The sequence below is a fragment of the Acinetobacter sp. I-MWF genome (genome assembly GCF_025433935.1).
Taxonomy (GTDB): Bacteria; Pseudomonadota; Gammaproteobacteria; order Pseudomonadales; family Moraxellaceae; genus Acinetobacter; species Acinetobacter guillouiae.
Window position 1 is genome coordinate 3,543,432 of record NZ_JAMBAR010000001.1, and the last position, 57,671, is coordinate 3,601,102.

Sequence of the window (57,671 nt, forward strand, 5' to 3'; positions counted from 1 at the left end):
TAATGGTTAGTTTATTGTCGGTACTGTCTGCAACCACACCGATGTTATTGTCGGTTAAATTACTCGCAACAGATTCACCACCGACAATACTCAAGCGTTGCCCCAATCTACGATCGACATTCACACCAGCATTATCTCCAGCAAATGTAATGGGTGTTGCCAATTGATCCTCAGTTGCAGCGCGCCCAGATAAATAGTTACTCGGATCAAAAGTGGTATTGGTTAATCCTGTAATCGTGCCATTTTTGCCATTAATGGCAATGTTTGCCCCACCTGGAAGTCCGCCCACATTAACGATTTCTGCAAGTTTTAGATCGACATTTGCACCAGTGTGACCAATGGCTAGATTGCCATCGCTATTTGAAAAATCGACTGTATCCGTGGCTGCAATATTTGTAGTGCCTGTAGCGTCTTTGTTGGTGGTTAAATTCCAACCTTTATTGGCATTTTCAGCCACCTCATTGACTAACTTAAGCTGTTCTTCTGTTGCTGCACGCCCCATTTTGGCAAAGTCTGATTCAGTTAAAGTTTTATTGGTCAGCCCTGTCAAAGTACCTGTCGTGCCACTTAACACAACATTATTGCTCGCATTTTTTAAGTTAATGCTATTGGCATTTGCGCTATTACTGCTTGCCCCAGCAGTAATCACTGTCTGAGTGGAGGTGCTGATATTACTATTATTGGTGCTGTCTTTAATTTCCACCTGCCCATCTGTAATTTTGGAAGTGCCGACACTTAAGCTTCCTTGAGCGGTCAGGTTGACATCTTTGGCCAATTTTAATTGCAAAGTATCGGTACCATTACTTACAACCCCAAGATTGCCATCTGTAAGTACCCCAGTTGCTCCACCAGTGAGCTTTAATTGCTCACCCAATTTACGGCTCCACTTTCGCGCCAGTGTCTCCGGCAAAGCTTAATGGCGTGTCTGCTAAATCGGTAATGGCTTGATTGGTTTGATATAATTGACTGCCATTAATTGCATCCGTACTTGAGCTACTGATACGCCCAGCAGCGACATTGACAATGGTTCGTTCAGCACCGACATCCCCGACACTTACACTAGAAGATGCAGCGGGAGCTCCTGCAAAATCATAGGTTTTGCCATTAATTGTGGCTGATTTGGTTGCCACATAAGCTGCCGAAACTGAGTTATTTCCTAAAACCACAGCATTTTCATGTGATGCTGTTGCAGACTTACCCAATACAGTTGCGCCTTTCGCACTCACCGAAGCACTATTTCCGATTGCGACCGCATCCTCTTGAAGTGCATTGGTTCCTGTACCCACCGCAATTGAATTTAAAGCATTTGCATTGGATTGTTTGCCAAGTGCAATCGCATTGATTCCATTTGAAGTTGCATTATTGCCTATCGCAGTGGCATCTTTAGCACGACTTACACTGTTGACACCAAACGCTATCGCATTTTCACCCGCACTTTCTGCGTTTTGACCAATTGCCGTGGCTTTTGCTGCATAGCTTTTTGCTTGAGAGCCTATTGCCAAACCATCTTGAGAAGTACTGTTTGCATCTGAGCCTATTGCAGTAGAATTCGTACCCGAAGCTTTAGCATTATCTCCATAGGCCATACTGTCTTCAGCAGTTGCTGTGGCAAAGCGTCCTAATGCAACACTCTGCGCACCATTGGCTTTAGACTGATAACCAATTGCCGTCGCATTATCTCCCTGAGACAATGCTTGGCGACCAATTGCAATCCCTTGATCTGCGGAATTAACTTCAGCATCACTCCCTACAACGACCGCATAGTTTGACTTGGTGCCGTCCGCCTCAGAACCATTCCCTATAACAATACTATCTTCGCCACGGCTTTCTGCGCTTTTCCCCATCGCAATATTATTTGTACCTGTGGCAATCGAAGAATCACCGATTGAAATTGAGGAAACCCCTACTGAACCCGCACCCGCACCAATCGCAACTGATTTTTCTCTTGCTACAATCACATTACTACCTAAAGCAACACTCCCCGCTGCAAGGGAAGATGTACTGGCACTCGGGCCAATTGCTAAAGAATTGTCGCCATTTGCCCCTGTATTGTTTTTATTATTGATATCCGTGGTATTTACTGAAAAGTATTGTGGTCCTGCTTCCGCAACAGCTGTTTTTAATTGCCCAAAATTCACCGCTGAGGACAGATCATTTTCATCGCCTTTTACGTTGCGAATAATCGTTCCATCAGTACCGACTAAATTCACAACTGATTTGTCTGAGTTATACAACACAGCATCAGGTACTACGCCACCAATCTGTCCCGTACCCAGTAAATCAAAAGCATCTTGAATTGTTGTTGGAAGCTTACTGGTATTTCCAGAGGAATCTTTAACATTGACTTGGATTAAAGGTAAAGTACCTCCACTTCCAATAGTTGCAGGATTACCTTTTGCATCCGTTGCGCCCATCACACGGATAATGTCATTTTGTAATGCTTTAATCTGATTGACCGTCACCGCATCTTGCAAGTCAGAACCATCGGCAACATTGGTAATTCGACGTTGCTCATTTTTATTCCCGACCGAAACAATGTTAAAACCTCCCACACCACCAGAGACGTTGGTGATATAGCCATTTCCAAGTGAGTTATTTTGCGCAATACTTCCAGAACCTAATGCCACATCACTTTGACCCGCCAAAGAATCCAAGCCAATTGCAACCCCTGAAGTGCCTGTCACAATTGAATCATAACCAAGTGCAACACCGCCTTGAGCAACACTTGCTCGTGTTCCAACAGCTACACCTAAACTTTCAGTAAATGTTGCCGCACCGATCGCAACTGAGCTTTGTACGGTAGCGTTTCTATCTTTATTGCTGCCAAAACCAATTGAAATATTCTGATTACCCGATAAGTTTGTTCCTGCATCGCTACCTAAAGCGATATTGTAATCAGAACTTGTTGAGTTGACTGTTGAATTGCTACCCGCACCAACCCCTATCGCAATCGATTGGTTACCACTAATATTTTGTCCTGCATTTGCTCCAACGGCGATATGCCCATTGCGGTCAAATGTACCAGAACCAATAGAACCTACTCCTGCAGCACTACCAATTGAAACACCATTAACCACACTAGATTTTGCGCCATCACCTAATGCAATTGAACTCGTGCCTCCTGAAGTCGCTTGATTTCCGATTGCGACACTCGCAGTTCCACTTGCAGACACTGAATTTCCGATCGCATTGGCATTGGTGGCAGCAGATGCTGAGGTTCCTATCGCATTGGCATTGGTTCCCACGGCATTTGCACCCTGACCGATTGCATTTGAATGCGTTCCTGTTGCTATCGCAGCATCCCCAATCGCAATACTTGAAGGCCCACCTGCTAATGCAGAAGACCCCAATGCAACACTTTTATCGCCAACAGACATATTGGCGCCATTTTGCAAAGCTGTAAGGAATTGATTCACTTGCGTTGCAGAGACAGCAACCCCATTAATTTCAGTAATAGTGCTGGGATCCGTTCCCATTGCGGTGACAGGAATACCATTGATTGCAATCAGTTGCGTATTGGATACGTTATAAGTCGGGGTCAATGCTCTCGCTTGACCACCATTTCCGATAGAAGTTGAATTGGCGCCAAGTGCGCCTGTTTCTTTACCAAAAGCAATAGAATAATCATTGATGGCATTGGCTGTATTTCCGACAGCAATACTGTTGAGTCCTGTAGCATTTGAGAGATGACCGATAGCGATTGATAGTTCACCTTCAGATTTTGCCACAGGGCCTATAGCAAGAGAATTTAAACCATTGGCTTGTGAATCAACAAGCGATGAGTTGGTGTGGAAATATTTGATACCTTGACCACTTTGGAAAAGTAAATCATTCACTTGCCCGCCTGTCACTGCATCTGTAGATCCTGCAGCAATACTACCGTTGGCTAAATTTGTGAGCTTATCGCCACCTAGGTCTAAACCATTTGCTGTACTGGTCAATACAGTATTATTTGCAGAATCACCAATTTTTACCGAGTTAAACTCAGGATCATCCACAGTAGAAATTGAAATATTCGTACCCGTATTGGTTACAGCAATATTTTTACCATTCACAAAATTCACGGTATCTGTAGCTTTTACGGCGCTAGACGTCCCACCATTGCTTTGTATATTCCAAGTTTGATTCTTCAGCGAATTCAAATCCGTCGCAGATGCCTTGCTATTTAATCCTGTGTTTACATCATTGACCTGATTATTCAAGCTATTGAAATCCGACTTTGACACTTTCGTCGCTAGCCCTGTGCTTGAATCATTCACTTGGTTATTTAAGCTATCAAAATCAACCTGTGATACCTTAGTGACCAACCCCGTAGAAGTATTATTAACTTGATCATCCAGGGTATTTAAATCATTTTTTGTTTGATTTAAATCAGTATTTACTGTTGTTAATGAAACACCATTTGCAACCACATCTCCAGTTGCAGTTAAACTACCATTTACATTTAAACTCTCATTAATATCTTGCGCCAAAATAGCATTTGAATTAACAATAAATAATAAAAACATCGAACCTTTCACAATTTTATTAATTTTCGATTTCTTATTACCTTTTACAATTTCAGATACTACAACCCAGCTTCCCACTGTAGTATTCCAGACCAATTTATACACTTTATTCATGATATATATACCTGCATTTATAATGATGTTTTGATTTATTAATTACTTTTCAAATAAAATGCACAATATATTTATATTTTTCCATACTGTTTACCAAACGATACACTTTGCTAACACCAGAAAAACAAATATCTAATACTAAAATAAATAATTTATTAATTTCAATAATTTACATTGAAATAATCATCAATACAAGCACCTTGTAAATACAAAAAAATTTGTTTATTTTTTTTAAATTTATTTTTTAAATAAATTAACTTTTAATAAAAAATTATCAATCAAAAAATCTCATTAAAAATAAATAAGCAAGTAAAAGGCACTATGATAATTAAAATATTTATTATTTAAGCATAATTTAATATTCACCATATTTGGTATATTCTTTAAATAAATAAAAAAACCATGAAATAATATATTTCAAATATGGATATTTTACACAACCTCGGCTGATATAGTATTTTTCATTGAACGCAAAAAAATGAACACTCAATTCATAATCAAATATAGATTAAATAATAAAGGTGGGGCCGTAAAATGATTGAATGGCTACAAGGTGAATTAAAACATAGTCCTGAAATCCTATTATTTTTATCCTTAGCAATAGGGTTTTGGATCGGTCAGTTTCAATTTGGAAAGTTTCAATTTGGTGGTGTTGCAGGATCATTACTTGTCGCTGTTATTCTAAGTCTTATTGGCGTACCAATCGACAATGGTGTAAAAGCGATTCTTTTTGCTTTATTTATTTACGCAGTCGGTTTTGAAAGTGGCCCACAGTTTTTTAAATCGCTTGGGCCACAATCCATTAAAGAAATTTTGCTGGCTATTTTTATGGCTGTATGTGGACTCATTACAGTCTTAGTCATGGCAAAAATCTTTAATCTAGATAAAGGCTTAGCAGCAGGTTTGGCTGCAGGTGGGATGACCCAGTCTGCGATTATTGGTACGGCGGGCGATGCGATTTCTCGCCTAGACTTACCACTTGCAGAAATTCAGAAACTTCAAGCCAATGTTGCGATTGGATATGCCGTGACCTATATTTTTGGTTCTTTAGGCGCAATTATTGTCTGTGTGAATATCTTGCCAAAATTTATGGGGCGAGAAATTCATGATGATGCTTTGAAAGCGCAAGCGGAACAGTTAAAAGGTGCATTTGAACTGGCACCTGGTCAAGAATTGGCTATGCCTGAAATTGTTGGTCGTATTTACAAAGTCAAACAAGCATCAGGACACACCATTGCCGAACTCGAAACACAAGTACCGAGCGTCACCATTGAACGATTAAAACGCAAAGATCAATTTATTGATGTTGCGCCAGAAATTACCTTAGAGAAAGATGATGTTGTTCTGGTCGTTGGTCGCAGGGCAAGTATCGTTTCCATTGCCGAGTTTATTGGATCTGAGTTGCAATCCTCACAAGGCATGGAAATGATCATGGACACCACAGATGTCATATTACGAAACTCAAAATATGCCAACCGTACTCTTGGCGATATCAAAGCCAATACCCCAGATTACTTAAAGCATGGCATTTATGTGCTGGCAATTAAACGTAACAGTGAAGCGCAAGCATTAAGTGATGATACAGTCCTGCGTCAAGGCGATGTGGTCACCGTATATGGAACTAAAAGTGATCTTGAACGCTTAGTCAAAGAAGCGGGTAAAGCTTTACCAGAAAGCTTAAAAACAGACTGGATTTTCCATGGTGCAGGTTTAGTTATTGGTTTAGTCATTGGCCTCTTTGTTGTCCGTATTGGTGATGTTCCTTTAACCCTTGGTGCAGGTGGCGGTGCTCTGTTATCAGGTCTGTTATTTGGTTGGCTACGTAGCCGTAACCAAGTCCACGGCAATATGCCTTTAGCTGCTTCACAACTTCTCAAAGATTTAGGTCTTGCTGGTTTTGTTGCTGCTGTCGGTTTGCAATCAGGTTTACAGGCCATGCAAACCATTAAAGAAAGTGGCTTGTCCCTATTTATGATCGGAGTGGTGGTCACGTTAGTACCGCTAATTCTTTCAATGCTGTTTGCCCGTTATGTACTCCGTTATAACAATGTCGCCGTAATGGCTGGAGCATTAACTGGCTCACGCAGTGCAAATCCCGCTTTTGGTGGCGTACTCGACAAAGCTGGAAACTCAATTCCGACCGTCCCATTTGCAATTACCTATGCACTCGCAAATGTATTTTTAACCTTGCTTGGCCCTCTAATTGTCGGTTTAGCATAAATAATTTTATAAATTTCAAACTCATTCACTTCAAGATAATTAAGGAGACTTCCCATGGGGAACGTTGATTATTCAAAATACGCAAAACTAAGCCCATTTGAACTCAAAGATGAATTGATTGCTTTAGCACAAAGCCATACTGACCGTATGATGCTCAATGCGGGACGAGGCAATCCAAACTTTCTGGCAACTGTTCCACGCCGTGCCTTTTTCCAATTGGGTTTATTTTCTGCCACTGAATCAGAATTTTCTTTTTCCTATATGCCAGAAGGGCTTGGTGGATTTCCGCGTGCAGAAGGATTGCAATCACGCTTTGACCACTTCATCCTAGAAAATCGTGACAAGCCAGGTGTTGTTTTTTTGGGTAAAGCAATTTCTTATGTTCGTGACCAATTGGGACTCGATCCTGATGCATTCTTACTCGAAATGGTCGAAGGTATACTTGGCTGTAATTATCCTGTCCCAGATCGAATGCTAAGAGTCAGCGAAAAGATTATTAAAGAATACGTTTTACGTGAAATGGGCGTACAAGGTATGCCTAAAGAAGAACTCGATTTATTTGCAGTGGAAGGTGGTACAGCTGCAATGGCTTATATTTTTAATTCATTAAAAGAAAATAAAATTATTTCACATGGTGATCGTATTGCCATAGGTTCGCCTATTTTTACCCCTTATCTCGAAATTCCAAAACTCAACGATTATCAGCTCGAAGAAGTACTCATCAAGGCTGATCCTAATCTTGGTTGGCAATACCCTGAATCCGAATTACGCAAATTAGAAGATCCATCGATTAAAGCATTTTTCTTGGTGAATCCAAGCAACCCACCTTCGGTTAAAATGAGTGATGAAGGTTTAGCGATTTTGGCTGATATTGTTAAAAAACGTCCTGACCTGATTATTTTAACAGATGATGTTTATGGCACATTTGCAGATAACTTTAAATCCTTGTTTGCAATTTGCCCTGACAATACCATTCTGGTTTATTCTTTCTCTAAATATTTTGGTGCAACTGGTTGGAGACTTGGGGTCATTGCCTTGAGTAATCATAATATTTTAGATAAAAAAATTGCGGCGCTTTCTAAAAAAGACAAGAAAGAACTCGAAGAACGTTACTCATCCCTCACCACAGATCCATCTAGTATTAAGTTTATTGATCGCCTTGTTGCCGATAGCCGTAATGTTGCCTTAAATCACACGGCTGGATTATCCACACCTCAACAAGTACAAATGGTTCTTTTTGCTTTATTTAATATGATGGATTCTCGCCAAAGCTATAAAAAAGCAGTGAAATCTGTAGTTCGAGAACGTGATGCTGCGCTTTATAGACAGCTTGGGGTTGAAGTCCCACAAGATCCGAATGCAGTCGATTACTATACCTTGGTCAATTTAGAAAATACCTCACGGAAACTATATGGTGATGCATTTGCTGATTGGGTGATGAAAAATAAGAATCCAACAGAATTACTTTTCAGAGTTGCTGATGAAACAGGTGTAGTACTACTTCCAGGTTCAGGTTTTGGTGTTCAACATCCTTCTGCACGCGCCTCGCTTGCCAACTTAAATGAATTCCAATATGCAGCAATCGGGACTTCATTACGAAAATTTGCTGAAGAAGCTTATCTGGAATATAAAAAAGTCAGCAAAAAGAATAAATGAGTATAAATAGATTAAGTATTTGTTTTAAAAAAAGATCGCATTAATGCGATCTTTTTTGTTTGCGAATAGCTAACCAAGTTAAGCTCTATTTACTTGTAGTTATCAAATCTCATCACAGTATTTAAACAGTCTTAATTCTGCACTTTACATTTTATTGCTTTTGCAGGAGTAATATTGGTCGCTGAAACTAATTGAGTTGAATCAAAACCTTCAGTTTCCTCTATAAATAAATGATAGTCTTTAATTTGAATCGTTGCCTGTCCCTCATATTGGCAATAACCTTTTTTAATATTGTCTGGTAACTTAAAAGTCTTTTTTGCTGCATCAAAGTTGCTAAAGCAAAACCAGACATCTCGTGTATCACCTTTTGGGCGTGGAATAAGTGCAGCTGATGTTTTGTTAGGTTCAAAGCAAATATCATCGCCCATATAATCCAAATATTCAGGGTCTAAATTACGTGAAAATTTTCCAGTTAAAGTGGCTAGTCCCTGATAATTTTTAAAACCAGACGCGGTGTTTGTGTATTTAAAGCTTTGTGCTTGTGCAAATACTGGCAATATCCCTAAGGCAATCACTAAAATTTTGTTCATCATCATCCTAATCTACATTTTATAAAGTGCAAAATTTGCAGTAATTTTACCCAATATTAACAAATAAAAGAACCACTTAGACATCTATAACAACAGCCTTTTGCTCAACAGCTTGGCTTGTTCAATTTGCTGTGTGGTCACCATAAGCTTTGGATAATCGTCAGTAAGAAGATGTTTTTCCTTATTTTAAGAGATTGGCGAAAAAATGATATGTGTGAAAAAGCAAGAACCGAATTCATTGCTTAACTTAGTTCTCAATGAAATATTGTTAAACTTTTTTAGGACGAGACAAAAACAATGTGTTGAACCTATTTTCTGATTGTAAATTCAGTACGCATTGATCCAATTCACAATATTATGATGCTCAACCGCTATAACACTCAAACTACAAATTAGTACAACTGATGCTCAGCTTTAAAGTTTGTAAAATCCAACCGATTCTCTAAAGAAATCAAAGGTTCTACCTCTCGTAATGAATTTATACAACGCTGTGTAAGATGAATATATTCTTTTGTTCCATTTCGCTTCCATTCAATTTCTTTTTCTAGTAAATCACGAACGACTTTTGCAGGACTTCCAAGAGCGAGCACATTTGCGGGTATAACAGCCTTGGTTTTAACTGTGCTATTGGCACCAATAATGGTATTTTCACCAATTTCAGCTTCATCAAGAATGACACTATTCATGCCAACCAAAACATTTTTGCCAATTGTACAGCCATGTAAAATAGCAGCATGACCGATATGCCCATACTCTTCGATTAAGGTAATACTTTTCGGAAAGCCATGAATTACGCAGTTATCTTGTACATTGGAATTTTTACAGACATGAATCTGTCCAAAATCAGCACGTAACGAAGCAAAAGGACCAATATAAACGCCCTCTTCAAGAATAACATCGCCAATTAATACAGCAGTAGGATGTACAAATGCTTTAGGGTGTACGACTGGAATTACATTATCAATGGCATAACAAGGCATGTGAATAATCCATATTTTTCAAAGCCCAACTCATTTAAATAATTAAATGCGTTGGTAGGTTTAAGCGTCCATTTCCTCAACTTTTAAACCACCAAATCGCTTATAAAACATAGGATGTAAAGGTGGCATAAAACCTTCTGATGTGCGAGCAAACTGCATAAAGTACTCTTCCCCTGCAAAAACAACCAGTTGATAGAGATTACTACTTAAGTTTCTCGCATTCAGCGATAACCAGTTTGAAGGTAATAATTCAAATGGTAAATTTGGATCTTTTAATAAAATTCGGCGGAATTGATGAATAAGCAAAATACGGATTTGAAATGCTTGTGCGGCATCCATATCATCTGAATTTTCCACAAGATTTAAGAACTCTCTAAAATCATGGATAAATTTTTCATAACGTGAATGTAAGTCAAGAATTGGCCAATTAACTTCCACCATTCGTTTTACCGTTGGATAAGATTCTTGCCACAGTTGCAAAGTTTCAGCTTTAAAAATTACCACTTGATCTGTCATGTTTTGACTGAGCAATAAATTCTGTAATTTCAATTTTTCGCAACTTGGATAAGCCATTACATTACTTGCGATACTGGCAAAACCCAGCCACTCCAATTCTTTCTTTAAAATTTGTTTATTATCAATATCCAATGAACTGAGTAGAACCAAATCCCAACTTTGATCCCATTCTTTATGATTAAAATTATAAATTTTAGTATCTGCGAGTGTAAAACCGTTGAGACTACTTTCAGTCACACGGTAATAACTTGTACGACCAATCTTTTCAGACACTAACCAGCCATTTTGTACCAGTCTAAATACAGCAGTCCGTACCGAACGCTCATTGAGTCCAAAAACACTCATTAACTGAATCAAACTTGCAAGACTGATAATCCCACCGTGATGATGCACACAGTCACCAAAAACCGTCATGATCAGTGACGTTCCACTTAACATTTCTTTGGTAATAAAATCATCTATAGCAAGTTTTAATTTTGAATTCATAATGTTCGATAGGACCTTAATTTAACAATCTCAAATAACAACACTCAAATTAACCGAGGCTAAGCGTACTTGATGGATGTGTAACATGATTATTGCTGCGCAAATCAAATACACGCTGAGCCTTACCTTCTGAACGTGGCAATGCCCCTTCTGCCAAAATTTCAATGCTTACCGTAATTCCAACCATTGTTTTGATCTTAGTTTTGAGCTGAGTACACAGTTGTGCGTGTATTTCCTGAGGTATATCTTGACGCATTTCTGTACGGATGTGCAATCCATCCAGATGACCTTGTTTACAAATCTGAATCTCATAATTAGGAACCAATTCAGGGATTTGTAAAATTTGTTCTTCAATTTGAGATGGAAATACATTTACACCACGAATAATCATCATATCATCACTTCGCCCAACAATTTTATCCATACGGCGCATTGTTCTTGCTGTGCCTGGCAATAAACGAGTCAAATCTCGGGTTCGGTAACGAATGACAGGCATGCCTTCTTTGGTAATCGTGGTAAAAACTAATTCGCCCAATTCACCATCAGCCAACACTTCGCCTGTTTCTGGATTGATAATTTCAGGATAAAAATGATCTTCCCAAATGGTTAAACCATCTTTAGTCTCTAGACACTCCATCGCCACACCGGGTCCCATCACTTCAGATAGGCCATAGATATCCAGTGCATCAATCCTTAAACGGTCTTCAATTTCTTTACGCATCTCATTGGTCCACGGTTCCGCACCAAATATTCCGATTTTAATGGAGCACTCTTTGGCAGTACCAAATCTTTTTTCCAATGCTTCAATGATATTTAAGCAATAGGATGGTGTCACCATAATTGCCGTGGGTTTAAAGTCATGTATTAATTGTACTTGCTTTTCAGTTTGACCACCTGACATAGGAATGACCGTTGCGCCTAAACGCTCAACACCATAGTGCGCACCTAGACCACCGGTAAATAGCCCATAGCCATAAGACACTTGAATAATATCTTGATTACTTAAACCTGCAGCACGTAATGAACGTGCCACAACATCAGACCAAACTTGAATATCTTTTTGAGTATATCCCACGACAGTGGGTTGCCCCGTTGTACCTGACGAGGCATGTACTCTGACTATTTGCTGTTGTGGAACTGCAAACATGCCAAATGGATAATTTTCGCGTAAATCTTTTTTAGAGGTAAATGGAAATTTAGCTAGATCTTCTAAAGTTTTAAAATCATCAGGATGTACCCCAACTTCATCAAATTTCTGACGATAGACGGCACTATTCTGATAAGCATGTTGCAATGTTTGTTTTATACGTTCGAATTGAACATTGCGTAACTCATCAACCGATGCTTTTTCTAAATGTTCCAATGTATTGTTATTCATATTGTTACTCCCTGAACAGCCATCCTTTGGCTGTTTCTTAAAATCCTTGGTTTGGTATTGCAGTGGTTGTTATGCGTCAAAATTTTCCAAAATAAGCGCAACACCTTGCCCAACACCCACACACATCGTACATAGTGCATATTTTCCATTACGGCGTTTCAATTCTTTCATTGCCGTGATCACCAAACGTGTACCACTCATACCCAATGGATGACCTAAAGCAATTGCTCCGCCATTGGGATTGACACGTGCATCATCATCGTCCAGACCCAGTTCACGCATTACTGCAAGTGATTGTGCTGCAAATGCTTCATTCAGCTCAATGACATCCATTTGATCCAGACTTAAACCTGTCTGTTTCAGCAGTTTTTGTACGGCTGGTACTGGACCAATTCCCATATATTTTGCTTCAACGCCTGCACTTGCCATCGCAATGACTTTGGCAAGTGGTTTCAACTGATTTGCCGTTGCAAAAGCTTCACTGGTCAGTAACACACAAGCGGCACCATCATTTACACCCGATGCATTTCCTGCTGTGACAGAACCATCTTGTTTGCGGAACGGCGCTTTTAATTTTGCCAAACTTTCCAGTGAGGTATCTGCGCGTGGATGTTCGTCTTCAGTTATACGTGTCAGATTTTTTTTACGATCGATTATTTCTACAGCACATATTTCTTCTGCAAACACGCCATTAAGTTGCGCAGTTGCCGTTTTTTTCTGACTATTGAAAGCAAATAAATCCTGATCTTCACGGCTAATCTGATACTTTTCAGCAACGTTTTCTGCTGTTTCAGGCATGCTGTCCACCCCAAAATTCGCTTTAAATTTTGGATTGATAAAGCGCCAACCAATAGTTGTATCATAAATACTTGGTGTTCGGCTAAAAGCGGTTTCTGGCTTGGACTGTACAAATGGCGCACGACTCATTGACTCGACCCCACCAGCCAATACAAATTGTGCTTCACCTGATTTAATAGCACGTGCAGCCAAACCAATCGCATCCAATCCTGAAGCACATAAACGGTTTACCGTAATCGCAGGTACTGAGTCTGGTAGTCCCGCAAGTAATGATGCCATTCGAGCGACGTTACGGTTATCCTCACCGGCTTGGTTGGCACAACCAAGGATAAGCTCATCTAACTGATCCCAAGCCAACGTAGGATGTTGTTGTTTTAAATATTGAATCGGCAAAGCAGCCAAATCATCTGTACGGATACTACTTAAAGCTCCTGCATAACGACCAATTGGAGTACGAATAGCATCACAAATAAACACTTGTTCCATTTTTTACGCCTTATCCTACTTGTTTTAATTGTTGTGCTTGCTGCACGGGTAATGCCAAAGCAGCAACTTTTTTTCTTAAATACAGACTTGGGCGATAGCGTTCTTCACCATAAACTTGATGTAAATTTTCTAAAATCATCAAAATCTGTTGTGCACCCATTTGCATCATCCATTGGAACGGACCTTGCGGATAATTCACTCCAAATCTCATGGCAGCATCAATATCGTGTTCTGTCGCGACATCATGCAAAACCGCCTCGCAAGCTTCATTGACTAACATTGCAATGCTTCGCATTACATATAACCCAGGATGATCTTTTGTCCAAATTACATAAACACCAATTGCAGCAAAGAATTGTGTCATTTTATCTTGATCTGCTTGGCAACATGCTGGAGATGCAGTCGCTGCAATTGCTTTAGCTTTATTCCAATCTGCATGCCAATCCATCAGTACAACCTTTTGATGTGTATAAACAATATCGGCAGATTCGCCTTGCGTGAGTTGGAGATCAATATCATCAATTTGAATATAATTTTGTTGAGACACAACTTTGTTGATATTGAATGTCGTTTGATTTTTTAGGCGCTGAATAAAATCAGCTTGATTGGCCCATTCACCATAGATACTCACATTCATGTTCTGTGAGCTATCCTGAGTCATTTCAGGTAAGCGATATACTGGTGTTGGTTGTTCTTGATGATAATTATAGAAGCCTTGTTTATTTTTACGGCCCAAACAACCTGCATCTACCAGTTGTTTTTGAATAAGAGAGGGGCGATAACGTGGTTCGTAAAAAAATTCCTGATAAACACTCTGTGTCACTGAAAAATTCACATCTTGACCAATTAAATCCGTCAATTCACATGGTCCCATCGCAAAGCGACCACATTCACGTAAAATGAAATCTAACTGTTCAGGCGTCGTCACATTTTCCTGTAAAGCACGGAAAGCTTCAGCATAATACGGACGAGCCACACGGTTCACAATAAAACCGGGCGTAGATTTGGCTAAAACGGGTACTTTGTTCCATTTCTGCATCAGATTAAACAAAGCATCTGCATTCACTTTGGCAGTTTTTAAGCCTTGTACAATTTCAACAAGTTTCATCACTGGTGCAGGGTTAAAAAAGTGTAATCCAATCACACGTTCAGGTTGTGGAATCACAGATGCTATTGTAGTTATTGAAATGGATGAGGTATTAGAAGCAAAAATAGTCTGTTCTGAGCAAATCGCTGCAAGTTGTTGAAAAATGCTTTGTTTCACTTCTTTATTTTCCACCACAGCTTCAATAATTAATCCTGCTGCCGCAAGCTGCTGAATATCATCCACCACTGTTAAATTTGCCAATGTACTGTCCACAATGGCTTTTGTTATTTTTCCAGCTTGTACACGTTTATTCAGTTGTACTGTTAGCTGTGCAAGTGCTGCCTTGGCTGTATCGAGATCAAGGTCAAAGAGCAGCGTTTGATGACCATTCATCGCAGCCAGCTGAGCAATCCCAATACCCATCGTTCCTGCACCAATAACAGCGACATTTGCTTGCTGTAAATTGAATTGTTGCATGATCAGCATCCTTTAAATTCAGGGCTACGTTTTTGCATAAATGCTTGTACGCCTTCTTTATAATCGCTGGAACGACCGGCTAAACGCTGTAAGTCACGCTCTAAAATCAATTGATCATCAAGGCTATTGTGAGCAGCAGCATGGATTGCTTTTTTAATTAAAGACAAGCCATAGGTGGGTTGTGTTGCCAAATGCTCAGCCAATTTTTCCGCTTCAGCTTTGAGTTGTTCATCTGCAACACTTTGCCAAATCATGCCCAGTTGCTCTGCCTTTTCAGCAGGAATTTTATCGCCCAGCATTGCCAAACCCATTGCTTGTGCGCGTCCAACCAAACGGGGTAAAAACCAAGTGCCTCCCGAGTCAGGTACCAAACCTAAGCGACAAAAGGCTTGAATAAATGATGCAGATTTTGCGGCAAGAACAATGTCACAGGCCAAGGCAATATTTGCACCTGCTCCAGCCGCCACACCATTTACCGCACAAATCACGGGCTTCTGCATTTCTGTAATCAGTTTGATTAATGGGTTGTAATATTTTTCAATCGATACCCCCAAATCAGGTACATCTGCATTGGGATCAACCACTCGATCAGCTAAATCCTGCCCTGCACAAAAACCACGACCTTCGGCTGAAATCACCACCGCGCGAATATTTGAATCTTTGGCCCAGTCCTTTAACGTTTGTGATACTTCATGATGCATCGTTTCATTAAAACTATTCAGTTGCTTTGGGCGATTAAAAGTTAAATAACCGACTGCATTTTTTTCTTCAACAATTATGGTTTGGTAATCCATCACACACCTCTAAATTCTGGTTTTCTTTTTTCAAAAAATGCATCAATACCTTCCTTACGGTCTTGAGTTGCCGTAAGCCAGACAAAATGCTGACGTTCTTGCTTCAAGCCTTGGCTTAAAGTCACTTCATGAATGGATTTCAACGATTGTTTAATGACACGGATTGCCAATGGCGCTTGTTTGGCAATTTTTTCAGCCAGTTCAATTGCATATTGCACCGTCAGTGCGCTTGGGCAAATTTGGCTACTAATACCATGTTGTAATGCAAGCGCTGCAGAAATACGTTCCCCTGTCATTGCCCAACGCATGGCCAATTGCTGTCCGACCAAACGTGCTAAACGCTGCGTACCACCTGCACCAGGCAACATACCTAAACCGATTTCGGGTAAGGCAAATTGTGCATTTTCACCAGTCAGCACAATATCGCCATGCAAGGCGAGCTCAAAGCCTGCACCAAAGGCAAAGCCATTGATCGCCATAATGATTGGTTTTGAAAACTCATCAATGTGTTTCCATAGTAACGGACGTTGATCTTGCTGGATTGTCACCACATCAAGGGCTGCCAATTCTTTTAGATCAGCACCCGCTGCAAAACATGTTTCATTACCAGTAATCACAACAGTTTTAATACTTTGGTCCCGCTCTAAATCTTGCAGCACCTCCACAAGTTGTTTTAAGGTGGCATTATTTAACGCATTATGTTTTTCTGGGCGATTTAACTCGATAAGCATCACGCCTGTTTTCACTAAACTGGTTTTTAAGAAATCCATCTCTTTGCTCCAATGTTATTCCGTTTTATTCATCAAAACTCAAACGCACATTTGGAGTCGTTGGCAATGCCTGACAGCTGAGTACATAACCTTTTGCAAGTTCTTCAGGTTCAAGACTATAGTTAATTGCCATCTCGACCTTGCCTTCAAGTACTTTGCATTTACAGGTTGCGCATACGCCACCTTTGCATGCATAAGGTAAATCGGCACCTGCACGTAATGCAGCATCTAGAATACTGTCATCTTCTTTGGCGACTTCAATGATCAACTCGCGCCCATCCAGCACAATATTGACTTTTTCTTCATTACGATTGCCAATGTGCTGCGCTGTGGCTTTTTTCACAGCTCCAGTATTAAAACGTTCAGTATGAATTTTGCTGCGTTCAATGCCAAATTCAGGTAAAACCGTTTCGACGGCCTCCATCATTTCATTGGGACCACAGGCAAAACAATGATCAAATTCTGCATGAATCAGATTTGCTTTAAATAATAATTGCAGTTTTTCAGCATCAATCCGACCATTAAACAAAGCACTGTCATTCATTTCACGAGAGAAGACATTGATCAATTGAAAACGCTCTTTAAAACGATCTTTTAAATCCATGATTTGCTCAGCAAACATGGTTTGTTTCCAAGTACGATTGCCATAAATCAGAGTAAAACTGGCAGCTTGTTGCTGTAATAACACTGTTTTTATAATGGATAAAATTGGGGTAATTCCACTGCCTGCAGCAAATCCTAAGTAGTTTTTTCCTCCAGTTTTGGCAACTTTTTGAAAAAAAATCCCTTGCGGTGGCATTACTTCAAGTTGATCACCGGCTTTTAAATTGTCATTTGCCCAAGTTGAAAATTGACCTTGATCAATTTTTTTAATCGCAATACTCATGTCTTCTTGAACATCGCTACAAATCGAATAACAACGACGAATTTCACCACTTTCTGTTAAATGGCGAATGGTTAAATGTTGCCCTGGTTGATACTGAAAGTGCTGTTGTTGTTCTGGTGTAAGATCAAACGCAATACAAATCGCCTGCTCAGTTTGAGGCGTAATTGATTTTATGGTTAATGGTACAAATTGACTCATGTGAAAATCCCTCTTTCATTTTAACTTTTCAAACTGTTGAACAATGTTCAACTTAAATACATTTGAAATAGTCAAATGGTTCTAAGCAGTCTTGGCATTGATATAAGGCTTTACATGCAGTAGAACTAAATTCGCTTAATAATTTGCTGTGTATGCTGTAGCAATGTGGACATTCAATCCCATCGGTTAATGCGACATGTGTACCACAACTGTGTGCCTCGCCTTTTGGAGGTGCAATACCGTATTGTTTCAGCTTGTCTTTGCCATTTTGGCTCATCCAATCGGTGGTCCAAGCTTCTGTTAAATCCACCACAACTTGAATCGGTGTGAAACCTTTTGCAGTAAACGCATGTACGATTTCATCTTTCAGCACATCTGTTGCAGGGCAACCGCTATAGGTGGGTGTAAGTCGAACCACAATATTATTGTCCTGATTCAACTCCACCCCACGAATCATGCCTAAATCCACAACCGATAACACTGGAATTTCAGGATCAGAAATCTGTTGTAAAATATCCCAGCAATCATCGCTAAATTGTCGAATTAAATTCATGTAGTTCACTCCTTGTGAAAAGCTGAACTTACCAACTCATATTGGGATAAGTACGTTGCATATATTGCAATTCAGCCAAAACGAAACCTAAATATTCAGTATGCAGGCCTTGTTTTGCACCACTACGATAAGCCCCTGTTTCAGGTAAACTAAGCTCTAAACGTTGCAGTTCAACTGTTACGACATCCAGCCATTGCGCTTTTAAAGGTTCAATATTTGGAATTAAGCCTTCTGATACCAAGCCTTGTTCTTCGGTGGTTAAGACAAATAATTCTTTGCTAAAACGCCACAATTCGTTTAAACCTAATTGGGTTTTTGCATGTGCTTCGCTCGTCCCTAAACTTAAACGTTCCATCCAAGCGGTAGAAAAACGTAAGTGATATTTCACTTCACGTAATGATTTCAGCGCAAATGCAGCTAACGCTTTGTGTTGACTATGGCTTAATGCAGCAAATAACAAATGATGATAATGATCCATTAACCACTGGCGTACCATGGTTTGTGCAAAGTCACCATTGGGTTGTTCACATAACAATAAATTGCGATATTCACGTTCGTTACGGAAAAATGCCAATTGATCTTCGTCACGACCTAAGCCTTCCTCCTCACCGGCAAGACTTAACAATGTTCTGGCTTGGCCTAGCAAATCCAAACCAATATTGGCTAATGCAATATCCAGCTCTAGCTCAGGCGCATGACCACACCATTCGGCCAAACGATGCGATAAAATCAGTTGGCTATCACCCAAATGCAATAGGAACTGTGCAAATACTGAATGACTCATCTTCGTCCCCCTTACATATGCTCAATGCCATCTGGAATATGGTAAAACGTCGGATGACGATATACCTTGTCTAATGCTGGATCAAAAAATTCATTTTTTTCATTAGGTTGAGATGAAGTAATCCATTCAGATTTCACCACCCAAATACTGATCCCTTCATTGCGACGGGTATAAACATCACGGGCATTTTGGAGTGCAATTTCTGCATCTGGTGCACGTAGACTACCCACATGACGATGGCTTAAACCTTGTTTACTTCGTACAAAAACTTCAAATAGCGACCAGTTATTTTTATTGTCCATCATAAAATCCTTATTAAATTTGACTAAAACGCTGAACTAAGCAACTTTGGCAGCAGCTTGTTGTTGCTTTTTTTGTGCATAGACCACAGCAGTATCACGTACCCATTTGCCACCTTCCCACGCTTTACGGCGTGCTTCGATACGTTCGTGATTACATGGGCCTTTACCTGCAAGAATGTCAAAAAATTCGTCCCAATTAATTTCACCAGACTGGTAATGTCCTGTTGCTTCATTAAAACGTAAGTCAGGATCTGGCACAGTCAAACCAAGCTGTAAAACTTGCGGTACCGTGTTATCCACAAATTTTTGACGGAGTGCATCATTACTAAAGAGTTTAATTTTCCATTGCATGCTTTGCGCGCTGTTTGGAGAATTGTCATCACTCGGACCAAACATCATTTGTGCAGGCCACCAAAAACGATTCACTGCATCTTGTGCCAATTGTTTTTGCTCAGGTGTCCCATTTGCCAACTGCATCATGGCTTCAAAGCCTTGGCGTTGATGGAAACTTTCTTCTTTACATACACGCACCATGGCACGTGCATAGGGACCATAAGAGGTACGACATAACGCAACTTGATTGACAATTGCCGCACCATCAACCAACCAGCCAATGGCAGCAACATCGGCCCAAGTTAAGGTTGGATAATTAAAAATTGATGAATACTTCATCTGCCCAGCAATGAGTTTATCCATCATGTCATCACGATCGGCACCCAAGGTTTCAGCCGCACTATATAAATACAATGCATGCCCTGCTTCATCTTGAACTTTAGCAAGTAAAACAGCTTTACGTTTTAAGCTTGGTGCACGCGTGATCCAATTGCCCTCAGGTAACATTCCCACAACTTCTGAGTGTGCATGTTGTCCAATCTGACGAATTAAAGTTTTACGATATGCATCTGGCATCCAATCTTTAGGCTCAATCGAAATATCCTTTTCCAGAGATTGATCGAAATCTTTTTGATGATTATTCATTGTGTCCTCACTTATCCCAAGTGTTATGCTATTTAAATTAAAACGATACAAATAAAAAATCAATACATATTTTTATGTATCATAATTATTTTAAAATTTACTTCTGCAAATAATTGTTTTAATTAAAATTATTTTTATTATATTTTTAATATCACAATATTTAGCTAAAAAAATTTGACATTTTAAAATTTAAAAGACAAATTATGAGTCATTAAAAATAGAAAACCATCTAAAACGTATCACAAAAGGAGTTTGAGTAATGCTTGATTTAGATACGGCAATACCCCATACGGAACCCGATGAAATGACCACAAAATCAACCACGCAGCCTGCGATTAAAACATTAAGCTCTTTGGTTTATGGACAAGAATATTTCGCTCAACAAGACTTCCGTACTGTCTATCATGCGATAACAGGTGAAGCCATTTATCAAGTGAGTAGTCAAGGAATCGACACGCAAGCCATTGTTGATTATGCAAAACAAAAAGGTGCTGCACTTGCATCACTGACTTTCCATCAACGTGCCAATGCATTAAAACAAGTCGCTCAATATTTGCTGGAACGCAAAGAAAGCTATTATGAACTCGCCAAAGCAACAGGTTGTACCCGTAAAGATGCTTGGATTGATATCGAGGGTGGAATCGGAACTTTATTCGCCTATTCGAGTTTAGTTCGTCGTGAACTCAGCGATGAAACCGCCTTGGTTGAAGATGCTTGGATTCCGCTGTCTAAAAACGGTACCTTTGGTGCAAAGCATATTCTTAGCCCAAAGGCTGGTGTCGCTGTGCATATTGATGCTTTTAATTTTCCAATTTGGGGAATGTTAGAAAAAATTGCCCCTACATTATTGGCAGGTGTGCCATGTATCGTTAAACCGGCCACGGAAGGTGCAGAATTGACCCACGCTGTTGTCAAAGACATTTTGGCTAGCGGCATCTTAGCAGAAGGTGCATTACAGCTTATCTGTGGTCAAACTTATGATTTATTCGAACATTTAAACCCTCAAGACACAGTAACGTTTACAGGTTCTGCATCCACTGGGCAAAAATTACGCGCAACGCCGCATTTAAATCATTATTCAATTCCATTTACCATGGAAGCAGATTCTGTTAATAGTGCTATTTTGACTCAACACGCATCTACGGAAACAACCGATCTATTTGTACGAGAAGTCTTTCGTGAAATGACCACAAAAGCCGGGCAAAAATGTACTGCAATCCGTCGCGCCTTTGTTCCCGTAGAGTTACTTGAAACAGTACAAACACGGTTAATCGCAAAATTAAAAAATGTGGTCATGGGTAATCCTGAACGTGAAAATGTCACTATGGGGGCATTAGCCAGTGTAAAACAAAAACATGATGTGGCTGAAAAAGTAGAGCAACTCAATCAAGAGGCTGAAATTGTATTTGGTAGCCACCTTCGTCAAGATTTCACCATTCAAGCTGAAAATCCTGAACAAGGCGCGTTTTATCCACCGACTGTTTTAGTCTGTAAAAATCCGAGCCAAGCCACGACCATTCATCAAATAGAAGCTTTTGGTCCAGTTGTTACTTTAATGCCTTATGCAAACCTTCAAGAGCTGGCTGATTTAGTTGCACGGGGTGAAGGTAGTTTAGTTGCTTCTGTGGTGCGCAATGCGGATGAAAATGTAGAGCAGATCATTGCCAAAATTGCACCTTGGCATGGTCGAGTACATATCCTAGATAGTGAAAATGCCAAAGAAAGTACAGGTCATGGTTCGCCTCTTCCTTACTTAGTTCATGGCGGTCCAGGTCGTGCTGGTGGTGGTGAGGAATTAGGTGGTTTACGTGCGGTAAAACATTATATGCAACGCACAGCAATCCAAGGTTCACCCAAAGCCATGACACAAATTGGTCATAGTTGGACCATTGGTTCAGAGGTTTTTGAAGATCGAGTTCATCCCTTTAAAAAATCATTTGATGAATTACGTATCGGTGAACGCCTATTGACTGCTCGCCGTACTGTGACAGAAGCTGATATTGTCAATTTTGCTGGCTTAAGTGGAGATCACTTCTATGCACATATGGACAAAATTGCTGCAGCTGACTCAATATTTGGTGATCGTGTTGCGCATGGCTATTTTATCGTATCCGCTGCTGCGGGGTTATTTGTAGATGCAGCACCAGGTCCAGTGATTGCAAACTATGGGATGGACAATTTACGTTTTGTAGAGCCTGTTAAAATCGGAGATACCATTCAAGTCGAATTAACCTGTAAACAAAAAACTCCGAAGCCTTTACAAGACCCAAGCCAAAAAGCCCACGGCGTTGTTGTTTGGGACATTAAAGTAAAAAACCAACGACATGAACTAGTTGCCACTTACGATATTTTAACCTTAGTCAATCGCGACTAATTAAGCGTTTGTTTAAAAATAATTTTTATTGAATCAGCTCCCCTAAATTTCCAAAGTTAGCCTCAGTCATTTTGTGGCAATAACGCTAGGCTTTAGGGGAGTTTTTCAAACCTATCCTAAATAAATTACCCCAAAATAAATACTGAACAGATGCAATTTCAGTCAGCGATCTCTGCATTAATAAATCACATTGTTGGTGGTGATGATGTATTTGCCTAAAAAAGATGAAATTTATGGAATTAAACACGCGACCAAAATAACTTGAGATGAGGTGATTGCTCACACGGATACAACGTTGATTGATAACACGACAGTACACATTACAGCTGAACCGATTGGATGACTGAGTGAAGATATAACTTATAAGGATTTATACAAAACCTGATTCAACTTCATCTGCAAAATCATATTTACCCAAATCAGTTTATTTGGGTTTTCTTGTTGCAAAAGACATTAAAAAGATACCAAAAATTATAATTTATTTAATTTAAGTATCAAATTATAATTAAAATTTAAAACCAACACATCGATAAAACTTACAATTATTTGATTTAAAATATTTTAATATCATTATTTAAAATTTAAAATATTACCAATTTAAATTAAAAAGATACCATTTTTATTTTATTTTAAAAATAGTGTATCCATTCGAAAAATATTCAAGCATAATTATTCGATTGATTCATGATGAGTCAATACGACAAGGATTTTGTTTCAATCAAAAAACCAAGAATAGATTGAAGCATAAGTGAAATACAAAAAGGAAAAGCTATGGAAAACTCTCAAGCAGAATTGCACGGCTCGACGCTTGCACTTCCTACTTCATCGGCATCACGTACTCGCAAAATTGCGATAGCAACGATTGTTGGGACCACCATAGAGTGGTATGACTATTTTATTTATGCCGCTGTTGCAGGCTTAGTTTTTAATCAACTGTTTTTTAAACCCGCAGGTCCAGCCTTTGCCACCCTGTTGGTTTTTGCATCTGTAGGGATCAGTTTTATTTTTCGGCCTTTTGGCGCATTTATCGCAGGTTATTTTGGCGATAAGTTTGGACGTAAAACCGTTCTAGCCGCTACGTTAATCATGATGGGTGGAACCACAACTCTAATTGGCTTATTACCCACTTACGACAGCGTGGGTATCATCGCGCCTATCATTTTAATTTTACTGCGTATTTTACAAGGAATTTCCGCAGGCGGTGAATGGGGCGGTGCTGTACTGATGGCCGTTGAACATGCACCTACCCAAAAACGTGGATTATTTAGCTCATTCCCACAACTCGGTGTTCCACTTGGTTTATTACTGGCATCACTGGTTTTAGTGATCATGACTGGCTATGTTTCACCAGGAGAAGAATTTTTAGCGTGGGGTTGGAGAGTTCCATTTATATGTAGTATCTTCCTCTTTGCTTTAGGCTACTGGATTCGCCGTTCAGTTGAAGAAAGCCCTATTTTTGAGGAGTTAAAGCAGAAAGGCACCACGCAGAAACCGATCCGTGAACTTTTTGGACAGTATAAAAAAGTCATTTTTAGCTCAGCATTATTGATAGCTGGTACAACTGCGCTGGGCTACATGACTGCTGGTGGCTTTATTCAAAGCTTTACCACCAATCCAAATGGTCTGAATTTAGAGCGTCCAATCATTTTGACCTTGATCAGTATTTCTGCCGTTATTTGGACCTTCTTTACTTGGTTATCTGCAGTGCTTTCAGATAAATTTGGACGTAAACCAGTTTATATTTTCGGCTCATTGATTCAAATCATTACCGCTCTGGTGCTTTTCCCACTGATTAGTACAGGCAACTATAGCTACATCATGTCTGGTCTAGCCTTATTATCAATGGGTATTGGAATCACCTATGGTGTGCAAGCTGTCTTTTATTCTGAACTCTTCCCTGCTTCTATTCGCTTTTCGGGTATATCCATCACCTATGCGATTGGCTCGATCATTGGCGGTGCATTCGCGCCATTAATTGCAGCAGCATTAATCGGCAAAGTAAACGGTATTTATTTAGTCAGTGCATATTTAACCGTGATGTCTGTGATTGCTTTTTTAGCGATTTGTATTTTTAAAGACCGCACAGGTATTGCTTTAGAACCTGATGCTGAAGAAACCCAGAAAAAATCACCTTTCATTTGGAAATAAACTTAAGTCAAGGATGCCTTATGTTATTCAATACACCATTTACAAAGATTTTTACTACGCTCATATTCATCAATACTTGTGCTTTTACACAACTAGCGCTAGCCAAAGATGAATGGAAATTAACTTTAAAAAATGCCTATATTGATCGCAATTTTGACCAAAAAAATATCAAAGATTCAGGGAGTTGGTCACAAGGCGTATCATTATTTTATCACTCACAATTTTATGACACACCCATTGAAATTTTAGAACATCCTCTGCAAATTGGCGTTGATGGTTCAATGCAATATGCGGTACGTCTAAGCAATGACAAACATGTCAATGATACCGTATTGCCTTTTGACCCAGTCAAACAAGAACAAGCAGCAGACTATTTAAAATATGGGGGTACACTTAAACTTAAATATGATCAGGCAGAATTGAGAGTGGGTGAGTTATGGCTCAATTTACCCATGACCGCAATCGACACAAGCCGTCAGCTTTTAACGACTTATCAAGGTGTGAACTTAAAATTTCCAATTCAAGAAAAACTTAAAGTCGAACTTGGTCATGTGTCGAAAAACTCTCCTCGCAATGAGGAGGATTTTTATAAATTTTCTTATACGCAGAAAGGTATAAAACATTATTCAGATGGATTGGATTACCTGAATTTATCTTATGATGTGAATAAAGATTTTAATATCAATTATTACTATGGGCATTTAGAAAATTTATATGATAAACACTATTTAGGTGTGGAGCATCGATACCCAATTGCTGACAATATCGCCTTACATTCAAAGTTACGATATTTTAATTCGCAAGATAATAGCAGTGCTTTAGATATCGATAGCCAAAATGTAGGTTTATTGGAAACATTGAAACTGAACAATCACACTTTAGGTGTCGGTTATCAACGAATTATTGGAGACGCCTACCCTTTGCCTGATGGTTTTTTACCTGAGCTTTATTTTATTAACTGGAATGTCACAGGCTTTTTTAAAGAAAATGAAAAATCATGGCATTTTGTTTATGGTTATGATTTTAAAGATTACATCCTCGGTTTAAACAGCATTGCAAAATATGCGGTTGGGCGGGATATTAAAATGAGCAATGGTGATAAAAATAAAGAGTCCGAACTTGATGTTCTGACGACTTATAATTTTCAGCAACCTGCGCTAAAAGGACTGTCTTTACAGCACTTATTTACACGTTACCAGCAAGATTATGGGAGTGATTTTACAGAAAATCGTTTCTTTATCAATTATCAATATAAGTTCTAATCCTCTCATCTCGAAATCGTTTCAATCCATGTCTGATGAATTTCATAGGCATGGATGAGGAAAAAACGTTTATATCAACTGACCGTCGCTTAATCTAAGGCAATATTGTCAGACTAAGCCTCTAATATAATTACATTTTAACTTAATTTTTTAGGTAATATGGATGAATCGTAAATACTATGATAAAAACTTAAATCAAAGATAACGAAAGATTATAGAATTGCTTATCACGATTTCAACCTGTAGAGAAGTTGAATTTTTAATGTGTTAAAAAAAGTACCTTAAGGTACTTCTATATAAAAATAAATAATTAAAAAACCCATTCAACACCAATCACACTTAAAGATATTCATCATCACTCCCCTACAGGGATTGAATATTTAAGTTGATTATTTTTCTGTTCTAAAGGCATCTGATTTTGCTTAATCATTTTCTGTTGATAATCGCGCTCTGAAATTACCCCTCTATTGCGGGCCTTTTGCAATGATTTTAGCTGTTGCTCGCTTTCATGTGCATTCAAAGCATGAGTATCATTATTTTTCAGAAGATATTGAGATCTTTCAAATGGACTCATATTAGAAGTATTTGCTCGATTTTCATACATTTTTGCGACATTTACATCACGTTGAGCGATACGATCTTGCTCTTGTTGCTTTGACAACTCAAAAAAATCAACATGTTCACTATTGTTATTCCCATATTGAGGTTCTTCATTTTGTAAAAACACATAGGATTGAGGTTTTTTCGACCAATCTTCAGCGCTATACACAGAACCAGCAATTACAGGACTAATAAGCAACATTAATATTTTTTTCATCAAGTATACTCAACTCAAAATAGTGAAAGTCATCGCTATGTATCATACTCTATTTGTAATGTGCGTGATTTTCAAATAGTACTTGTAGATGTCCATGATAGATATTTAAGCATAAAAAAGCGCTGAAATTGTTGATACAAGAAATTAAAGGATTCACTTATTAATCAATTTCCCATAACGACCAATCCATCCTGTTCAGATAAAAATTTTAATTCAACAAGCTTATCAATATCTCTATAAAATGTTCTTTCGGTTTTTCTATCATATAAAATCTGGATTTGTGGAATACGATAAAGTTCTGCTTTTGACAAAAATTTATTACTTTCATTCATCACTCGCATCACATTATGAATAAGATTGAATTGCCTATCTGAAATTTCCTTCCTAAATTTAGCGTTATTTAAAGCTGTTTGGTAAAGCAAATATCCGATTAATTTATTACTTTCATCATGAAGATATTCAATTGTTTCAAACATACCATTCAATATAAATTCAATAAATGGTTGATTAGGGTTATCTTCCTTTTTATCAGCTAGTTTTCTACACTGATTGAATAGAGCAAAATATTCATGAATATTCGTTTGATAATACTTCCAAATAGCAGATGAACTAAACCGATATCCTGACTGCTCAAGAATAAACATTTCAATCAGACGCCCAGTACGTCCATTACCATCCCAAAATGGGTGAATTAGCTCAAAATAATAATGTGCTAGCCCTGCTCTAATTATCGCTGGTTGATTAATTACGTTTGGACTATTTAACCATTCTATCCACGCCTGAATAAGATATTCAATATCCTCTATGCACTTGGGTGGTCGATAGGTCCCTCCATGAGAATCATTACCAACTATTGTTTTTTGAGTTGGCTGGTTATTTCGTAACTGCCCTGCTGGATTATGTTGCTCTTCTAAATTCTGAGATACCAATATATGTAATTGAAACATCGTAGAAAGTTCAAAAGGCTTACCATCTACAGGCTTTAACTGTTTAGAACTGGTTTTTTTTATCCATTCAATAGATTCTTTTAAATTTGTCAGTCTTCGCTCTTCTGACTTTTGAATAGTCTTAGGGTCCTGTTTTAATATGTTTGCAGTTTCTTGTTCTGTAAATTGCCCTCCCTCAATAGTATTGGTACTGTAAATACTGCTTGCTAATACCTTATCCTGCACTTGATCAATAATTAAGGGCAAACTTGGAGTTTTGTTAAAGCGCTTTTGTGAATCATTGACACGATTAAGCATCGCTTGGACTTGAGTATGTTCAAAACCCAATTGAAAAGTAAAAAAGCCTGATTTATATGTCATGACTTTTAACGTCGTTTCATCTATCCATGTTTTACTTTGTTCAGGCATATTTTGTCAGAAAAAATGTCAAAGAAAATGTCAAATCATTATTATTGTATTTCAGTTATTTAGTCAATTTTTTAATAAAAAATATCAAAAAAATGTCAAAGAAAGTGTCAGAAAAAATGTCAAAAAGAAGAGTTTTAACTAAAATATATAAATATCATAAACTTAGTCATATTGAGGAATTATCTAAAATACATCGTACTTATTACACCGTTTTTAATGTGTTGAAACTGGTCCCGCAGTATTTATCTAACCTTCTTGCTAATTTATTGAATGTTATTTGTGCGCACTCCACTTTTTTGCTTTACAGGCTGAATATTCAATGAAAAAACTATTTTGCTGCTCAATTTTAAAAGGATCATATTTTTCTATGGCATATTTAGCTATAACACTTTTTATTCAATTTTATTTACAGTTTTTAAATTAAACTTATATTTTTCAAAATATTAATTTTTCTCATAATCATCCTAACTACTGTTATAATGACCACTGCAAGTCAAATCGTTATTTTTAAATTTTAATGAAAATGGGATTTTTGAAAAAAATAAAAAGTTAACAACTCATCAAACACTTCAAATTTAATTTTAAAAAGCATCAATTATATTTTGGACAGACGTGTGCTATGCAAAAATTAAATTGATTTATGCTACGGAAAGCAAATTATGCAAGATGAAATTAGTGATTTAGATTTCTTTATAACCTTAGCCTCATCAAAATCAATGACGCGTGCTTCCATTGAAATGGATATTCCCCTGCCGACAGTAAGCAGAAAATTAGCAAAACTTGAATATTTTTATGGTAAGAGGCTTATGAATAGATCTGCTAGACAATTTGATTTAACCGAGGCTGGTAAATTATTATTAGATCGCAGTATTTACATATCATCTTTAATGAAACAAGTTCATGAAGAAGTTTCTCAAAATGTGAATTCTTTTGCAGGTAAATTACGTATTGGTAGCTTAAATTATCTTGGGCGTAGTAAGTTAGGTTATTTAATAGCAAAATTCAGCGTACCGCATCCAAATCTAGAAATCGAACTCATTCTTTCTGACTCGAAAATGGATCTTGTGGAAAATGAACTTGATATCCTTTTTCAACTCGAACAACCCAATAATGTAATCTACAACTCAGAGGTTTTACTCGATACTAGACGTATATTCTGTGCTTCCCCCAAATATTTTAATAAATTTGGCTATCCTACACATCCCTTAGACTTACTCAATCATCGCTGCATTTGCCTAATAAGAAATCGTCACATATATCAAGATTGGAAATACAGTATAAATGACGAAATATTTGAGGTTCATGTACACCCTTATTTAAAGAGTAATAATGCTGAAGTTACGCACCAATGGATGATTCAAGGATTTGGTATCGGATATCGTCTATATCACGAGGTCAAACAAGAATTAGAAGAAGGTATATTAATTGAGTGTTTTAAAGACAATCATTCATCTGAATTGTCACTTTACATGGTGTATTCAAAATTAAAAAAGAGAGAGGTTGTCAAAGATTTTATTAACTTTACCAAAGACAATATTAATTATTGAATTTTCTTGGAATGTTATAAGCCAAACCGCCGATAACATTCCATTTATTTTATGCTTTAAAATTGCCATGTGTAATCAACATTGACTCTCGTCTCATTGGCGGGTCTGAATACGATTCTCTCATTAGGTAAATCATTACGATAACGCGTATAGCGAGCACGGATACCAACACCCTTGAGCATTCCACGAGGTATGCGATAATTTAGATCAAAATCGAAAGAGTCTTCTTCAAATACCTCACCCTTTAACCGAGGAATTTCGATATCAGTTCCTTGGCTATATCTCGCCATAAATTTTAAACCATCTAAAGCAGTATCTTTAAAATCATAGTCATATCGAACACTGATAACTTTTTCATTTTGATTGGTGAAATCAGCACTTATACTATCCATAAATACTGCAGGTTCAGCATGACCCAATGTTGGCATTGCGGTGTCGCCTAAAGAGTGCATATATCCTAAACTCAAGGTATGATTAAGAATATTTAAACCGACAATCCCACTTAAATGTTGATTGTCTATTTTCCCTGCTAATTCTTTTCCAGCATCTTCACTGAGAAACGCTCTAAAATCGCCAAGAACATGACCGATTCCGACATCATGTTTAGTTTTTACACCAATAAAATTTTGAGAATATACATCATGCAAATTTGCGTGATATAGATCTGCTTTAACGCCTTCACTAAATTGATATTCAGCGCCAAGCATATATAAGCCTGAAGACTCAGCAGCTGTTTTAAATCGTCCATTGATATTTCCTATACGAATTTTTTCATAGTTCGTTGAGTCCCTATGATTGACTCGATCGACATATAATCCATGAAGCTTAAGATCTTTTACTTCATTAAACTGCACGTGTGCACCGCGGTAATTCTGTTGGAATAATCGTGCAGGGCTTGAAAAAATTACTGGGAACATCGGCGAAAGTGTCCCGATATGAACTGTCGAATCATTTACCTTGGTTTTCAGGGTCCAACGCAACTCTCCTGTATGATCAGGACGCTCATTGTTTCTATCCACAGGCAATAAACCTGAAGCAGCATAATCTTTATTATTTCCCATAAGATTAAAACCTGCTAAAGCAAGAACATCCAAGCCAAAGCCTACATTTCCGCTGGTATATCCAGATTTAGCATTTAGGATAAAACCTTGAGCCCAATCTCTTGCTGCAGGATATGGAACATTGTTTATATAATCTCTATCAAAGTAATAATTTTTTGTCGTTAACGATATTTTACGATCTTTGATAAATTCAGCATTTGTAATTGTGGGAAGCGTAGTCGTGAAGCCGACTAATCCAAGAAAAAATATATTCTTCATGATATGTACCTATTTTTACTTTAATCTTTAAGGTGTAAAAATCCTGACTACCTGAAAATCATTGAGGTAGTCGTTATTGTTTTTTTATTTAAACTTTTGAAGTTTGAGGAATTGTCACGTTAGAAGTTGAATAACGCCCTTTCAAATAAAGCGCTAGCGCCGAAATTAAAATAGGCACTGCAAGTACGAAGAAAATGCCGCTCATACCGAGATTAAATGTGAAAATATAGGCGCCGAAAAATGCCCCGAAAATAGCACCAAAACGGCCTAATCCGTGCATCCATGAAACACCAACTCCACGGCATTCTGCAGGATAAAATATCGCAGCTAAAGATGGCAATGAGGATTGTGCGCCAACCAAACCAGCGCCTGCTAAGAAAATAAACAATGCGAGTAAATAAATATTTTGGGTAAGAAATCCTGTTATGACAAATAATACGGCTGATATAAAATATGCAAAAGTGATGGTTTTATTCACGTCATATTTACTCATAAACCAACCAATGAGGATTGTTCCTGCAACGCCACCAAATGGGAAAACTGCTGTGACTAAACTAAACTGTTCTGGTGTAAATCCTGATTCCTTAAGAAGCGTGGGCATCCAGCTTGTAAGCACATAAAATACCAATAAACTCATAAAGCAACAGAGCCACATCATTGCAGAGGGTACAATAAACTTGCCGACGACAAGACTAACGGGATTGGTATTTTTTTCAGTTAAATCAGCATCTAGGCTTTTAACAGGAACTAATTGTGCATCGATAAATTTACCCTGTATATTTTTTACAATTTCTAATGCTTCGATTTGTCCTTGTTTTTTAATCAAAAAATGCAACGATTCTTTTAAAAGAAAAATCGAAACAACGGCAACCACTACAGGAATAGCCCCACCTATATATAGCACCATTTTCCAACCATGATTTGATAAAAGACCTGCTGATAAAACACCACCAATGGTAATACCAAGCGGTAGTGCACAAAATAATAAATTCACCATCCATGCACGGCGATGCGCTGGCATATATTCAGATACGAGTGTTGCGGCATTTGGCATTGCAGCACCAAGTCCTAATCCCGTTAAGAATCGATATATCATCATTTCAGTCGTGTTATTTGAAGTACCTGTCAGTATAGTTAAAACACCAAAAATAAATGCCGAACCGATAATGACCCATTTTCGTCCAATCTTATCGGCTAATATTCCTGCAAATATTGCTCCAATCGCCATTCCTATTAAGGCAACACTCATTACTGGGCGTAGATCATTTTTAGTGATCCCCCAATCATCTAACAATGCTGGAGCGATAAACCCGACTACCCCCGTATCAATCCCATCTGCTAAAATCACTAAAAAACAAAGTATAAATATTATCCACTGCTGCAGAGATAATTTTCTAGTATCAACGGCTTGCTGTATGTCTAGTATTATTTTCATCATAAAATCCTTTTACTGCATTAAAAATGCCAATAACAATCATTGTTATTGGCTTGAGCTACTTTAAATGCTTAACTTGAATAATTTGTGTGCATTATGACGGCCTATTTTTTCTCGATCATTCTCACCAATTTCGGCATGATCAAACCAATGCGTCGCTTCTTCCATATCTTCAAATGGATAATCACTTGAGAATAAAACGCGATCAGATCCAATTTCATCAATTGCATTTTTCATAGTAATTGTGCGGAAGTTACCGCTTGTTGTTAAATAAAAATTCTTACGGAAATAATCAATAAATGGCTTTTCTGCTTTTACACCGAGTGGATTTCGGCCATTGGCTGAAGCCCAATGCGATGTACGCCAAATATTATTTTGAATTAACTCGCCTAGATGCCCTAAAATAATATTAATATTTGGGTATTTATCAAATAAACCTGAACCGATTAAACGCAGTGCATGTACACCTGTTTCAACTGAGAATGACCATGCAGGCCCCATTAACCAAGGATGATCTTTGATACCCAATTGCTGACTTAAAAGTGGGTTACGCGGGTGTAAATAGAATGGTACATCGAGTTTAGCAACCTCACTCCAAAAATCTAAATATTCCCCAGCATCATAATATCTTGCTGTTTCATCGTTATTTAAATTTGAGAAACCATTTACTAAAGCACCCGCAAAACCAAGTTCTGTTATGCAGCGATTGAGTTCTTTTGCCGCTGCTTCTGGGTCTTGTAATGGTAATGCAGCAAAAGCCCCGAAGCGATCAGGATGTTTAGCGATTAATTCCGCTAAGGTGTCGTTTGCAATTTTTGCAACTTCAACAGCTCTTTTCGGATCTGCAATCGCTTGAATCGCAGGTGCATTTAAAGAAATGATTGAGTATTCAATACCCGTTTCATCCATGCGGCGTAAACGTTCACCAGTTATATCGAGTAATTGGCTCCGCTTAGTTCTCCAAACATCTGGTACAAAGAATCGTTCCGAATCACCAAGTGTCTCTTGAATTGCAAAATGTTCTTCTAAAGCAATCTTCCCTTTCATTTACGACTCCATAACTTATTAAAGGTATAGACGTAGATTAGGTGGCTTAAAAGAATACGAGAACATTAATTATGGAAACTTAACTTTCATTTTATGAAAGCTAAACTTTTATTGATCGAGTTGGTCATCGCTTGCAAATATTAATTAAGCGATATGTAAAATAGATAAATGATTTTCAAATAATGCCTGTCTATGTCCATGATAGATGTTTAGGCATTAAAAAAGCCCTGAAACTTTTAAATTTCAAGGCTTTATTAAGTTTCATGATACATCGTATAACTAAGTGATAGATCATGATTTACAAATTTGGTGGAGATGGCGGGAGTTTAATTAAAGCCTTAACTCATTATATATATTAAATATTTATTGTCTAGGATATGTATTGTGTAACTTATGTGTAACACACAGCTTTGATAGTTAATGATTTTTTGTGACAGTTTAAAACTTATTCTGAGTTAGGTTTCCGATTTCCGAATTGAACTCAGATCCTCTTTCTTAATTTTACCATCATTTCCTCACTATTAAAGCAAAACATTATAAAAACAAAACGTCTTACTCTGACTCACCTTAAGATATATATTTTAAATCACTTACCAAAATTTCCACCAAGCTTTATGAAGCCAATTAGCACAAGGGTCAGGGAATAAACCGTGAATTTTGACAAATTCATCTTCTACAAGTTTTCCATCTTGATTTTCATCTAGATATTTAAATAATTTAATGTTTTTATCTTTGCCTTGAAACCGTCTATCATCTGGCCAAGAATATGGTTCAAAATCTTTAACCTTTAGAAATTCATTAAGTTCAAAAGTACCATTTTTATTTGAATCATAGATTTTATAAAATTTTTCCCAGTCTAATGAAGTCGATTCACAGGCATGACTGAAACTTGAAAGTACGCTACAACTGAGAATCAAAATACAGATTATTTTTTTCATTTGTTTTATCCCATCTTTAATTAGCTTTGATTATATAGACAAATTGATTTAGGAAAAATCATTTAAAGAAAGCTATTTAGCAACTGTATAAATGTTCCAAAGTGTGATTTCTTTCCCTTGCCCTGACTCAAGTTTTAAAAATTTGAACAAGGTTTTTCTGTTATTGGTGATTGATTAAGTTATCGATTTTAGCAAGCAACACCTCTATTTTTACGATTAGAAAGAATCTATAAGTAAGCTATTATTTTTAAGATTTAATTTAATATTTGACAACTCATTCCATAATATCTAGTATCCCTCATAGTTCACTCCCACTCAGGCTCATCCATGAGTGATGACAAATCCAATTATCCAGGCCGTCCAAGACAGTTTGAAGATAAAGAAATCATTGATGCAGCTATAACTGTATTTAGTAGCAATGGCTATGCAGGTACTTCTGCACAAAATTTATGTGATGTTACTGGATTAGGGCGCGGAAGTTTATATAACGCCTTTGGTAGCAAACAAGCTTTATATGAACAAGCTTTGTTACGTAGCCATGAACAAACCATGGCGGCTCAATTATCCATTCTCACACAGTCGGGGCTGTTCAAAGAGAGATTACGATCCCTTTTACTTTGGGGGATTGCTGAGGATCTTTCACAATCAGAACAGCACGAAGCCATGGTCTTATTCTCTGCTTTAGAAATGGGTGATAAAGATCAGGTTGTCTCCAGCCTGAATCTAGAATATCGACAGCGCCTAGAGAACTCTCTCCTCACAGTATTTGTCGAAGGACAAGCCAATGGGGAATTCAGTACAAAAGCCTCAGCCCTTGAAATGGCTCGAGGATTTTTAGCTGGCTACTACGGTTTGCGTGTACTGAACAAAAATATTTCAGATAAAAGCTTTCTGAAAGATGTAGTTAATGGTCTCTTAGCTAATTTGTAATCACATACTTAGTGTTAAAGAAACTAAACCCTTTCATTTTGTAATGAACGTTCAAGAAATAGGAATTTATTCAAAAAATGCCATTAGCAGTATATATATTAGGTCTAGCGATTTTTTCAATTGGTACAGCAGAATTGATGGTCGCTGGTATGACCGCCACTTTGTCCCAAGCCTTTGGAATCAGTGTAGGTGAGGTTGGACATTTAATTTCATATTATGCCTTTGGTGTCATGTTAGGTGGACCTGTACTCACTTTCTTCTTCCTCAAATATAAAGTTCAATATCGTAAAGTCTTACTTATTCTGTTTGCACTCTATGTAGTAATCCAAGGCCTAAGCGCCTTTATCTCTAGCCATGCTATTTTGATTGCAATCCGTTTTATCACTGGCGTCTTATGTGCAGGTTGTTTGAGTCTTTCACTTGCCACAAGTATGGCTATGGTTCCTAATCATAATCGCCCACGAGCAGCAGCCATTGTTATTGGAGGTTTTATGATTTCCAATGTGTTTGGAGTCCCGCTTGCGACTATGATTGACCAACAATGGGGCTGGCGTGTTACTTTTGGTTTAGTAGCAGTATTGGTATTCATTTGTTTGATTGCTCTATTACGTCTTTTACCTGAAGTGAAAAGCAGTGGGCAACTTAGAATGGAAGAAGAGATTAAAGCCTTTAAAAATAAAGCTTACTGGAAAGCATGTGCAACAAGTTGCTTAATTCTTGGAGCAAGCTTTGCTGCATTTAGTTATTTCGTTCCTGTTTTGGTCGATATCACTGGATTTAGCATGCAAGTAGTTCCATTTATTTTAATGGCATTTGGTTTTTCAAATATCGTGGGAAATACTATTACTGGCCGTTTAGCACATGACCACAGCCTAAAAATCATGCTTATCGGATTAACCGTATTAAGTATCTCCTTATTCGCTTTTGCAATATTTGCCGAATATAAAACAGTAGCAATTATTACAATAATTTTGATTGGATTATCTGGTGTTCCAATGAATCCAGCAATGATGGCAAGAATTGTCAGTGTTGCTCATCCAGGTCCTATGGTCAATGCAGTACACACCTCAGTGATTAATATAGGTTTAGGTGGCGGTTCGTATATTGGAGGTCTAGCAATTACGAATGGTTACGGCTTACGTTCAGGCTTATGGATTGGTGCTGTACTGGCAGTATTGGCATTGGCTTCACTTCTTCCTTACGCTCTTAATCGTCAAAAGGGTTGGTCTTGAAGCAAGTTTCTTAAAATCATTAAATATCATGAATCATTTAACATAGTAACCGTTTTCCGAATCAGCCCTCACCCAGAGGGCCACGCCTCAATCAATCTTTCTGCATCAGCTGCTTGCAACTTTAAAGCGCTGAGTTTTCTGCTGGCACCCATGGGAAGGTAAATTATTCATTGCTCATAAATTTGGTCTAATAAAAAACCCACTCTGTTGAATGGGTTTTAAGTTGAACTTAGTGAAAAGAATCTAAAAATATTTTTTTGATGCAGCACTTATATTGTCACTAGTTACAGTGAGTCTCTTTAGTCAAAGATAAACTTTTCTATCTTATCAATTATTTTCTCTATACCAGATTTTTCATCCTCTTCTTTTTCACTCTCATCTTTTGAGGAGGTAAGTGGAACTTCAGGATATGTCCATTTCCATGGATGCAATATCCCGCCTACTCGACTCCTGTTATAGATCATATCAATTTGATATTTAGAAATTATATTTAATCTATCTATAAATTTTGAATCTGTATTATCTATTCTCTGAGGATAATCCATAAAATTATCTGTATAACCCTTTTGATATTTAAACATCTCACCAGACTCAAATGTATGTGTTAGCCCTAGTGCATGCCCCAACTCATGAGCATAAGTTTCAAGAAAGCCAAATTCCACGCTATCCTTAAATATTACAACTGCATTTGAAAATTCTTCATCACTTGAATACTTACCTTCCGAATAAAGTATGTTTGAATGGGCCTTGAAACTTGCGCTACCTAAAACATAATTCCATTTGTCAGTATCCTTTTCACGTGCATTTCTAACAGATACTGGTGCAAAAAAAATGTAAGTATTCCTTTCTATTTCACTATATGGAGTCAACCCCACCTTTTTTTTCCGCCAATATAGTTCTTTTAACTCTCTAATGAATTCAGCATCAGAAAATTCAGTGGGATCTACAGTTTTCTTTCGCTTTATACTTAATCTAAGGAGTTCCTTTTCATTCGAAACAACCTCAAGATACTTTTCTTTACCATCATTTTTTAATCTTTTGTTCCACCATTTATCAACAAAATCTTTTACTTCAGTGTCACTTACAGATAGTAAGTCCAAATCAAAAACTTCCTTTTTAACAACATTAAAAACAGTAAGTGCTTGATTAAAAAACTTATTCCTTAGCTCTAATTGGTGATTTTTCGATTTTGGTATAATTTCACCATTAACCTTCACATCTATTTCCACAATATTTATAGTATAAATTGTTTCGTTTCGAGCAATATAAATTATCCCTACACTTTCTGGCTCACAATTATTTCTTTTTGCTTTAACTATAATGTGTTCATTATTTTTTAATGTACCTCCAGAACAGATTATCTTTATCGCACTCTTTTTCTTATAAAAGTATCTATTTCTTTCAACTAAGTTGTTATCTTCATCATAATCCAATCCTAATTTCATAAAATTTCGATTTGAATTGATAAAATTACTTAAAGGTTCTTCTATACTTTTGGCATTTTGATTATTGTCAAAAGTTGAAATTTTTATATTATCATTGGATGCTTCAAACTGTAAAACAGTTCCATTGTCAGTTAAAGATTCTTTTTCCTCAATATATTCTCCCTTAATACTTTCCAAATATTCTTGATGAATTTCTATATCAAGGCAAGCACCCTGTTTGTTGATCTCCTCACTCCCATAGACGCCTTTACAATCAGTAGCAAAAAGGTATAGCCATGATGGAAAGTATCTAGAAGGAAAATTAATACGAGTATTAACATCATGATAGAATACTTTATATAATTCTGAATGAACAAAACGCGGAGTACCTAAAATATCTATAACTGTATCTTTCTTTCCACCAATACTAAGCAGTGGGTAAATATATTCATCACGTACCCAATCAAACCCATACTCACCATTATAATTATCAGGTGGCATGCCAATTTCATAAGGTCGTCGGAATTGAACTGTAAAATTTCTGATACAATTTGAAGATGATTGACCAATTTTAGGACTACTTTTTATATTAGACATCTTAGTTCCACTACCAACTAAATAATTGTTTTAAATAAATATTTATTCTCAATGTGATACTATTATAAATTTAATTAACTTTTAATTCTAGTTTTTCAGACTCAATGTTTTTCTTTAGTTTTGAGAGTTCTTAAATTCATTATATTTATCAGATATTAACCACTCATTTTCTAGTCATCCTATTGCTACTATATGAAGATAAACTCATGCAACATATTAATTTTTTCAATTTTCAGGCTCGTTAGAATCTTTGTAAAGAAACTCTATGTTTGTAAATAATAATTTATCTCTATCTGTAAAATGGGAGGATATTTCAGTAATAGGTTTAACTATTTTTTGACCCATTCTGAAATTAGATTCATTTCTAACATCAAGCGGAATATAGGTACTTTTAATCTCATTTTTTGTTTCCCAACTTGTTAAGTACATCTTATTGGGTGACTCCTCATTCCCTTTTAACTCATAAACATATGAACAAACAAATTTGTCTCTTAATGAAACACCATTAGAATTTTTTACTTCATAATCTATAGCAAAACTAATTTGTCTAAACCTTGTATTTTCATCAATATTTTCTTGAGAAATCTTTCCTGTATTTTTATCAATTAGGGATTCATTGAAATATTTATAAATCAAATTATCTTCAGGGAAGCTAATTTTGGGAGTTGCTTTGTTTATTTTAAGGCTGGATGGGCTTTCAACAAGGTCATTCAGATAACCGTAACAATTTTTATAAGCTGCATTTATCGCATTCTTTTTTAAACCTGTTGAGCTTTCATTACAACCACTCGTTCCGAGCAACAAACTTAAAATTAGAAATCTTTTCATAAATTTTACTAAATTATTCATTTAAACAAGATACTAATTTTAAGGTCATAAAGAAACCTCCCGAAGGAGGTTTGAATCAATAAAACTACACAACGTTTAGACTATCAAAGAGTCGGTTGAGGAATTGGAATATCTTTTGATATTTTCTTAGCATTACTGAAATTTAAATCGCAACGAGAGTGCCCCCACTTCACTATGATCCCTTTTTCAAGCATGAATTTTTCTTCACAATAACGCCCTGGATGAACAAAAGTTTCATAAGAAATAATTTTATTTCCATTTGTTAATGTATAGCTCTTATCTGGCACTCCCCACTTATTTATAAGTTTTTCTTCTGAAGATCCAACCCATGATTGCATTAGATCATTAAGTGTTTCATAGCGTTGGGTAGCTACGCTCGCACAAGCTATAAGTACCTGACTAATCAAAATTATTAAAATTATCTTTTTCATGATATATCCTTAATCTATTTAGACCAAGATACTAATTAATTGATTAAAAAGAAACCCACTTGGGTGAGTGGGTTTAGTATTTTCATATTAATTTAAATTATTATTTATCTTCGTGTGGAAAAAACAACTTATGGTTAGTATTGCGGCATTCAGCAAGAAATTTTCTCGCTTTTTTGTCGCGAAACTCGTATGCCGACCATATTAAGCCAGCGTAAAAATCAATAAATTGCAATTCAAGACATTTTGAGCTGTCCATCGGAATAACATTACAGTATTGATTATTAACTTCATTTTCTATGGAGTGCTCCAAAATCATCTGATTTAGGTATTCCCCCATATTCCATTTCGTGTTCACCTTCTCACTTCGTCTGTCTGGCATGAAGTCAACAAATTTAGATCCACATATTGGCTTTAATAATAGGCATTTAATCATGTAGTTATATAGAACATTGGGATCGTTTTTCATTTTATTATTTACAAATTCTTTATGAACTGTAATAGATCTCAACTGGATATCTTTATGCTCAATAAGCAGTTTCGCCACTAGATTAAGAAATAGTTCTTTATCAGCTGTATTCAAATCCACTGATTTAAGCTCATTCTTTAAAGGTCGTTTTCTTTTTACATATAAAGCTCTAACAATACGCTGGATATATTTAGCCTTCCCCTCTGGTAAGCATATTGCAGCAAGTGTAAGCATCCTACTAGAACCGCCATGTTGATATGGGTCATGCATATTCCATCCCAAATCACCACTTTCATCTAAATATATAAATGTTCGCATAAAATTATTATCAAGTATTAAAAAAGCCCCTAAATATATTTAGAGGCTTAAGAATTCGGGTGCGGCACCTAGAGGCAACTTACTTACAGTAAGTTTACGATTATCGCAGAATTTATCGTACCTCAGCCTAGGCGTGGATTATTTATACCGCGCTGCGACTACATGTTTAGAATATTCTATAGTGACAAAACTGTCAATACGAAACAATTTCAAAATGTCAATACTTCAGCACCTTCTTGTGCGTTAAATGTTGTCGCGCAGCGTCATCAATTAGTTGATTTTTGGCTGAATAACCCGAAAGTTATACTCTTAATGGGCTCTAGCATTAAAAAATCAAGTAAAGAAAGAACACGATGACAGCTAAAATTAATAAGAATTTAAATACTCCCTTAAATGATCCAGCATCTCTAGAGTCTTGATTTGATGAAAGTGATGTCTTCACCTTACTTTGTTTATTTCTAGGTGAATAAGAGGAATAAGATAGCCCTGTTCCTGGCAATCCAACTGTAGTTCTTGTGCCCTTTTTACCTACATTAACTCTTGCACCGTTTTTCCCAACAGATACGCTTGAAACTCCCTTTTTGGTGAGATTCACACGAACACCAGGCATAATTTTAATGCTTTTTCTAAAATTAAATCCCATTGCTTATTTTCCGCAAATTTTCTTAGATCCACTAATTGAACCATCATTGCAAACAAATTTACCTGCCTGACAATGCTTTACCCCACCTTTACTACCCGAACAAGGTTGGCGACCTCGTCCAGCATCAGCAAATGAAGCAAAACCTAATGCTAAAACCAACCCCAATGCGATCTTTTTCATATCGATACCAATTATTATAAAGTGCTACCAATGTAACAAATGGTAAAGATGGAGTGAACATTAATTAGACTAAATAGGTGTAAAAAAAGCACCTTAGGGTGCTTTTTCTCTAATAACTTATTAAAAACTTTCTGGATCTTGCCCATCTGTTAAAAACTTAGCTTTCATAAGCCCATTTTCAGTCTCTGCCTCACACTCTATTAACGCAGGCACTTGATTATAAGGATTTTGAAAAATACATTTTCCAACCGCTTTGTAGCTCTTCTTTGTATTTGGGGAGTTAATTTCAATATAACTCACTGGCATAATTTTCGCATTTGCCCCTCTGTTAATTTCTGAATCACCAAAAAATTTTAGTGTGAAAAAATCAGTTTCACTCTTTAAAAAGTTGAACATGAATAATAAAGTTCCACTTTTAAAAACAGTATGTGAAAGTAATCCCATGCAAGAGTTTTCTGCCTTAGAGTTAATAACTGCTGTAGTACACTCCCCTTTCATTATAAAGATTGCTTGAACATCATCATCTTGCGCAATACTTTTTGTGCTAGATAAAACTGATACAGCTAAAAGATAAGCTAAAACTATTTTTCTCATAATGTAACTACTTTGTTAATTCTCGTAACCATATTAACAGAAGTAACTTGGACAAACATTAGCCGAAAGTGGGAAAACCACTGTGTGGCAGTTGGGTGCAATAAAAAACTTTCTGCATCAGCGGCATATTCTTCACTTAAGAAACAAAGATTTCAGTTGGTCCTTGCTATTCAAAAGATCGAAAGTGGTCCATGAGTCGAGACATGTTGTCTAAGAATTATTTTACAAAGAGTGGGATGATTAAGGTTAAATGATTTAGTTGGGATGAATTATTGCAAATTAATGGGTAAAATAGTTGAGTCTTATTTTCTTTAAAATTAAAAGATATACAATTAGGATGTGCCCCATGATATGGTTATATGCATTTTTGTTCTTTTTGATTTTTTGTATCTATTTCATTTTTATAAATTATATTTACTCTCAAATACTTATAGCAATAAACAAAAAAAGCTTAATAAGCGACTTAAAGAAAATAATTGTTTATATGCTTATGATTCCTTTCTTTGTAGCTCCACTGATTGCTGGATCGGAAATAAATGGCTACAAGGAACTTGTATCTAATGATAATTATTATTTCATCTTTAATGTAATTTGTTTTGCTCTTTCACTACTGCCTGGTTTTCTTATTTTTAACGAATATTATTTAAAGCAAGCTAGAAGAAATTTTAGGTATTAAATATTGGAAATCAAAATGCAGCTACTGGGTGCATTCTTTTTTGAATAGACCTATCACAAACCATCTTTGAATAGGCCAGTGTTGGCAATGGTGAATATTGGTTACTATGTTGAACGAGCGTGGCCAATTGACACACTCTTATTGACTACACTTTTAGTGTGGTTAAAGATTATAACCAACTATTTTGCTGCGTTTTTATCCAAAATAAAACAAGATATACTAAATTTGACCATTGGAGAGAATGGTCAATAACTAGAAATGATGTCCGGCATTGCCCACTTTAGAGTGGGTTTTTTTATGACAAAATTCATTTTCATATACATGATACTCAAGTTTTATTATTGTTTTGGCGAAATTGTCATTACATTCAGCAGCTCTATTTCAAGACCTAATGTTTTAATGTATATTCGCTCTTTTGATTAACAAAAAAAAATTAAAGAGTAAGTTTGAGATTATGAAAGCACTAAAAATAAGTTTATTTATTGTATTCCAATTAGTTTATTGGCTCCTTGCACTTTTTGGAGTAATTCCATCACTTGCTTTGTTAATAGGCTTTATTGTATCTAAGATAAGAAAAAATGATAGCGCATTGATTTCATCGATCAAATTTTATAAATATTACGTTTATGTTATTGGTACAATAACAGTTTTAATCAATCTTATTTGGGTTTTATTTATTAAATTTCCAAGTATCTCACCATTTGTTATAGGTTACGCCATTGGTAGTAATTTTGTATTAGTAGCACTCTTTGGTTTTTATTTATTTATTTTAGAATATTTGTTAAAGCGCCCTATGCTACAGAATTAATTAAAAAAATTTAAGCTAATAAACCCTCACCTAAATGATTCATTCTTCGCATCATGCAAAGCACTTACAGCAAAGACGCGAGATGGTTCAGAATTGGGCGAATATTGTAGATAGCTGGAAAGATTTAAAATGAATGTAATAGAGATGGAACCATATTATTGGGAACTGTATAAGGATAGTGATGGTATGTATCTCAATGTTCTTATAAATATGAGTGCAATTTCATGGGAGAAAACTATCTGCCTAGATGAACAGGCAATTCAAAATTATCTTACAGAAGGAAAAGACTTTGTTAATAGCTTAGCTAAGAGAATAGAAAGTTGCCAATTTAGAAAAGATTATGAAAAATTTTTCTCATACCCAGATGTTTCGAATGAACAAAAAAAGAGAATTTTTGAAGCATTTAATAGGTATAAAAATTTAAGCTAATAAGCCCTCAATTGAGGGCTTTATTCTTCCTATCATTCAAACCGCTACACACATTGTATTTTGCAACAGTATCAATGATCTAAAGTGTGATTTCTTGCCCTGCCCTGACTCTAATTTTTGGAGTTTAGGGCAAGGCTATTAAAAAAACTAAATTTTAACTATATAAAGCCTAATCTAATATAAGATAAAGAACTATTTACTTTCAATCGTATCTAAAGTCATCTGAGCTGATTCATTTCCATTCTCAGCCGCTTTTCTGTACCAAGCAATAGCCGTATCAACATCACGTGATACACCTTTTCCATTCGCATATAGCATTCCAATATAAAGTTGTGCAACTCCGTAATTTTGATCTGAAGCTTTTAAATACCACTCCATGGCTTTTTTGTAGTCCTCTTTTATTTCGTATGATAGACCTACATCATATTGTGCTTCAGGATCTCCTTGTAAAGCAGCCTTTACTTCCCATTTTAATGCTTCATCTAAATTTTGAGCAATTCCAAATCGGCCTGACGCATAAGCCACTGCTAAGTCTTTTTGTGCACGAATATTGCCTTCTTCTGCACACTTTCTTGTTATCTTTAAATCAAGTTTTATTACACCATCAATGATTTCTGCTTTTCTATTTTCATCGTTTTTTGGACATTGTTCTGCAAATACATTTGGCAAACATGCAAGTAAACAAATTGTTAAACTCATTTGAGACAAAAATTTCATATATGAGATATTCTTTATTTTTAAAAATGAATATGTAGAATAACTCATATAGTTTTTATTTAAACTAATAGTTTTTAAGAGTGGTTATAACCCTCACTCAGAGGGCCATGCTTCAATCAATTTTTCTGCTTCAGCTGCTTTGACAAGCTGTCAGCACTGAGTTTTCTGCTGACACCAATAGGAAGGTAAATCATTCATTGCTCATAAATTAGGTTCAATAAAAACCGCCGAAAGGCGGTTTTTTTATGTTTTAAATTCATTCTTGCACAATATGAATTTCACCATTTTGATCCATAGTAAATTCTTTAGAATTTGATCCTAATTTTTTTGTACCATAAATTTTTGCAAAATACTCGATAGTAATGTTTACTGAATTACCAACTTGATAAATATAAACCTTTACTGGAACATACGAATGTCGATTTTTAAGACCATCTAGAATTGGAATCTCTATCATTTTGATCCCAAACAAAGCTTGATCTCTAGTTAATTTTTTCCCATCTTTTTGGTCTACAAATGTCAGTACATTAACAATAACGTCTTTTTTATTACCATCTTTAAGTGTTACATCATAATATTTTCCATCTAAAACATAATCATCATCTGTGAGCCTTACAATAGCCGAAGTTTGATTGTTCTTTTGTTCTACTTTTTCACCTTTAGAGGTTGTTAAAAATTCTGCATTACCTAACACTGGCAATAACCCCAAAGTACCAATTAATAGTAATTTATTCATTCTGAAACATTCCTTTAGGTGCGTTTAAAGTATCAATAAATTAGTTAAAAACCCAGTTAGGAGGTTTTCTTAAGTTGAATTAAATGAAACGGATTCAGAAATAATTTTTTGATGTAACACTTTTGGTATTCCCCGATACTGTCTGCGCTTTATCTGCATGCGGAGTTTCGACCATCAAAAATTTTGTTGCTAGGAATGCATAAATAATCATTACTAAAATGAATACTGATATTGGAAATAAGTTGCTTTTGCTTTTTTCACTATCTGATTCATAGTGCGCTGTTGAATTACAAATATTTCGCTCCATGTCCAAGCTCAAATTTTAGAAATATCTTACTTTTAGCACATAATTATTACTTTAACTTGGATAAAGATTACAGAATTGTAATTTTGAATTAAAAATCATTCCAAGAGAATACGATAAAAGCTTTAGTTGGTTTTATGATATAAATGTTGCACTTTTTACCTTTTCCTTTTGGGGTTTACATGAAAAACAACCACACAACAGATGATTCAGAATCAACTGTTTTAGGCTGGAAATTTATAGCCATCGTTGCTGTTTTAACATCAATCTTTTTCACTTTTTTATATTTGGCTATGTCAAGTGAACCTGACTATATGCCTAGTCATAAACAAAAAGTAGCCAATGAGCAGAAGAATGTATCAACATCACAATCAGTTGAAAAAACAACATCTAAATGATCTGAACTAATACATTTAATGGCATCAAAAAAACCTCCCGAGGGAGGTTTTGCCTATCCAAGAATTCGTTTCAACTCAATTCCGTAAACCTCTTTCCATGCTTCCTTAGGATAAATTTTTACACTTCCAAAATTTGGATCTGCAATGTCTTTAATCTCTCTACCTTTTTCTAGACACCACTTTTTAAGATTGCGCCAATTATACTTTCTACCTGTCTTATTCTCCACAGCCTTAACAGAAGCATACTTCTTAGACTTGCCCAATTGTTCTTTTAGTGCTTCAGCTTTACACTGACGAGCTAACTGGCGGGCGTCTTTGCACCCTAGTTCAGGGTATTCACCTAAATTCTTTCTAGTCTGTTTTCCATTTACTCGGTATGAAACGATGCATTTCTTTTTACCAGTAGGAAATACATCAACTGACAAACCCTCACCATCTGCAAATAAATATCTTTTGCCTTTTGGTTTTAAAGCTTTTACTTGTGAGTCTGAAAGCATAGTTCACCTGTTACACGCGTGTCACACCTGTGTAACATCATATAGTGATAGTGCGTGATTTTCAGATAGTGCCTGTATATGTCTATGATAGAAATTCAGGCATTAAAAAAGCCCTGAAACTGTTAAATTTCAAGGCTTTATTAAGTTTCATGATACATTTTATAACTAAGTAACAAAATATATTGCCTGATGAATTAGGGTGCTTACTTAAAAGAAGCTTCTCTTGAAAAGCGAAAAGCTTAATGGCATAAATTTAATGCTTCTGTTTTTATCAGGCAGAAGCATGGATATGCTCATTTCGTTTGGTTATAAAAAGATCATTTATAAAAAATGATACTTACCACACAAAATAATTTATGAACTCAAAATAATTGAAGAAGAATCTTTAAACTCTCCTTCAATCTAGCTTACAGACCGTATAGAAGGCTCTTTTACCAACCCCTCTTCCTAATTAAATTTGGCTTTAGAGGGAACCGTGTAGATTAGAATCACATATCACCTGCCGCTAATAAGTCATGATGCTTTTTACAATAAATTTCATTATACCAAGTATAATGCATATCATTATTCACCCTCACTAAAATCCATTCAGGTAAATCATTCAAAGATGTTATATTTATTTTGTTTTCTAAAAAAATGAATGTGCTATCTTGTTCTGGCCATTCAGGAATTTGATTATAAGATCTAATAGAATTTCCTAAATCTATTCCTTTTACTATGATTTCTTTTAGACATTCACAGATATATATTCCATTTAAATTAAATTTCATTGACTTATACTAACTCATACCTCACTTTAAAAAAATAAGAAAGCATAATTTTTATTATTACGTTTTAAAATTCCAAACTCATGGAAATATCACCTTGTTTGGGATCGTAAGTAAACTCGACTAAATTCCATTTGTGATTTTCTTTATTCAAAATAACTCTAGTAGGATGTTCTACATCGAAATTACTATGCTCTAATTTATATTTTTTCATGAATCTTTTCAAAACCTTAGAGTTAAGCAAGTTTTTTTCAAAAAACTCTGGGGTTTGAAACAATATATAAATCATATTTTCTGTTTTCAGAAATACTTTCAAATCAACCATATCACTTAAATAAATTAGTTGATTATAAAAGTAGTGTTGTTTGCCATTTATTGATTCTTTTTTCAAAAAATTTAAAGAATGAATATTAGCCAAATCAATAATTAAGTTATCAATTTTTAAAATTTTTTCATCTAATATAATTTGTAAATTCAATTTATTTTCCATATTTAATTATTTTACCTGTTGAAGTTAGATTTTTTTTATCTGAGTTTTCAATAAAATATTGAGTTCCTCCTCCAGCACCAAGATGAGGATTTGCAGCTGTCCTACCTTTAGCCATACACGTATCTTTAGTAACAATGAAGGCATGTAGTTGTGTTCGCATATCTCTTGCTTTAGGGCTATCCCAATTTCCTGTATGTGCAACTTGTACTGCATCGTTATAACCTCTAGCAGTCCCAGCTTTTATTACATCAGGTGATGTAGCAAGATAATTTCCTGGAGCATTACCATGCGGATACAAAGTATATAAAACAGTGCCTTTTTTTACTACTACATTTTTATATGCATCGACACCAGAATAAGGTGCCGATCCTTGCCATGACCGAGCTGTTTTTGAGGGATCTTTACCTTCACAAGGATTTCCAGGGCAAGGTTTCTTTTTAGGAGGTACTCCTCCTTTACTCCCCTTTCCACCACCATTTTTAGAACCTTTTCCGCCAGATAAGCCTCTCGGGTCAACCCATTCAACAGGATTTGGAGCATAAGCATAAACATTATGCCCACCTAAAAGACCAATTGGGTCTTTAGAAATAAAACGCCCTACATAAGGTGAATAATACCGATGGCGGTTATAGTGAAGCCCTGTTTCTTCATCAAAATACTGTCCTTGGAAGCGAATATTATTTGAAATGATTTCACTATTTTCAAAGAAGTTTGATTTCACTTTCTCTGCTTTACATTCACCCCAAGCTTTATATTGTGCCTTCCAAATGATCTGACCACTAAGATCACTCAGCTCTTGTGGTGTACCTAGATGATCACAGTGATAGAACCAAATGTCATCAAAACCTTGACCACTCTGAGTCTTTTTCCAAAGTGGATCTCGATTAAAACTGTATTTATCATCCCAAACGGGTGTGGTATGATTCTGTATAGGTGCTTGATAAACGGCTTGAATTAAAGGAATAAAACTATCTTTTTCATAAATATAATGCTTGGTATATAGCTCATTGGATTCATAAGCCAAAGTATCTCCATCCCAGCCATAAACAAAGTCTTGTTCCTGACCTGTACGATGATGCTTACTTCTTTTTGCTAAACGTCGCCCCATCGCATCATAACGATATTCAGCTGTATATTCGCTATTACGACTACGTACCAAACGACCTAAAACATCCCAAGATAAATCCAAATCACCTTGTGTTGATTTTTGAGTCGTCAGCTGACCATAAGCATCATATTGATATTGTTGATCTAAATACTGGCGAACAACATTATTGACCAGTTTTAAATAACCATGCTGATTTCCATCAGCTGCACGTTCATGAATGTGATTTTGCTGGTCAATATCTCGATCAATTAAGTTACTTGCTGGATCAAAACTAAATTTTTCTTTACCCAGTTTTGATGTCGCTTCAAACAGACGCCCAAGTGGATCATATTTATAATAAATGTCACCACGACGACTGTCCTGAATATGTGCAAGCTGACCCGATTTATCATAACGATAAACACGAGATAATAAGCTAGCTGTATCTTGAACAGCATTTTGCTCTAGTTGTAATTGCTCATACGCATAGCCATTTTCATGACCTTTGACGATCTGTTGCTGACTTAAGCGACCTTGTTCATCGTACTGTTCAAATTGACTTAAGCCATTTGCGTAATGTCTGGCAGTCTCACGGTGTAAATCATCTCTTTCAAAACTAACAATATCATGACCATTTAAAATTAAGCTATGCACATGACCTGTACCATACGTTAGCCAATCAACATTTTGTCCATCTGGACGTATCGTTTTAATGCGATCATTTATTTCATCATAGCTATGTTTCCACACAGCTGTTTTACACGTTGTATTATCTTGAATGTGCTCTCGAACTAAATTACCAACAACATCATAGAACCACTCGACCTTACTTTCAGCATTCTTTGCCAGTAAAATTTGACTATGACTATTATAAGCAAACTCCTCTAACTTTTGTTCTTCTAATTCATTTTGACCTTTGTATCCAAAACCAGAAGTACGTTGTTCAAGACGCCCCATACTGTCCATAACAAAATGTTGAATACGATCTTTAGGCGCAAGATTTCCTGATAAATTTTGCCCATGAAGCATTGCAACTTCTATACTGGTTTGAAGCTGACCATTTGCCTCATCATATTCATAAATAGTTTCTTTACCATCAAAGTCAATTTCTTTGGTTAAGCGGCCAATGACATCATAAAAAAACTCAAAAGCTGCACCATTTTCATTAATTAAACGTTTTAGTCTATTGAGTTTGTCCCATTCATATTTGATTTTATAACCTTGAGGATCAATGCGATAAGAAATCAAACCTGCTGAGTTATAGTCATAACATGTTTTTTTACCTGTTGGGTCAATATAAACCAATAATCTCCCTTCTGCATCATGAATAAAATGTTCTTCTAATGCATCACTATATTTAATCCTTTCTAATTGACCAAAGGAGTTTAATGGTAAACCCTTTTCAAGAGGCTCTCTTTTTTCAGTTGTAAAATCACTGTAAAAATATTCAATTTTATTTTTTAAAGCGTTTTCTACAGAGACCACTCGACCTCGGAGATCATACTCCCATTTAGATTCTTTGCCTGAACAATCTGTATAACTAATTAAGTTTCCTTGGCCATCATATTCTAATCGCTTACTCCCCCCCTTAGCGTCTGTAATTTGTGTAGGAAGCCCCATACCATTATAGTTGTACTTTGTTTCTCTTTTTAGTGGATCAATTTCTTTAATGATATTTCCTGATCCATCATATTCTTTAAACCAACGACCTTGTTCGGCATCTACCATACCAATCAGTTGATCTTGATCATCATAATCATAGTAAACTGTCGCACCATCAGGCTGTGTAATAGTAGTTAAATTACCATTCTCATCGAACTCATATTCGTTAATAGCAGCATCAATATCAATATGTCTGACGACACGACTACATTCATCTCTAAAATACCATTCTTCTAACCCATTTGGATATACAATACGGTAGGTATAACCATTTATATCATAGTAGTATTCAGTTTCATTTCCGTATGCATCAATAACATAAGTAAGGCGAATATTTTCATCCCATTCTAAGCGAACTTCAGAGCTACCATCATCCGCCCACTCATGATATGCCTTAGAAGTTGGCTCAATTCCATCATATTCTAAATTTATTCCACGACCTGTAAGATCTGTATAACGTGTTATAAGATGATGATCATATTCGTAATGATAACTTGCCCCACTTTCTGTAATGGCTTCAACTAAATCACCTTTTTCATTGTAGTTATAACTTGCCAGTGGTCGTTTTAACTCTCCTTTTTCAATTGACCAAACATCTTCAACTTTACCTTGATTATTTATGCTAAACGCAATGTGCAATAACAACTGAGATTTATGTTTAATTAGAATGTCAGAAATATAAGATTTATCATTAATTTTGTGGTCATAACGGACTGCTGCTATCATGCCATTTTTATATTCAATGGTCGATAAACGATATTCATCATTATTTTTTTCAAAAATGTGCTTCTCTTCTGTACCAAATGAAATCATTTGTACATTTTCAGAAATTATACTGTAATAAAATCCTTCCTGTTGGTCATGAATACTTTCTCCAATTTTAATATCTGCCAAGGCAATTGGACGAGCATCTGCTCCAATATATTGGAATCCTTTTAATTTATGGATATACCCTTCTTTTTGTTCTGTTTCTTCTACATATTCTGTCTTATTAATAATACGTGTCATAAATGGAGTAAGCCAACGTGCTCCAAACTCACCCTCATCTAGTTGATACAAATTTGAAGCATAGGTCCTAGATAAAACAAAACTAGAAAGAGCAAATTCAAATGCATCCACATGAGTTAAATATTCTGTCCCTAAAGCATAAGTAATACTTTTTTTAGTTTTAGTTACTGGCTTTGATTTACTTCCATTCACACCTGTTGTATTTAACTGGCAATTATCATTAGGATTGTTATTTGCTCCTTTTTGGTTTTGAATTGTTTCCAACTCTCCATTTGGACGTTTTTTATCTTTTTGTGAAGTTTGGTTTGGTTTAATAGCTACCGTCTTTTTGGCTTTTTTCTGTTTGAATTTTTTAGCTGCAAGTGTCAGCTTTTGCAACATCCAAGCAACACTCATGGTAGTACTAGGTTCAGCTAAAGGAGCTAATTTAGCTGGTACAGCATTACTAAATTTTCTAAATAGGCCAACCTGCTTGTTTATTGCAGCTTTCGTATCTGCACCGATAAAAGTTGTAGCAGCTTTAGCTGTTGTGTTTCCATATTCTTGCCCAACAACAGAAAGACCACTTCTTAAAAATGCGATGCCATGATCAAAAGCTTTCCCTGAATCTCTAAAAATATTATCTGACATTTTTGAAAAGCTGGATTTAGCATTCTTTAAATCCTTTCTAGAGTCGAATAATTGCCCATTCAGCAATTTACTCATTCCATCTGCAAAATTATTCCCAAGCTCTTTGCCCTTTTTGCCACAGCTATCAACCATTTCATTAATAAGTGGTTGTGCCTTCTCTGCAAACTTATCCAACTCACCTGCAACTTTTTCATTTACATGCATCATTAATAAATCAATAATTGCATCTGGTATTTCTTTAGCAAGGTTCTTACTTTTTAATACTTTTAGAGCTGGTCTCAGCGCCATTCTAGATGCAGCTAAACCAGGAGGGATCGGAATAACACCAATTATATCAATCCCTAAATTTAGCCAATCTGGAAACCCTGGGTTAGGCTTTTTAGTGATTTCTATAACATCGTAAACTGCGTCTGTTAATGAAATAATATTTCCTATAACAGGTAAAGCACCTGCAACACTTTTCAAAATATCTAAATCAACCACACCACCTGTATTTTGCTTTAGCCATTGATTAATTTTTTTCGTTCCAGCATTTACATCTGCCATTTTTATGGTATTGATTGGTGCAACCGCTGCTTTACCAGTATTCGTTCTTACACTTGGTTTAGTTTGCTGTTTAGATACTTTTTTTGGTGGAATTCCCATCTTTTTGATTCTCTATTTTTATTTAAATGTTAAGTTCATTGCATTCATCGGGTTATTATTCATCAAAGTTGTACTCTGACCCGAATTATTTGAGTTTTGCTGTCTTAAAGGATTCGTAATGGGCTTGGGGCTATTGCCTGCAACAATCCCTTGTACTCCACTTGGCATACCTTGCCCTAGAGGATTTTGCCCAAGTGCTTTGGGTACTAAACTGGCAATTTGATTGGTCAACTGTGCTTCAACGCCTTGTTGCAACATTGGTAATAAAGCTTTTGCACCACCATCTTTTAATGCCTTAGCTGTTTCAATGGTCTTTTTAATTGAAGCTGGATTGGTAAAGGATTGACCTAATGCTTTCTTAGCTTCTGTAACCGCACCTTTCAGAGCAGTTTCAACTTTACCCATCAAACTTTGCGCATCAGGGTCATTTTCGTTTGGCCATTGTGGAGGACGTTTGAAATCACTTGCTTCATCCCAAGGGTTACGCTTGTCATCTTCAAATACTACCTTGGCAGCACCTGTCGCTAATCCTGAAACACGTACAAAGCCTTTGTCATCCAATTGCCCTTTAAATTGCTTACCCAAAGAGTCAATAACGGTATAACCACCTTGTTTAACAAAATCACCATGTGCATAGTCATGTAATAATTCGAGTACACCCTGCCCACGTTTCGGCGGTGGGGGTAAGTTAGATTTAGCACTAACACCTGCGCCGGGTTGAAATACATGCTGCCCAGCATTCACTTCAAACTTTCCACCCGTCTTTGGAAAAATTCCTGAGCCATTTAAAGTAATCTGTGAAGTTGCACCTGTAATCACAACTTCTTTAGGACTACTAATCACAACTTTGTCATCAGTAGATGAAATGTTAATCCCCAGCTTGGCAAAAATATCTAATGCATCTGACTGCGCTTGGATCTCGACTTTACTCTGCGCTGCAATGGCTTTAATGCCACCTTGAGCAGCAAATAAACTGAGTTTGTTTTGTGCGTGTGCAATCAAATTCTTTTGCGTACTCAAGTTGATGCTATCGCCTGCAATCTGATTGATCTGTGAATCTGCGGAGATATGAATATCTTCAGGGGTACTTAAGGCAATCCCATCTTGTGAACTTAATAAAAGCAAGGCTTTATTAAATTTTGCAATTTTTTGCTCTAATTGTTCTGCAAATTCTTTTAGTTGTTCAACTGATTCAATTTCATCAGTTTTTTGATTCTTGGCAATATCACTTAAGGCTTTACTGTTGGTCTGACTACCCTCTAGCTGTTTCTTAGCAATTTCAGCATCTAAGTGCTCACCTTTGGCTTGGTCTTGTTTATAGGTCGAAAGTAGTAAACCTTGCCCTGCCCGAACTGCTCCCCATTGATCAGTACGAAGTTCAAAGCCTTCACCACGATCATCACTTTCTGCTTTGTCTTTTGGGTGACTCAGTTTGCCCAAGTTGAGTTGGCTGGCGCCATGACTACTCTGTAACTGGCTGCTGATTTGGCCAGTAGTGTCGTCAAACCTCAGTTGATTGTAACCACTGCCTTGATACTCTCGACTTTTGATTCCTGCCAGCTTCTTGGTGTCAGGCAGTTTGCCTTTGTCATCAAACTTACTTGGATGACGTTGCGCTTCATGGATACGCCCAACCACAAATGGACGGTCAATGTTGCCATCAAAGAAATCAATCACAATAATCTCTCCGATTCTCGGTAAGAATCGCGCCCCATAGCCTTCACCTGCCCATGGAGTTAGGACATCGACCCAAGCTGAATCTGTGTCATTGTCATTAGAACCCGCACCGCCATCATGGGTGTTGTCTTCATTACGAGTAAACAGGAAGCGAACTTTGATACGCCCCCATTCATCCACATGAATTTCTTCTCCACTTGGTCCGACAACTTTGGCACGCATTGGGTGCGCTGTCGGTCTTTGGGTTAAAGGGTTATATTTAGGGACAATAGTAATATTACGTCGTTGGAGAATGAGGTGATTTGCTTGACGTTCGTCTTTATTATTAGTGCTGATTTCAGTCTGTTGCCAGTTACTTTGTTTGAGTAAGGCTATAACTTGATCTGTTAAGTCTTTAGGTAAATTATTTTGATTATAGAAAGACTTGTATGTAATTAAAAATTCTTTGTCTGCACCTGAGTGTTGATCTATCTCTGGGTGTTCATTAAATTCAAACCAGTACCCCACTTGTGCATCACGTACTGTTGATGTTGCCGTAAATTTTTTGGCTTGTGAGTCGTAGTAGTTGCTAAGGTTTTGGTTAAACCGTTCAATCTGACTGTTGCCTGATCGCGTTGCACCATCTTCTCCATTGAGGTCTTGTATCCATGCAGGACTAAAATGCCATGCTTGTTCTAATCCTAAACTCGCTGAATCTTGATTGTCTGAATGTCGATGCTTAGTTAAAACTGAGCCAGCACCTTCTTCTGTTTCTAATGCATCCGCTTGCCAACGTTGTATATGGACTGAAGTTGGCTGGATTGATCGCAAACCTGTAAATGCTGTGATGCTGTCTTGTCGTTCTGTTGGACTGCTACGATGAAAACGGATGTTACGTCGATCCAGTGCTTGGTAGTGATCATTGCTGTCAATTAGTCTTAGTTTTTGAGCTTGGATTTGTTCATTTGAACTGGAAACTTTAAGCTGTGCCTCATCAATTAAAGTGTTAATGCCTTCGGAGGCTAGCAATCTTTGAATGAATTCACTATCCAACTCATTATTCTGCATAATGAAAGGACGTACATCATAGTCTTTGGTTAAACCACTTTTATCCAGTGTTAGACTTGAAGCAAACAACGGACTACGTTGCTGCCACTCGGAAAAAATACACTGAACCACGTCAACGGCAGATTTCGCCATGAAGACACGACTATTTCTACGCTGTTTCCAAAGTGCAGTCGGATCTTCTACTGTTAGGCGATAAATCGTAAGTGAGCCATCGCTTGCACCAATATCAGCCTTCGTTACAATCCCTGAAATTCGATTGAGTTCTGATTTATCGTTGACAATATCAACGGCTACTTGACTCCCAATAAATTGTTTTAATGGAATTTGGGCATTGGTTGAAAGACAAATGAGTTCTAGATGTACACCCTCATTGAGTTCATGAGTTCCATCTACACGTTGAAGGAAGACTTGATCGTTTAATACCGAATTTGAAAATAGGGCATGGATCGCACGCTTTTGAGCTGTCAATCCCAGCTGCTCCAAGGCAGCGTAAATATTGTTAGACATAGTTTATTATTTGATTTTAGATTGTGATCCATTCTACTAAACAACTTAATAATCTGTCTATACAGAACTGTCTATAGTTATTTTTTAAAACGACATTTTGTGTCTCTTTTTGTTTCAGTTTTTTGAGCACTCTTAAAGCATGCCTCACTTGCCCTTGAGTCATTCGATATTTGTTTTGTAACTCGGCATAACTTAGCTGTTCCAAATCTGCTTGATGCGCCCTAACCCAAACAATAGCTAATGGTTTTTTGGGAATATTGAGTAACTTTTTTAAATCTATCCTTGCCCATTTGATTTGTGATTGTGTGAGATTAAACTTTAGAGCAATCTCCTTAATAGTCAAATCATGACTTAATAAAGCGTGTTGATTGTCCAATAACCATTGTTTTCTCTCAGTACTTTTTTGTTTTAATTTTTCGGCTGTTGTCGGTAAATTTTGCTCCATACACATTTGTTTATGAACTCTTGTTGCAGTAGAGACAGCAATATCCATCGCCTCAACCAAATCAATAATTTTATTACATGAAATAATAATGTCTTTATGTGCTAAAACTTTTGCTTGAATTTCGTCTTCAACTTTTCTTGCTCGTTTTCGAGTCCTGATAACGCCAACCTTATGGACTAGATAGCGAACATATCGACCAATGTCACCCTGATTTAATTGATATTTTTCGAACAATACATCGCAACGCTCATAGAGTATTTCGTCCTGATGTTCAATGACCCATGCATAATCAGATAGTTTCCTTCTTATATTAAGACGTTTTCTAAAACGAAGTAACACATCTTTAGAAAATCCAAGCTGTTCAGCTAAAATGGACAATTCCACTGAATGATTTTGTTTAATAAATTCAGCCAGTTCATGCGTCAGGATAATTTCGGCACAATGCCCATGAAGTCGCTCATAACCTCGACCTTTTAGTAACATTAACCCATTCGGCAGACATTTTTCCTCATAAACATCCCAATCATCCCCCTCCCAATCTTTGATGGTTTTTATCGGGTAAAGTTTATATTTTTAGCCATAACAATTGAATTTCATTATGTTGATCAATAGTGCTTCTTTTATCAAGTTCAGCTTAAAATTTAAAGTGCTTTTTAAGAAGTTTTTATTCAAAG

Annotated in this window: 46 protein-coding genes and 1 pseudogene (1 of these 47 only partly in view); 11 read left to right on the plus strand and 36 right to left on the minus strand. The window is 36.6% G+C overall.

Going from position 1 to position 57,671, the window contains the following annotated elements:
- Together M2R48_RS16235 and M2R48_RS16240 are read right to left on the minus strand one after the other, a co-directional pair.
- Positions 1-874, minus strand: the beginning of a protein-coding gene (locus M2R48_RS16235) for a YadA-like family protein (protein WP_262086757.1). Its footprint begins 3,161 nt before the window's first position; 874 of the gene's 4,035 nt are visible here — the first part of the coding sequence; the start codon lies at positions 872-874; the stop codon falls past the left edge of the window.
- A 1-nt stretch (position 875) separates the two neighbouring features.
- Entirely contained in the window at positions 876-4,622 is a 3,747-nt protein-coding gene (locus M2R48_RS16240) for an ESPR-type extended signal peptide-containing protein (protein WP_262086758.1), read from the minus strand.
- Between the two features lie 534 nt (positions 4,623-5,156).
- On the opposite strand from M2R48_RS16240, the gene aspT reads away from it, so the two are divergent.
- Positions 5,157-6,842, plus strand: coding sequence for an aspartate-alanine antiporter (aspT, locus tag M2R48_RS16245; RefSeq protein WP_262086759.1), 1,686 nt, complete (start codon positions 5,157-5,159; stop codon positions 6,840-6,842).
- A 54-nt stretch (positions 6,843-6,896) separates the two neighbouring features.
- A complete protein-coding gene (locus M2R48_RS16250; RefSeq protein WP_096734966.1) occupies positions 6,897-8,498 on the plus strand; it encodes a bifunctional aspartate transaminase/aspartate 4-decarboxylase in 1,602 nt (533 codons plus the stop codon).
- A gap of 131 nt (positions 8,499-8,629) precedes the next feature.
- On the opposite strand, the gene M2R48_RS16255 is transcribed toward M2R48_RS16250, so the two are convergent.
- The 13 genes from M2R48_RS16255 to paaA all read right to left on the minus strand — a co-directional run bounded on the left by M2R48_RS16255 (position 8,630) and on the right by paaA (position 20,561).
- Complete coding sequence (locus tag M2R48_RS16255; protein WP_262087520.1) at positions 8,630-9,088, minus strand: hypothetical protein; 459 nt, start codon at positions 9,086-9,088, stop codon at positions 8,630-8,632.
- A gap of 392 nt (positions 9,089-9,480) precedes the next feature.
- Complete coding sequence (locus tag M2R48_RS16260; protein ID WP_262086760.1) at positions 9,481-10,068, minus strand: gamma carbonic anhydrase family protein; 588 nt, start codon at positions 10,066-10,068, stop codon at positions 9,481-9,483.
- A 60-nt stretch (positions 10,069-10,128) separates the two neighbouring features.
- Complete coding sequence (locus M2R48_RS16265) at positions 10,129-11,070, minus strand: PaaX family transcriptional regulator C-terminal domain-containing protein (RefSeq protein ID WP_262086761.1); 942 nt, start codon at positions 11,068-11,070, stop codon at positions 10,129-10,131.
- Positions 11,071-11,119: 49 nt separating this feature from the next.
- Positions 11,120-12,448: a phenylacetate--CoA ligase PaaK gene (gene paaK / locus M2R48_RS16270; RefSeq protein ID WP_262086762.1), complete on the minus strand. Its 1,329-nt coding sequence runs from the start codon at positions 12,446-12,448 to the stop codon at positions 11,120-11,122.
- 69 nt (positions 12,449-12,517) lie between these two features.
- Positions 12,518-13,732 (minus strand): 3-oxoadipyl-CoA thiolase, encoded by a 1,215-nt coding sequence (gene pcaF, locus M2R48_RS16275; protein WP_004817280.1) that lies wholly within the window; start codon positions 13,730-13,732, stop codon positions 12,518-12,520.
- 10 nt (positions 13,733-13,742) lie between these two features.
- Entirely contained in the window at positions 13,743-15,296 is a 1,554-nt protein-coding gene (locus tag M2R48_RS16280) for a 3-hydroxyacyl-CoA dehydrogenase (protein ID WP_262086763.1), read from the minus strand.
- 2 nt (positions 15,297-15,298) lie between these two features.
- The gene (gene paaG, locus M2R48_RS16285) at positions 15,299-16,090 is read right to left on the minus strand and encodes a 2-(1,2-epoxy-1,2-dihydrophenyl)acetyl-CoA isomerase PaaG (protein ID WP_262086764.1); all 792 of its coding nucleotides are present in this window, start codon (positions 16,088-16,090) and stop codon (positions 15,299-15,301) included.
- The gene (locus M2R48_RS16290) at positions 16,090-16,860 is read right to left on the minus strand and encodes an enoyl-CoA hydratase-related protein (RefSeq protein WP_262086765.1); all 771 of its coding nucleotides are present in this window, start codon (positions 16,858-16,860) and stop codon (positions 16,090-16,092) included. Before M2R48_RS16290 ends, paaG begins: the two co-directional genes overlap by 1 nt.
- Before the next feature lie 25 nt (positions 16,861-16,885).
- A complete protein-coding gene (gene paaE, locus M2R48_RS16295; RefSeq protein WP_262086766.1) occupies positions 16,886-17,944 on the minus strand; it encodes a 1,2-phenylacetyl-CoA epoxidase subunit PaaE in 1,059 nt (352 codons plus the stop codon).
- 52 nt (positions 17,945-17,996) lie between these two features.
- Positions 17,997-18,497, minus strand: coding sequence for a 1,2-phenylacetyl-CoA epoxidase subunit PaaD (paaD, locus tag M2R48_RS16300; protein ID WP_262086767.1), 501 nt, complete (start codon positions 18,495-18,497; stop codon positions 17,997-17,999).
- Between the two features lie 28 nt (positions 18,498-18,525).
- Positions 18,526-19,281 carry a 1,2-phenylacetyl-CoA epoxidase subunit PaaC gene (gene paaC, locus M2R48_RS16305; protein ID WP_262086768.1) on the minus strand — a complete coding sequence of 252 codons (756 nt, stop codon included), beginning with the start codon at positions 19,279-19,281 and terminating at the stop codon, positions 18,526-18,528.
- 11 nt (positions 19,282-19,292) lie between these two features.
- Positions 19,293-19,583 (minus strand): 1,2-phenylacetyl-CoA epoxidase subunit PaaB, encoded by a 291-nt coding sequence (paaB, locus tag M2R48_RS16310; protein ID WP_004817294.1) that lies wholly within the window; start codon positions 19,581-19,583, stop codon positions 19,293-19,295.
- 36 nt (positions 19,584-19,619) lie between these two features.
- The gene (paaA, locus tag M2R48_RS16315; RefSeq protein WP_004717768.1) at positions 19,620-20,561 is read right to left on the minus strand and encodes a 1,2-phenylacetyl-CoA epoxidase subunit PaaA; all 942 of its coding nucleotides are present in this window, start codon (positions 20,559-20,561) and stop codon (positions 19,620-19,622) included.
- A 304-nt stretch (positions 20,562-20,865) separates the two neighbouring features.
- Between paaA and paaZ the strand changes: the two genes are divergently transcribed.
- The 3 genes from paaZ (at position 20,866) to M2R48_RS16330 (ending at position 26,345) form a co-directional block, all read left to right on the plus strand.
- Positions 20,866-22,935: a phenylacetic acid degradation bifunctional protein PaaZ gene (paaZ, locus tag M2R48_RS16320; RefSeq protein ID WP_262087521.1), complete on the plus strand. Its 2,070-nt coding sequence runs from the start codon at positions 20,866-20,868 to the stop codon at positions 22,933-22,935.
- 771 nt (positions 22,936-23,706) lie between these two features.
- Positions 23,707-25,083, plus strand: coding sequence for an MFS transporter (locus tag M2R48_RS16325; protein WP_262086769.1), 1,377 nt, complete (start codon positions 23,707-23,709; stop codon positions 25,081-25,083).
- A 20-nt stretch (positions 25,084-25,103) separates the two neighbouring features.
- Complete coding sequence (locus tag M2R48_RS16330; protein WP_262086770.1) at positions 25,104-26,345, plus strand: OprD family porin; 1,242 nt, start codon at positions 25,104-25,106, stop codon at positions 26,343-26,345.
- A gap of 355 nt (positions 26,346-26,700) precedes the next feature.
- Here M2R48_RS16330 and M2R48_RS16335 read toward each other — a convergent pair whose 3' ends face one another.
- Both M2R48_RS16335 and M2R48_RS16340 read right to left on the minus strand, forming a co-directional pair.
- Positions 26,701-27,162 (minus strand): hypothetical protein, encoded by a 462-nt coding sequence (locus M2R48_RS16335; RefSeq protein WP_151803225.1) that lies wholly within the window; start codon positions 27,160-27,162, stop codon positions 26,701-26,703.
- 164 nt (positions 27,163-27,326) lie between these two features.
- A complete protein-coding gene (locus M2R48_RS16340) occupies positions 27,327-28,517 on the minus strand; it encodes a Fic family protein (RefSeq protein WP_262086771.1) in 1,191 nt (396 codons plus the stop codon).
- Positions 28,518-29,176: 659 nt separating this feature from the next.
- Here M2R48_RS16340 and M2R48_RS16345 point away from each other — a divergent pair.
- Positions 29,177-30,064, plus strand: coding sequence for a LysR family transcriptional regulator (locus tag M2R48_RS16345; RefSeq protein ID WP_262086772.1), 888 nt, complete (start codon positions 29,177-29,179; stop codon positions 30,062-30,064).
- Positions 30,065-30,120: 56 nt separating this feature from the next.
- Here M2R48_RS16345 and M2R48_RS16350 read toward each other — a convergent pair whose 3' ends face one another.
- The 4 genes from M2R48_RS16350 to M2R48_RS16365 all read right to left on the minus strand — a co-directional run bounded on the left by M2R48_RS16350 (position 30,121) and on the right by M2R48_RS16365 (position 34,803).
- Positions 30,121-31,383, minus strand: coding sequence for an OprD family porin (locus tag M2R48_RS16350; protein WP_262086773.1), 1,263 nt, complete (start codon positions 31,381-31,383; stop codon positions 30,121-30,123).
- Positions 31,384-31,471: 88 nt separating this feature from the next.
- Complete coding sequence (locus tag M2R48_RS16355; RefSeq protein ID WP_262087522.1) at positions 31,472-32,818, minus strand: MFS transporter; 1,347 nt, start codon at positions 32,816-32,818, stop codon at positions 31,472-31,474.
- Between the two features lie 63 nt (positions 32,819-32,881).
- Entirely contained in the window at positions 32,882-33,865 is a 984-nt protein-coding gene (locus M2R48_RS16360; protein ID WP_262086774.1) for an amidohydrolase family protein, read from the minus strand.
- A 590-nt stretch (positions 33,866-34,455) separates the two neighbouring features.
- A complete protein-coding gene (locus tag M2R48_RS16365) occupies positions 34,456-34,803 on the minus strand; it encodes an EF-hand domain-containing protein (RefSeq protein WP_262086775.1) in 348 nt (115 codons plus the stop codon).
- A 327-nt stretch (positions 34,804-35,130) separates the two neighbouring features.
- Here M2R48_RS16365 and M2R48_RS16370 point away from each other — a divergent pair, with 327 nt between their 5' ends.
- Positions 35,131-35,733 (plus strand): TetR/AcrR family transcriptional regulator, encoded by a 603-nt coding sequence (locus tag M2R48_RS16370; RefSeq protein ID WP_262086776.1) that lies wholly within the window; start codon positions 35,131-35,133, stop codon positions 35,731-35,733.
- A gap of 77 nt (positions 35,734-35,810) precedes the next feature.
- Entirely contained in the window at positions 35,811-36,965 is a 1,155-nt protein-coding gene (locus M2R48_RS16375; RefSeq protein ID WP_056513403.1) for an MFS transporter, read from the plus strand.
- A gap of 299 nt (positions 36,966-37,264) precedes the next feature.
- On the opposite strand, the gene M2R48_RS16380 is transcribed toward M2R48_RS16375, so the two are convergent.
- The 7 genes from M2R48_RS16380 to M2R48_RS16410 form a co-directional block, all read right to left on the minus strand.
- Positions 37,265-38,986 (minus strand): matrixin family metalloprotease, encoded by a 1,722-nt coding sequence (locus tag M2R48_RS16380; RefSeq protein ID WP_262086777.1) that lies wholly within the window; start codon positions 38,984-38,986, stop codon positions 37,265-37,267.
- A gap of 225 nt (positions 38,987-39,211) precedes the next feature.
- A complete protein-coding gene (locus M2R48_RS16385) occupies positions 39,212-39,835 on the minus strand; it encodes a hypothetical protein (RefSeq protein ID WP_262086778.1) in 624 nt (207 codons plus the stop codon).
- Positions 39,836-39,918: 83 nt separating this feature from the next.
- Entirely contained in the window at positions 39,919-40,266 is a 348-nt protein-coding gene (locus tag M2R48_RS16390) for a hypothetical protein (protein WP_262086779.1), read from the minus strand.
- Between the two features lie 100 nt (positions 40,267-40,366).
- The gene (locus M2R48_RS16395; RefSeq protein WP_262086780.1) at positions 40,367-41,050 is read right to left on the minus strand and encodes a DUF3800 domain-containing protein; all 684 of its coding nucleotides are present in this window, start codon (positions 41,048-41,050) and stop codon (positions 40,367-40,369) included.
- A 325-nt stretch (positions 41,051-41,375) separates the two neighbouring features.
- Positions 41,376-41,693 (minus strand): DUF4236 domain-containing protein, encoded by a 318-nt coding sequence (locus M2R48_RS16400; protein ID WP_105713149.1) that lies wholly within the window; start codon positions 41,691-41,693, stop codon positions 41,376-41,378.
- Positions 41,694-41,696: 3 nt separating this feature from the next.
- Positions 41,697-41,873 (minus strand): hypothetical protein, encoded by a 177-nt coding sequence (locus M2R48_RS16405; RefSeq protein ID WP_171287892.1) that lies wholly within the window; start codon positions 41,871-41,873, stop codon positions 41,697-41,699.
- Positions 41,874-41,993: 120 nt separating this feature from the next.
- A complete protein-coding gene (locus tag M2R48_RS16410; RefSeq protein WP_262086781.1) occupies positions 41,994-42,467 on the minus strand; it encodes a hypothetical protein in 474 nt (157 codons plus the stop codon).
- Positions 42,468-43,597: 1,130 nt separating this feature from the next.
- On the opposite strand from M2R48_RS16410, the gene M2R48_RS16415 reads away from it, so the two are divergent.
- Both M2R48_RS16415 and M2R48_RS16420 read left to right on the plus strand, forming a co-directional pair.
- Positions 43,598-43,951 carry a hypothetical protein gene (locus tag M2R48_RS16415; protein ID WP_262086782.1) on the plus strand — a complete coding sequence of 118 codons (354 nt, stop codon included), beginning with the start codon at positions 43,598-43,600 and terminating at the stop codon, positions 43,949-43,951.
- Between the two features lie 129 nt (positions 43,952-44,080).
- Entirely contained in the window at positions 44,081-44,380 is a 300-nt protein-coding gene (locus tag M2R48_RS16420) for a hypothetical protein (protein WP_262086783.1), read from the plus strand.
- 192 nt (positions 44,381-44,572) lie between these two features.
- Here the strand turns inward: M2R48_RS16420 and M2R48_RS16425 are convergent, their stop codons facing one another.
- Together M2R48_RS16425 and M2R48_RS16430 are read right to left on the minus strand one after the other, a co-directional pair.
- Complete coding sequence (locus tag M2R48_RS16425; RefSeq protein WP_262086784.1) at positions 44,573-45,145, minus strand: tetratricopeptide repeat protein; 573 nt, start codon at positions 45,143-45,145, stop codon at positions 44,573-44,575.
- Positions 45,146-45,353: 208 nt separating this feature from the next.
- Positions 45,354-45,833, minus strand: coding sequence for a hypothetical protein (locus tag M2R48_RS16430; RefSeq protein WP_262086785.1), 480 nt, complete (start codon positions 45,831-45,833; stop codon positions 45,354-45,356).
- 486 nt (positions 45,834-46,319) lie between these two features.
- On the opposite strand from M2R48_RS16430, the gene M2R48_RS16435 reads away from it, so the two are divergent.
- Positions 46,320-46,535, plus strand: a complete 216-nt coding sequence (locus tag M2R48_RS16435; protein ID WP_262086786.1) for a hypothetical protein — start codon at positions 46,320-46,322, stop codon at positions 46,533-46,535.
- A 278-nt stretch (positions 46,536-46,813) separates the two neighbouring features.
- Here M2R48_RS16435 and M2R48_RS16440 read toward each other — a convergent pair.
- The 6 genes and pseudogenes from M2R48_RS16440 to M2R48_RS16465 form a co-directional block, all read right to left on the minus strand.
- A pseudogene (locus tag M2R48_RS16440) lies at positions 46,814-47,032 on the minus strand (Arm DNA-binding domain-containing protein); the annotation flags it as partial.
- 488 nt (positions 47,033-47,520) lie between these two features.
- The gene (locus M2R48_RS16445; RefSeq protein ID WP_262086787.1) at positions 47,521-47,802 is read right to left on the minus strand and encodes a hypothetical protein; all 282 of its coding nucleotides are present in this window, start codon (positions 47,800-47,802) and stop codon (positions 47,521-47,523) included.
- A gap of 64 nt (positions 47,803-47,866) precedes the next feature.
- Complete coding sequence (locus M2R48_RS16450) at positions 47,867-48,277, minus strand: hypothetical protein (RefSeq protein ID WP_262086788.1); 411 nt, start codon at positions 48,275-48,277, stop codon at positions 47,867-47,869.
- A 1-nt stretch (position 48,278) separates the two neighbouring features.
- Positions 48,279-53,321: an RHS repeat-associated core domain-containing protein gene (locus M2R48_RS16455; protein ID WP_262086789.1), complete on the minus strand. Its 5,043-nt coding sequence runs from the start codon at positions 53,319-53,321 to the stop codon at positions 48,279-48,281.
- A gap of 18 nt (positions 53,322-53,339) precedes the next feature.
- Positions 53,340-56,552, minus strand: a complete 3,213-nt coding sequence (locus M2R48_RS16460) for a type VI secretion system Vgr family protein (RefSeq protein ID WP_262086790.1) — start codon at positions 56,550-56,552, stop codon at positions 53,340-53,342.
- A 16-nt stretch (positions 56,553-56,568) separates the two neighbouring features.
- Positions 56,569-57,480, minus strand: a complete 912-nt coding sequence (locus M2R48_RS16465) for a hypothetical protein (RefSeq protein WP_262086791.1) — start codon at positions 57,478-57,480, stop codon at positions 56,569-56,571.
- Positions 57,481-57,671 lie beyond the last annotated feature (191 nt).

Coding starts and splice junctions, on each gene's coding strand:
- M2R48_RS16390 (WP_262086779.1), bottom strand. CDS start 40,266: ATGAAAAAGATAATTTTAATAATTTTGATTAGTCAGGTACTTATAGCT.
- M2R48_RS16265 (WP_262086761.1), bottom strand. CDS start 11,070: ATGAATTCAAAATTAAAACTTGCTATAGATGATTTTATTACCAAAGAA.
- M2R48_RS16400 (WP_105713149.1), bottom strand. CDS start 41,693: ATGGGATTTAATTTTAGAAAAAGCATTAAAATTATGCCTGGTGTTCGT.
- M2R48_RS16405 (WP_171287892.1), bottom strand. CDS start 41,873: ATGAAAAAGATCGCATTGGGGTTGGTTTTAGCATTAGGTTTTGCTTCA.
- M2R48_RS16430 (WP_262086785.1), bottom strand. CDS start 45,833: ATGAATAAATTACTATTAATTGGTACTTTGGGGTTATTGCCAGTGTTA.
- M2R48_RS16460 (WP_262086790.1), bottom strand. CDS start 56,552: ATGTCTAACAATATTTACGCTGCCTTGGAGCAGCTGGGATTGACAGCT.
- M2R48_RS16290 (WP_262086765.1), bottom strand. CDS start 16,860: ATGGATTTCTTAAAAACCAGTTTAGTGAAAACAGGCGTGATGCTTATC.
- M2R48_RS16360 (WP_262086774.1), bottom strand. CDS start 33,865: ATGAAAGGGAAGATTGCTTTAGAAGAACATTTTGCAATTCAAGAGACA.
- M2R48_RS16395 (WP_262086780.1), bottom strand. CDS start 41,050: ATGCGAACATTTATATATTTAGATGAAAGTGGTGATTTGGGATGGAAT.
- M2R48_RS16280 (WP_262086763.1), bottom strand. CDS start 15,296: ATGCAACAATTCAATTTACAGCAAGCAAATGTCGCTGTTATTGGTGCA.
- M2R48_RS16420 (WP_262086783.1), top strand. CDS start 44,081: ATGAATGTAATAGAGATGGAACCATATTATTGGGAACTGTATAAGGAT.
- paaG (WP_262086764.1), bottom strand. CDS start 16,090: ATGGATTACCAAACCATAATTGTTGAAGAAAAAAATGCAGTCGGTTAT.
- M2R48_RS16260 (WP_262086760.1), bottom strand. CDS start 10,068: ATGCCTTGTTATGCCATTGATAATGTAATTCCAGTCGTACACCCTAAA.
- M2R48_RS16380 (WP_262086777.1), bottom strand. CDS start 38,986: ATGTCTAATATAAAAAGTAGTCCTAAAATTGGTCAATCATCTTCAAAT.
- M2R48_RS16425 (WP_262086784.1), bottom strand. CDS start 45,145: ATGAGTTATTCTACATATTCATTTTTAAAAATAAAGAATATCTCATAT.
- M2R48_RS16370 (WP_262086776.1), top strand. CDS start 35,131: ATGAGTGATGACAAATCCAATTATCCAGGCCGTCCAAGACAGTTTGAA.
- M2R48_RS16365 (WP_262086775.1), bottom strand. CDS start 34,803: ATGAAAAAAATAATCTGTATTTTGATTCTCAGTTGTAGCGTACTTTCA.
- paaC (WP_262086768.1), bottom strand. CDS start 19,281: ATGAGTCATTCAGTATTTGCACAGTTCCTATTGCATTTGGGTGATAGC.
- M2R48_RS16335 (WP_151803225.1), bottom strand. CDS start 27,162: ATGAAAAAAATATTAATGTTGCTTATTAGTCCTGTAATTGCTGGTTCT.
- paaD (WP_262086767.1), bottom strand. CDS start 18,497: ATGAATTTAATTCGACAATTTAGCGATGATTGCTGGGATATTTTACAA.
- M2R48_RS16240 (WP_262086758.1), bottom strand. CDS start 4,622: ATGAATAAAGTGTATAAATTGGTCTGGAATACTACAGTGGGAAGCTGG.
- M2R48_RS16355 (WP_262087522.1), bottom strand. CDS start 32,818: ATGAAAATAATACTAGACATACAGCAAGCCGTTGATACTAGAAAATTA.
- M2R48_RS16465 (WP_262086791.1), bottom strand. CDS start 57,480: ATGTTACTAAAAGGTCGAGGTTATGAGCGACTTCATGGGCATTGTGCC.
- M2R48_RS16445 (WP_262086787.1), bottom strand. CDS start 47,802: ATGAAATTTAATTTAAATGGAATATATATCTGTGAATGTCTAAAAGAA.
- M2R48_RS16415 (WP_262086782.1), top strand. CDS start 43,598: ATGAAAGCACTAAAAATAAGTTTATTTATTGTATTCCAATTAGTTTAT.
- M2R48_RS16330 (WP_262086770.1), top strand. CDS start 25,104: ATGTTATTCAATACACCATTTACAAAGATTTTTACTACGCTCATATTC.
- M2R48_RS16455 (WP_262086789.1), bottom strand. CDS start 53,321: ATGGGAATTCCACCAAAAAAAGTATCTAAACAGCAAACTAAACCAAGT.
- M2R48_RS16410 (WP_262086781.1), bottom strand. CDS start 42,467: ATGAGAAAAATAGTTTTAGCTTATCTTTTAGCTGTATCAGTTTTATCT.
- M2R48_RS16375 (WP_056513403.1), top strand. CDS start 35,811: ATGCCATTAGCAGTATATATATTAGGTCTAGCGATTTTTTCAATTGGT.
- pcaF (WP_004817280.1), bottom strand. CDS start 13,732: ATGGAACAAGTGTTTATTTGTGATGCTATTCGTACTCCAATTGGTCGT.
- M2R48_RS16340 (WP_262086771.1), bottom strand. CDS start 28,517: ATGCCTGAACAAAGTAAAACATGGATAGATGAAACGACGTTAAAAGTC.
- M2R48_RS16350 (WP_262086773.1), bottom strand. CDS start 31,383: ATGAAGAATATATTTTTTCTTGGATTAGTCGGCTTCACGACTACGCTT.
- M2R48_RS16385 (WP_262086778.1), bottom strand. CDS start 39,835: ATGAATAATTTAGTAAAATTTATGAAAAGATTTCTAATTTTAAGTTTG.
- M2R48_RS16250 (WP_096734966.1), top strand. CDS start 6,897: ATGGGGAACGTTGATTATTCAAAATACGCAAAACTAAGCCCATTTGAA.
- M2R48_RS16325 (WP_262086769.1), top strand. CDS start 23,707: ATGGAAAACTCTCAAGCAGAATTGCACGGCTCGACGCTTGCACTTCCT.
- M2R48_RS16435 (WP_262086786.1), top strand. CDS start 46,320: ATGAAAAACAACCACACAACAGATGATTCAGAATCAACTGTTTTAGGC.
- paaK (WP_262086762.1), bottom strand. CDS start 12,448: ATGAATAACAATACATTGGAACATTTAGAAAAAGCATCGGTTGATGAG.
- paaE (WP_262086766.1), bottom strand. CDS start 17,944: ATGAGTCAATTTGTACCATTAACCATAAAATCAATTACGCCTCAAACT.
- M2R48_RS16255 (WP_262087520.1), bottom strand. CDS start 9,088: ATGAACAAAATTTTAGTGATTGCCTTAGGGATATTGCCAGTATTTGCA.
- paaA (WP_004717768.1), bottom strand. CDS start 20,561: ATGAATAATCATCAAAAAGATTTCGATCAATCTCTGGAAAAGGATATT.
- paaZ (WP_262087521.1), top strand. CDS start 20,866: ATGACCACAAAATCAACCACGCAGCCTGCGATTAAAACATTAAGCTCT.
- M2R48_RS16345 (WP_262086772.1), top strand. CDS start 29,177: ATGCAAGATGAAATTAGTGATTTAGATTTCTTTATAACCTTAGCCTCA.
- paaB (WP_004817294.1), bottom strand. CDS start 19,583: ATGGACAATAAAAATAACTGGTCGCTATTTGAAGTTTTTGTACGAAGT.
- aspT (WP_262086759.1), top strand. CDS start 5,157: ATGATTGAATGGCTACAAGGTGAATTAAAACATAGTCCTGAAATCCTA.